Source organism: Paenibacillus sp. FSL R5-0490 (assembly GCF_001956215.1).
GTDB lineage: Bacteria > Bacillota > Bacilli > Bacillales > Cytobacillaceae > Cytobacillus.
In genome coordinates this window covers 115,344-173,014 of sequence record NZ_MRTQ01000002.1, presented here as the reverse complement: position 1 = coordinate 173,014, position 57,671 = coordinate 115,344, and the positions used below count along the sequence as shown (strand labels likewise).

60 protein-coding genes and 1 pseudogene (2 of these 61 cut by a window edge) are annotated in these 57,671 nt (G+C 41.6%); 48 read left to right on the top strand and 13 right to left on the bottom strand.

Going from position 1 to position 57,671, the window contains the following annotated elements; translation table 11 throughout:
* Positions 1-206 carry the start of an aldo/keto reductase gene (locus tag BK139_RS02720; protein ID WP_076256525.1) on the bottom strand. 697 nt of this gene lie to the left of the window's left edge, so 206 of the gene's 903 nt are visible here — the first part of the coding sequence; it begins with the start codon at positions 204-206; its stop codon lies off the left edge, out of view.
* A gap of 114 nt (positions 207-320) precedes the next feature.
* Complete coding sequence (locus tag BK139_RS02715) at positions 321-1,244, bottom strand: 3'-5' exonuclease (RefSeq protein ID WP_076256523.1); 924 nt, start codon at positions 1,242-1,244, stop codon at positions 321-323.
* 243 nt (positions 1,245-1,487) lie between these two features.
* Between BK139_RS02715 and BK139_RS02710 the strand changes: the two genes are divergently transcribed.
* From BK139_RS02710 to BK139_RS02695, 4 genes are all read left to right on the top strand, one after another.
* A complete protein-coding gene (locus BK139_RS02710; RefSeq protein ID WP_076256521.1) occupies positions 1,488-2,069 on the top strand; it encodes a TerD family protein in 582 nt (193 codons plus the stop codon).
* Between the two features lie 111 nt (positions 2,070-2,180).
* Complete coding sequence (locus tag BK139_RS02705) at positions 2,181-2,759, top strand: TerD family protein (RefSeq protein ID WP_076256519.1); 579 nt, start codon at positions 2,181-2,183, stop codon at positions 2,757-2,759.
* A 147-nt stretch (positions 2,760-2,906) separates the two neighbouring features.
* Positions 2,907-3,593, top strand: coding sequence for a hypothetical protein (locus BK139_RS02700; protein ID WP_076256517.1), 687 nt, complete (start codon positions 2,907-2,909; stop codon positions 3,591-3,593).
* Positions 3,594-3,813: 220 nt separating this feature from the next.
* Positions 3,814-5,076, top strand: coding sequence for a glycoside hydrolase family 18 protein (locus BK139_RS02695; RefSeq protein ID WP_076256513.1), 1,263 nt, complete (start codon positions 3,814-3,816; stop codon positions 5,074-5,076).
* Between the two features lie 7 nt (positions 5,077-5,083).
* Here the strand turns inward: BK139_RS02695 and BK139_RS23815 are convergent, their stop codons facing one another.
* The gene (locus tag BK139_RS23815; RefSeq protein ID WP_175609047.1) at positions 5,084-5,257 is read right to left on the bottom strand and encodes a hypothetical protein; all 174 of its coding nucleotides are present in this window, start codon (positions 5,255-5,257) and stop codon (positions 5,084-5,086) included.
* 175 nt (positions 5,258-5,432) lie between these two features.
* On the opposite strand from BK139_RS23815, the gene BK139_RS02690 reads away from it, so the two are divergent.
* The 4 genes from BK139_RS02690 (at position 5,433) to BK139_RS02675 (ending at position 10,934) form a co-directional block, all read left to right on the top strand.
* Positions 5,433-7,670 carry a DEAD/DEAH box helicase gene (locus tag BK139_RS02690; protein ID WP_076256511.1) on the top strand — a complete coding sequence of 746 codons (2,238 nt, stop codon included), beginning with the start codon at positions 5,433-5,435 and terminating at the stop codon, positions 7,668-7,670.
* A 264-nt stretch (positions 7,671-7,934) separates the two neighbouring features.
* Positions 7,935-10,013, top strand: a complete 2,079-nt coding sequence (locus BK139_RS02685) for a transglycosylase domain-containing protein (protein ID WP_076256509.1) — start codon at positions 7,935-7,937, stop codon at positions 10,011-10,013.
* A gap of 178 nt (positions 10,014-10,191) precedes the next feature.
* Positions 10,192-10,386: a hypothetical protein gene (locus tag BK139_RS02680; RefSeq protein ID WP_048010032.1), complete on the top strand. Its 195-nt coding sequence runs from the start codon at positions 10,192-10,194 to the stop codon at positions 10,384-10,386.
* 23 nt (positions 10,387-10,409) lie between these two features.
* Positions 10,410-10,934 (top strand): HD domain-containing protein, encoded by a 525-nt coding sequence (locus BK139_RS02675; RefSeq protein ID WP_076256507.1) that lies wholly within the window; start codon positions 10,410-10,412, stop codon positions 10,932-10,934.
* Positions 10,935-11,266: 332 nt separating this feature from the next.
* Here BK139_RS02675 and BK139_RS02670 read toward each other — a convergent pair whose 3' ends face one another.
* Positions 11,267-11,923, bottom strand: a complete 657-nt coding sequence (locus BK139_RS02670; RefSeq protein WP_076256505.1) for an MtnX-like HAD-IB family phosphatase — start codon at positions 11,921-11,923, stop codon at positions 11,267-11,269.
* Positions 11,924-12,078: 155 nt separating this feature from the next.
* Here BK139_RS02670 and BK139_RS02665 point away from each other — a divergent pair, with 155 nt between their 5' ends.
* From BK139_RS02665 to BK139_RS02645, 5 genes are all read left to right on the top strand, one after another.
* Positions 12,079-12,516 carry a peptidylprolyl isomerase gene (locus BK139_RS02665; RefSeq protein ID WP_048010035.1) on the top strand — a complete coding sequence of 146 codons (438 nt, stop codon included), beginning with the start codon at positions 12,079-12,081 and terminating at the stop codon, positions 12,514-12,516.
* Between the two features lie 103 nt (positions 12,517-12,619).
* Positions 12,620-13,132 carry a mismatch-specific DNA-glycosylase gene (locus BK139_RS02660; protein ID WP_076256502.1) on the top strand — a complete coding sequence of 171 codons (513 nt, stop codon included), beginning with the start codon at positions 12,620-12,622 and terminating at the stop codon, positions 13,130-13,132.
* A gap of 192 nt (positions 13,133-13,324) precedes the next feature.
* The gene (locus BK139_RS02655) at positions 13,325-14,290 is read left to right on the top strand and encodes a S8 family peptidase (protein WP_076256501.1); all 966 of its coding nucleotides are present in this window, start codon (positions 13,325-13,327) and stop codon (positions 14,288-14,290) included.
* On the top strand, positions 14,287-15,096 hold the full coding sequence (locus BK139_RS02650) for an endonuclease I family protein (protein ID WP_076256499.1): 810 nt from the start codon (positions 14,287-14,289) through the stop codon (positions 15,094-15,096). The genes BK139_RS02655 and BK139_RS02650 overlap by 4 nt, the downstream gene beginning before the upstream one ends.
* Positions 15,097-15,162: 66 nt before the next feature.
* The gene (locus tag BK139_RS02645) at positions 15,163-15,480 is read left to right on the top strand and encodes an MGMT family protein (protein ID WP_076256498.1); all 318 of its coding nucleotides are present in this window, start codon (positions 15,163-15,165) and stop codon (positions 15,478-15,480) included.
* A gap of 49 nt (positions 15,481-15,529) precedes the next feature.
* Here BK139_RS02645 and BK139_RS02640 read toward each other — a convergent pair whose 3' ends face one another.
* Positions 15,530-15,787 carry a YpbS family protein gene (locus BK139_RS02640; RefSeq protein ID WP_076256496.1) on the bottom strand — a complete coding sequence of 86 codons (258 nt, stop codon included), beginning with the start codon at positions 15,785-15,787 and terminating at the stop codon, positions 15,530-15,532.
* Positions 15,788-16,047: 260 nt separating this feature from the next.
* Here BK139_RS02640 and dacB point away from each other — a divergent pair, with 260 nt between their 5' ends.
* Positions 16,048-17,532 (top strand): D-alanyl-D-alanine carboxypeptidase/D-alanyl-D-alanine endopeptidase, encoded by a 1,485-nt coding sequence (gene dacB, locus BK139_RS02635; RefSeq protein ID WP_076256494.1) that lies wholly within the window; start codon positions 16,048-16,050, stop codon positions 17,530-17,532.
* 55 nt (positions 17,533-17,587) lie between these two features.
* Here the strand turns inward: dacB and BK139_RS02630 are convergent, their stop codons facing one another.
* Entirely contained in the window at positions 17,588-18,121 is a 534-nt protein-coding gene (locus BK139_RS02630) for a YceI family protein (RefSeq protein ID WP_076256493.1), read from the bottom strand.
* Between the two features lie 206 nt (positions 18,122-18,327).
* Here BK139_RS02630 and BK139_RS02625 point away from each other — a divergent pair, with 206 nt between their 5' ends.
* Positions 18,328-20,904, top strand: coding sequence for a DEAD/DEAH box helicase (locus BK139_RS02625; RefSeq protein WP_076256491.1), 2,577 nt, complete (start codon positions 18,328-18,330; stop codon positions 20,902-20,904).
* 161 nt (positions 20,905-21,065) lie between these two features.
* Positions 21,066-21,527 (top strand): SRPBCC family protein, encoded by a 462-nt coding sequence (locus BK139_RS02620; protein ID WP_076256489.1) that lies wholly within the window; start codon positions 21,066-21,068, stop codon positions 21,525-21,527.
* Positions 21,528-21,566: 39 nt separating this feature from the next.
* Here the strand turns inward: BK139_RS02620 and BK139_RS02615 are convergent, their stop codons facing one another.
* Entirely contained in the window at positions 21,567-22,049 is a 483-nt protein-coding gene (locus BK139_RS02615; RefSeq protein WP_175609046.1) for a ribonuclease H-like YkuK family protein, read from the bottom strand.
* A 251-nt stretch (positions 22,050-22,300) separates the two neighbouring features.
* Between BK139_RS02615 and BK139_RS02610 the strand changes: the two genes are divergently transcribed.
* From BK139_RS02610 to BK139_RS02535, 16 genes and pseudogenes are all read left to right on the top strand, one after another.
* A complete protein-coding gene (locus tag BK139_RS02610; protein ID WP_076256639.1) occupies positions 22,301-22,744 on the top strand; it encodes a YndM family protein in 444 nt (147 codons plus the stop codon).
* Between the two features lie 125 nt (positions 22,745-22,869).
* Positions 22,870-23,247: a hydrogenase maturation nickel metallochaperone HypA/HybF gene (locus tag BK139_RS02605; RefSeq protein WP_076256485.1), complete on the top strand. Its 378-nt coding sequence runs from the start codon at positions 22,870-22,872 to the stop codon at positions 23,245-23,247.
* Positions 23,225-23,890 carry a hydrogenase nickel incorporation protein HypB gene (hypB, locus tag BK139_RS02600; protein WP_076256484.1) on the top strand — a complete coding sequence of 222 codons (666 nt, stop codon included), beginning with the start codon at positions 23,225-23,227 and terminating at the stop codon, positions 23,888-23,890. Before BK139_RS02605 ends, hypB begins: the two co-directional genes overlap by 23 nt.
* Positions 23,868-26,156, top strand: a complete 2,289-nt coding sequence (gene hypF / locus BK139_RS02595; RefSeq protein WP_076256482.1) for a carbamoyltransferase HypF — start codon at positions 23,868-23,870, stop codon at positions 26,154-26,156. The genes hypB and hypF overlap by 23 nt, the downstream gene beginning before the upstream one ends.
* A gap of 12 nt (positions 26,157-26,168) precedes the next feature.
* The gene (locus BK139_RS02590) at positions 26,169-26,402 is read left to right on the top strand and encodes a HypC/HybG/HupF family hydrogenase formation chaperone (protein WP_076256480.1); all 234 of its coding nucleotides are present in this window, start codon (positions 26,169-26,171) and stop codon (positions 26,400-26,402) included.
* A complete protein-coding gene (gene hypD, locus BK139_RS02585; protein WP_076256478.1) occupies positions 26,377-27,483 on the top strand; it encodes a hydrogenase formation protein HypD in 1,107 nt (368 codons plus the stop codon). Before BK139_RS02590 ends, hypD begins: the two co-directional genes overlap by 26 nt.
* 2 nt (positions 27,484-27,485) lie before the next feature.
* A pseudogene (gene hypE, locus BK139_RS02580) lies at positions 27,486-28,495 on the top strand (hydrogenase expression/formation protein HypE).
* A 55-nt stretch (positions 28,496-28,550) separates the two neighbouring features.
* Positions 28,551-29,045: a cytochrome b5 domain-containing protein gene (locus BK139_RS02575; RefSeq protein WP_076256476.1), complete on the top strand. Its 495-nt coding sequence runs from the start codon at positions 28,551-28,553 to the stop codon at positions 29,043-29,045.
* Complete coding sequence (locus tag BK139_RS02570) at positions 29,045-29,950, top strand: hydrogenase small subunit (protein WP_083675284.1); 906 nt, start codon at positions 29,045-29,047, stop codon at positions 29,948-29,950. The genes BK139_RS02575 and BK139_RS02570 overlap by 1 nt, the downstream gene beginning before the upstream one ends.
* A complete protein-coding gene (locus tag BK139_RS02565; RefSeq protein ID WP_076256475.1) occupies positions 29,943-31,352 on the top strand; it encodes a nickel-dependent hydrogenase large subunit in 1,410 nt (469 codons plus the stop codon). Before BK139_RS02570 ends, BK139_RS02565 begins: the two co-directional genes overlap by 8 nt.
* Positions 31,352-31,810: a hydrogenase maturation protease gene (locus BK139_RS02560; RefSeq protein WP_076256473.1), complete on the top strand. Its 459-nt coding sequence runs from the start codon at positions 31,352-31,354 to the stop codon at positions 31,808-31,810. The genes BK139_RS02565 and BK139_RS02560 overlap by 1 nt, the downstream gene beginning before the upstream one ends.
* 136 nt (positions 31,811-31,946) lie before the next feature.
* Entirely contained in the window at positions 31,947-33,311 is a 1,365-nt protein-coding gene (locus BK139_RS02555; RefSeq protein ID WP_076256471.1) for a DEAD/DEAH box helicase, read from the top strand.
* 13 nt (positions 33,312-33,324) lie between these two features.
* Positions 33,325-33,912, top strand: a complete 588-nt coding sequence (locus BK139_RS02550; protein ID WP_076256470.1) for a branched-chain amino acid aminotransferase — start codon at positions 33,325-33,327, stop codon at positions 33,910-33,912.
* Positions 33,913-34,060: 148 nt separating this feature from the next.
* Positions 34,061-35,104 (top strand): Delta(5) desaturase DesA, encoded by a 1,044-nt coding sequence (desA, locus tag BK139_RS02545; protein WP_076256468.1) that lies wholly within the window; start codon positions 34,061-34,063, stop codon positions 35,102-35,104.
* A 91-nt stretch (positions 35,105-35,195) separates the two neighbouring features.
* Positions 35,196-36,332, top strand: a complete 1,137-nt coding sequence (locus BK139_RS02540; protein ID WP_076256466.1) for a sensor histidine kinase — start codon at positions 35,196-35,198, stop codon at positions 36,330-36,332.
* Positions 36,329-36,928 carry a response regulator transcription factor gene (locus BK139_RS02535; RefSeq protein ID WP_076256464.1) on the top strand — a complete coding sequence of 200 codons (600 nt, stop codon included), beginning with the start codon at positions 36,329-36,331 and terminating at the stop codon, positions 36,926-36,928. The genes BK139_RS02540 and BK139_RS02535 overlap by 4 nt, the downstream gene beginning before the upstream one ends.
* Before the next feature lie 36 nt (positions 36,929-36,964).
* Here BK139_RS02535 and BK139_RS02530 read toward each other — a convergent pair whose 3' ends face one another.
* On the bottom strand, positions 36,965-37,270 hold the full coding sequence (locus BK139_RS02530; RefSeq protein WP_076256462.1) for a hypothetical protein: 306 nt from the start codon (positions 37,268-37,270) through the stop codon (positions 36,965-36,967).
* Between the two features lie 436 nt (positions 37,271-37,706).
* Here BK139_RS02530 and BK139_RS02525 point away from each other — a divergent pair, with 436 nt between their 5' ends.
* The 3 genes from BK139_RS02525 (at position 37,707) to BK139_RS02515 (ending at position 40,168) form a co-directional block, all read left to right on the top strand.
* Entirely contained in the window at positions 37,707-38,804 is a 1,098-nt protein-coding gene (locus BK139_RS02525; protein ID WP_076256460.1) for a branched-chain amino acid aminotransferase, read from the top strand.
* A 113-nt stretch (positions 38,805-38,917) separates the two neighbouring features.
* On the top strand, positions 38,918-39,187 hold the full coding sequence (locus BK139_RS02520; protein WP_076256458.1) for a DUF1292 domain-containing protein: 270 nt from the start codon (positions 38,918-38,920) through the stop codon (positions 39,185-39,187).
* A 69-nt stretch (positions 39,188-39,256) separates the two neighbouring features.
* Complete coding sequence (locus BK139_RS02515; protein ID WP_076256635.1) at positions 39,257-40,168, top strand: CBASS cGAMP-activated phospholipase; 912 nt, start codon at positions 39,257-39,259, stop codon at positions 40,166-40,168.
* Positions 40,169-40,199: 31 nt separating this feature from the next.
* On the opposite strand, the gene BK139_RS02510 is transcribed toward BK139_RS02515, so the two are convergent.
* Positions 40,200-41,363, bottom strand: a complete 1,164-nt coding sequence (locus BK139_RS02510) for a glycosyl hydrolase family 18 protein (protein WP_286147747.1) — start codon at positions 41,361-41,363, stop codon at positions 40,200-40,202.
* A gap of 219 nt (positions 41,364-41,582) precedes the next feature.
* Between BK139_RS02510 and BK139_RS02505 the strand changes: the two genes are divergently transcribed.
* Positions 41,583-42,614 carry a DUF438 domain-containing protein gene (locus BK139_RS02505; protein WP_076256456.1) on the top strand — a complete coding sequence of 344 codons (1,032 nt, stop codon included), beginning with the start codon at positions 41,583-41,585 and terminating at the stop codon, positions 42,612-42,614.
* A gap of 28 nt (positions 42,615-42,642) precedes the next feature.
* On the opposite strand, the gene BK139_RS02500 is transcribed toward BK139_RS02505, so the two are convergent.
* On the bottom strand, positions 42,643-43,458 hold the full coding sequence (locus BK139_RS02500) for a hypothetical protein (RefSeq protein WP_286147746.1): 816 nt from the start codon (positions 43,456-43,458) through the stop codon (positions 42,643-42,645).
* Positions 43,459-43,581: 123 nt separating this feature from the next.
* Here BK139_RS02500 and pepF point away from each other — a divergent pair, with 123 nt between their 5' ends.
* The 11 genes from pepF to BK139_RS02445 all read left to right on the top strand — a co-directional run bounded on the left by pepF (position 43,582) and on the right by BK139_RS02445 (position 55,906).
* Positions 43,582-45,369: an oligoendopeptidase F gene (gene pepF, locus BK139_RS02495; RefSeq protein WP_076256451.1), complete on the top strand. Its 1,788-nt coding sequence runs from the start codon at positions 43,582-43,584 to the stop codon at positions 45,367-45,369.
* Between the two features lie 168 nt (positions 45,370-45,537).
* Positions 45,538-46,551, top strand: coding sequence for a glycosyltransferase (locus BK139_RS02490; RefSeq protein ID WP_076256448.1), 1,014 nt, complete (start codon positions 45,538-45,540; stop codon positions 46,549-46,551).
* Between the two features lie 20 nt (positions 46,552-46,571).
* Positions 46,572-47,621 (top strand): selenide, water dikinase SelD, encoded by a 1,050-nt coding sequence (gene selD, locus BK139_RS02485; RefSeq protein WP_175609045.1) that lies wholly within the window; start codon positions 46,572-46,574, stop codon positions 47,619-47,621.
* A 61-nt stretch (positions 47,622-47,682) separates the two neighbouring features.
* Entirely contained in the window at positions 47,683-48,585 is a 903-nt protein-coding gene (gene phnD / locus BK139_RS02480) for a phosphate/phosphite/phosphonate ABC transporter substrate-binding protein (RefSeq protein WP_076256444.1), read from the top strand.
* 11 nt (positions 48,586-48,596) lie between these two features.
* A complete protein-coding gene (gene phnE, locus BK139_RS02475; protein WP_076256443.1) occupies positions 48,597-49,352 on the top strand; it encodes a phosphonate ABC transporter, permease protein PhnE in 756 nt (251 codons plus the stop codon).
* Between the two features lie 12 nt (positions 49,353-49,364).
* Positions 49,365-50,138 (top strand): phosphonate ABC transporter ATP-binding protein, encoded by a 774-nt coding sequence (phnC, locus tag BK139_RS02470; RefSeq protein ID WP_076256441.1) that lies wholly within the window; start codon positions 49,365-49,367, stop codon positions 50,136-50,138.
* A gap of 38 nt (positions 50,139-50,176) precedes the next feature.
* The gene (locus BK139_RS02465; RefSeq protein ID WP_076256439.1) at positions 50,177-50,788 is read left to right on the top strand and encodes a polysaccharide deacetylase family protein; all 612 of its coding nucleotides are present in this window, start codon (positions 50,177-50,179) and stop codon (positions 50,786-50,788) included.
* A gap of 113 nt (positions 50,789-50,901) precedes the next feature.
* A complete protein-coding gene (locus BK139_RS02460; RefSeq protein WP_076256437.1) occupies positions 50,902-51,837 on the top strand; it encodes a phosphotransferase in 936 nt (311 codons plus the stop codon).
* A 117-nt stretch (positions 51,838-51,954) separates the two neighbouring features.
* The gene (htpG, locus tag BK139_RS02455) at positions 51,955-53,832 is read left to right on the top strand and encodes a molecular chaperone HtpG (protein WP_076256435.1); all 1,878 of its coding nucleotides are present in this window, start codon (positions 51,955-51,957) and stop codon (positions 53,830-53,832) included.
* Positions 53,833-54,097: 265 nt separating this feature from the next.
* Positions 54,098-54,439, top strand: coding sequence for a hypothetical protein (locus tag BK139_RS02450; protein WP_076256433.1), 342 nt, complete (start codon positions 54,098-54,100; stop codon positions 54,437-54,439).
* Positions 54,440-54,541: 102 nt separating this feature from the next.
* Positions 54,542-55,906, top strand: coding sequence for an amino acid permease (locus BK139_RS02445; RefSeq protein ID WP_076256431.1), 1,365 nt, complete (start codon positions 54,542-54,544; stop codon positions 55,904-55,906).
* A gap of 66 nt (positions 55,907-55,972) precedes the next feature.
* Here the strand turns inward: BK139_RS02445 and BK139_RS02440 are convergent, their stop codons facing one another.
* From BK139_RS02440 to BK139_RS02430, 3 genes are all read right to left on the bottom strand, one after another.
* Positions 55,973-56,830, bottom strand: a complete 858-nt coding sequence (locus tag BK139_RS02440) for a DUF421 domain-containing protein (RefSeq protein ID WP_076256429.1) — start codon at positions 56,828-56,830, stop codon at positions 55,973-55,975.
* Positions 56,831-56,848: 18 nt separating this feature from the next.
* Positions 56,849-57,055, bottom strand: a complete 207-nt coding sequence (locus BK139_RS02435) for a DUF1657 domain-containing protein (protein WP_076256632.1) — start codon at positions 57,053-57,055, stop codon at positions 56,849-56,851.
* A gap of 68 nt (positions 57,056-57,123) precedes the next feature.
* On the bottom strand, positions 57,124-57,327 hold the full coding sequence (locus BK139_RS02430; RefSeq protein ID WP_076256427.1) for a DUF1657 domain-containing protein: 204 nt from the start codon (positions 57,325-57,327) through the stop codon (positions 57,124-57,126).
* Positions 57,328-57,561: 234 nt separating this feature from the next.
* Between BK139_RS02430 and BK139_RS02425 the strand changes: the two genes are divergently transcribed.
* Positions 57,562-57,671: the 5' end (the start) of a hypothetical protein gene (locus tag BK139_RS02425; protein WP_083675282.1), read on the top strand. It continues 187 nt past the right edge of the window; the window shows 110 of its 297 coding nt (coding positions 1-110); it begins with the start codon at positions 57,562-57,564; the stop codon falls past the right edge of the window.

The window sequence follows — 57,671 nt, the reverse complement described above, 5'->3', positions numbered from 1 at the left end:
TTTTTCCCCAGAGCCCTTCCAAACAGGCTTTCACATGTATAGCTTCCATAAATATCAGCGTGATCAAATGTCGTTATGCCAAGCTCAAGACACTGTTCTATTAAGGTATTTAACTCTTCATCTGAGAATTTCCAGTCAGCCAGTCTCCAAAGTCCATGGACGATTCTTGAAAACGACAGATCTTCTGCCATCTGCATTCTATCCAAACGTATCATCTCCCCATTATTAGTATAGTTATTATCTCTGAAAATCTTAAGAATACCAAGCTAAACGACTGCAAAAACACATGAAAAAGAGGCAACTGTCATGTCACCTCTGTGTTAAACGCATATTTTCTGCAGCGGCATTTGTTCATGCAGAATCATAATTTTGGATGTATAAGAACAATGCTCTTTGTAAGCTGATTGAAGTTCCTGATAAAACGTGATTAATTCTTCAACACCGGAAATCAGTTCTTCATCAAAAATGCCTGAACGGCTCAGCAGGATATTCTCATATTTCTCAACAAGCTTTTTTGTTTTTTTAATTAATTTCCAGGCATCTTTCATACGAAAGGCATCATTCAAATTGAAGTAGAATTCCACGAGGTCTTTTTGAAATACATACTTTATTTCCTGACTGATTCTTTCAACAGGAGGGAGTTCAGCTTCCTGAAAGATAAATTGCTGCACCATAATTAGATCGGTCTTTACCAAATGCTCTTCAAATGACTGATATATCCGCAGTGTATTATAAGAGTCATACATGGGATGATGGGGTTCGCCGATAAAAGAAAGTTCATAGAAGGACAAAGCATTTTCAACAGATGCTGCCGTACGGGAAACTCTTTTTGTAAAAACAGCCTGAAAATCAATATATCTTTTAGTGATTTTTTCAATTGTAGCCTGGGGAAGATTATGCCTCAATGCATCAGCTTTCAGTCTTAGGATATCACTGGACGACCAGGAGAAGAATCTGGCTTTTTTAACTCCGCCGACCCAAAAGAGAAAATCCTTAAACACTTGAGGAAAGTCATCCGCTTTCTCTATATCAGAGTCAGATATCCCAGTCAATTCTTTGCAGAAAGTACTTAATGGTGAGTTCTGCTGCGGACGGATGAACCTGTCAAATCCAGTTACCTTGCCTGATTCAACATCCACTTTTACCGCACCAAGACGAATGGCCTCCATATCTTCAAACAGCATGCCACTTTTGCTGCATAGCATTTCAAAATCAAAGAAAATCAGCTGCTTTAGCTCAGCCATGCGCGATCATCCTTTCTGTACCCAGCTGCCCAACAAGATATTATAAAGAATAACGTGTAAAAAAGGAAGGAACAGAATTATCCATCAAACAGTTGAGATATTATAGAACTTTTTTCCCGGCTCAATAGCAAATCGGTTTACGATTTCTTTTGAAACGTTTACACTAAAGGTGTACATAGTTGACAGCTGCGTATTTCAGCGATGCTGTTAAAAATTTTTTGAACTCTGAAAGGATGGATGAACGTGGGTATTTCTTTATCGAAAGGACAAAAAATTGATTTAACAAAAACAAATCCCGGATTGTCTAATGTAATAGTGGGACTTGGCTGGGATACGAATAAATATGATGGCGGCTTGGATTTTGACCTTGATGCCAGTGTTTTCTTATTAGATGCCAATGGCAAATGTGCATCAGATAAAGATTTTATTTTCTACAACCAGCTTGAAGGCGGCAATGGCTCAGTTGTACATACAGGAGATAACAGAACAGGTGAGGGAGATGGCGATGACGAGCAAGTCAAAGTTAATCTTAGCGCTGTTCCTGCCACCATTGAGAAGATTTCTTTCGTTATTACCATTCATGATGGCGAAGGGCGCGGCCAAAACTTTGGTCAGGTTTCCAATGCATTTGTACGAATCGTCAATGAAGAAACAAATGAAGAATTAATCCGCTACGATCTGGGCGAAGATTTCTCTATTGAAACTGCCATTGTTGTAGGTGAATTATACCGTCACAATGGAGAATGGAAATTCTCTGCTGTCGGTTCAGGCTACCAGGGCGGACTTGCGCGCATTGCAACCGACTTCGGTTTGCAGGTAGGGTAAGTTCTATTTTTGCCAGGCAGAGCAGCAGCGCTTTACCTGGCTTTCTCTTTTGGAAATATTTCAGGTGATCTGTCGTGAAGAACGGATTTGTGTTATGAAGGAGTGATTATCTTGGGTATTCAATTATCAAAAGGTCAAAGAATTGATCTGACTAAAACGAATCCCGGTCTGACTAAAGCCATAATCGGCCTGGGCTGGGACACAAACAGATATAGCGGCGGACATGATTTTGACCTTGACGCATCTGCATTTCTGGCTGATGAAAACAGTAAATGTGCAAATGATCATGATTTTATTTTCTACAATAATCTTCAGCATCCAAGCGGTGCAGTTATTCACACTGGAGACAACCGGACAGGTGAAGGGGACGGTGATGATGAGCAGCTTGTTGTTGATTTTACAAAAATACCTTCACACGTACATCGCATTGGCATAACGGTTACGATTCATGATGCAGAATTAAGGCAGCAGAATTTCGGCCAGGTTTCCAATGCATTCGTAAGATTAGTGGATGAATCCAATAATCAGGAGCTGCTTCGCTTTGATCTTGGAGAAGATTTTTCGATCGAAACAGCCGTAGTTTTCTGTGAGTTATACCGTCATGGAAACGACTGGAAATTCAATGCCATTGGCAGCGGATTCTCAGGTGGTTTGGCAGCCCTTTGCCGTAACTACGGACTGCAGGTTTAATTTTTATATTCAGGCACCCGACTTGTATTGGGTGCCTTTTTTTGTGACATCACGCGGCCAATCCTTTTGGCTAATTATCCCATACTTGAAAAAATGGCAAGTGGGAACAATAGGTTTGAGAAAAACCTTGAGAGGAAGGGATGCAGTATGTCACTAGAATGGTTTGACAGGGTAAGCGGTGAATTGCAGGACCATCTTGAATCCATTTGCAGCAAATATGATCAGATTGGCCATATGTCGGTTGACCGGGGTGCCAAGCATCCCAGAATGGAATTTTTCATTGAAACCGGTGATAATGACCGAGAGTACTTTTGCACACTTTTCTTTGATCCGCATAATGAAGAATTCTATGTAGAAGACTTTGACTTCGAACTTGGCCATACATCTAAAACAATGCTTTTTGATATTGAAGACATCATCGATACCGTCCACGAAAGCCTTCATGACTACATGAATGGGGCAGATGATGATGAATTCCACTTTGAAGATAATGAAGAAATTTATGCAGCAGAAGACGAAGATTATATTATCGCCGATGAATATGACTTCGGCGGCGAAGGAGATATCTTTGAAGAAGTAGATGTAGAGTGGGAAACTCCTGAAGTGACCGCCTTTTTCAAGGAAGATGAAGTGGAGGTATCCTATCAGTTTGGAGTGGTCCAGGAAACAGGTGATGGCGTCCTGCGCAGGGTTAATCGCATATGGACAGATGACGAGGAAATGATCAAGGATGAAGATCACTTTATCTTCAGTAAAGAAGAGGCAAGCACGATCATTGCTATGATTGCAAGCCATATGGATTCATTGGGCGGGCATGAAGCAGATTATCTGTAATATATAGAAGCATCAACAAGTGGCTATCAAGAATTCTTGCAGCCACTTGTTTTTTTGAGAGTAATGCGCTTTGCAAGCATCAAAAACACCCCGTCCAATCATTCAGCAGCACCGAAACAATCTCCAGTATTATAGAAAGCGCTCTAATAATGCCTTATTGTACTATTCAGGCTTGCCACACCCATAAACTAACTTAAAAGCAAGTGAAAAGAGGTGCTTTATGGGAATTCACATCGTTCAGGCAGGCGATAGTCTTTGGAGCATTTCACAAAAGTTTAATATTCCGATCATGAGCATAATAACGGCAAATGGGCTTGAAAATGGACCTGGCATTATCCCTGGTTTAGCTCTATATATTCCGGAAGATGGACCTGTTATCAGAGCTTATACAGTAAAGCAGGGAGACACACTATGGACCATTTCCCAGCGTTTCCAGACATCAATTAGTGCCATTTTGTCAGCAAATCCGGGGATCATCCCGGGTAGGCTCTATATCGGCCAGAAATTAAACATCCCATCAGCACGTAAACTAGTTATGAGTACGTTAGGTTTCATAGTCCCGTATTCTCCTGAAACATTGTTGCCCGCTTTCAGGGAAACTGCAAGGCATTTAACCTACATTGCCATTTCCTCCTACTCGCTGACAAAGGAAGGGTATGCCTATATAGAGCTTGACGATACAGCCATATTGGCAGAAAGCAAGCGTTTGAATGTCATTTCGCTACTTATGATCCGAAACCTTGCAGAAGGGGATTTTAATGCTGAATTAATTGGAGGGGTACTTGAATGGCCAGTTTATAGAAGGAACTTAATCTTAAGCCTGATGAATTTTGTCAGCCAAAAAGGGTATGGAGGCATCAGTCTGGATTTTGAGTTTATCCCGCCGCAAAGGCGCCAGGATTTCAATTCATTCATTAAAGAATTAAAAAACGCCTTAGGGCCTAAAGTTCTTCATGTTAATGTACATGCTAAGACTGAAGATATCCCAGCAAACCGGATAATAGGGGCATATGATTATAAAGCCATTGGAGAGGAAGCAGATATTGTTGCAGTCATGACCATGGATTACGGTTATCCCACAGGTCCTCCCAATCCCGTCGCTCCACTATGGTGGGTCGAGGAGGTTATTAAATATTCAACCACCCAGATTGATCCGAAAAAACTGCAAATCGCCTTGCCGTTATATGGCTATGACTGGAGAACAGCGGATAATCGAACCCGCTCATTATCCATGCAAGCCATTCAAAATTTAGCATTACAGAGAGGAGCGATTATTCAATTTGATGGGTATGCAGCATCCCCATGGTTCAAATACTGGAATGGAGCAGAAGAGCATGTGGTCTGGTTTGAAGATATCCGCAGCATTACTGAAAAATATAAGTTAATTGACCAGTATAATCTGTTAGGGATGACATACTGGCAATTGAGCTTGCGTTTTCCGCAGAACTGGGCCTTTGCGGATAAAAATTTTACTATTCTATAGTCAATTCTTAAAGTATTTCCTTCATTTCTTCTTCGAAATAAAACATTTTCGGATTTTCTTTAATTGTATACGTGTATTTCTTCATTTTAGCCACATAGCAAGTTTTGTTGATTGTCACTTTTTCTCCTGTATCAACCAGAATCACAACATCATTTTGTTCAAATTTATTTCTGCGCTTCACACTGATCCCTCTTTCGTTAATTCAATTAAGTGTTATTTATACATTATCTCATACTTCGGGAGAATTAACCTGAGATATCAGCAATCTTTCAGTTTTCATCTTTTCTTTTGCGTATTGGCAGGTAAATGATATATTAGTTTAATTGACTATCTTAGTGAACAAAGGACGATAAAAAATGACATCAACACTTGTGCTTATAAGGGATTGGCAAAAAGCCATCCAGGCTGAGATCTTACACTTAAAAAAATACGGAAGCTCCCGCTGGTTAATTCTAAATGGGCGGATTCTTTCAAAATCAGATGCCTATACGTATTTTTTCGATACCCCTTCAGCCATTAAAATTCCAACTGGATCTTCCATAAAAATAGACTGGGGAAGTAAGAGGGTGGAAGGAAGAATCCTTTCTGCGGAAGGAAATAATGTCATTTTGGCATTAAAAGAGGATATTGGCAGCGATTTATCGGAGGCCTATTTGCTTCATGACCCATGGGAACTATTGGATCAGCTTTTTCAGCGCTTAGAGGACATAAAAGACAGCAAAAGAAAGAGGGCCAGAATAAAAAAATTGATGGATCCTTCCATGTCTCCCATGCACCCTGCTGATAAAGTAAAGAGCAGTACCCATGAACTTATATTGCGTTCCAAATATAATCCAGTCACATATGTCTGGGGACCGCCAGGCACGGGAAAAACCTACACACTAGCACGTGTGGCCGCCAATAAATATTTTAAAGGGCAAAATGTTCTCATTCTGGCCCATTCCAATCAAGCAATAGATGTCCTAATGGCAGAGATTTCAGCCTTTGCATCAGGCAAAAGAACAATTGCTGATGGTGATCTGCTTCGTTACGGGTCACAAATCGGTCCGGCATTGATCAATCATCCTTCATTGACAGCCGAGTTTCTTTTAAACAAGCAGCACTCTAATCTCTCCGAGCAAAAAGCGGCTCTAATGGAGGACCGACGCCTGCTTAAACAGGATTTATCACGATCGTTCAGCCAAAGAGATTCCGATCAGCTAATTGAAATTGAAAAGAAGCTGTCCGGAGTAATTGAAAAAATCAGGCAAAAAGAAATAGAGTTTGTAAAAAACGCTTCTATTATTGGAACAACACTTGCAAAAGCAGCAAGTGACCCGGCAATTTATGAGAAAAATTTTGATTTGGTCATCATCGATGAAGCCAGCATGGCTTATGTTCCACAGGCTGCCTTTGCAGCTTCGCTTGGAAAAAGGGTAATCGTCTGCGGGGATTTTAAACAGCTTCCGCCTATTGCTGCCTCAAAACATAAGCTGTCGGAAAAATGGCTGAGAGAGGATATCTTTCACCACTCAGGCGTGTCTGATGCAGTCAAGGATGGACACTTGCATCCGCACCTATTTCTGTTAAAAGAACAGCGCCGTATGCACCCGGACATTTCCGCTTTTTCCAATAAACATATTTATCATTCACTCGTAGGTGACCACCCCGATGTATTGGCCGCCAGAGCGCCTATTGCAGCCTGCACACCTTTTCCCGGCAATGCGTCAATCCTGATCAATACCAATGGATCAGGTGAATATGGCATTAAAGATGGCAGCTCAAATTCAAGAATCAATCTTTGGAATCTATCGCTTGGATTTCAGCTGATACATGAAGCTTACATAGGAGGAAGCCGGTCGATAGGATATGTTACTCCTTACCGCGCACAGGCATTATTAATGGAACAGCTTCTCTGCGAAATATATGAAGAAGAAAGAACTTCCTCTGATATTATTGCTGCGACTGTTCACCGTTTTCAGGGAAGTGAACGGGATGTCATGATTTTTGACTCTGCCGATGCCGCTCCCCATGACAGAGCTGGAATGCTGCTGATTGGGAAAGATAGCGAAAGGCTTTTGAATGTTGCCATAACAAGAACCAAGGGGAAGTTCATTCAAATTTGCGATATGCAATTTATTCAAAGCAAAGTATTCCGAAATAAAACATGGCGGAAGCTGGCAGATCATCAAGCGCACAATGGACAGGCCATTCATCCTGATCAAATTGGCAGGTGGATTAAAAATCAGCATCCGCGCCTTCAATGGATGCATGCAAAAAAATTGGAGAAAGTGTTTGAGGATATTTCTAAAGCGAAGAAGGAAATTATTATTTCGCTGCCAAATGGAGAGGGATTGGGAAAAGAGTGGGGGCAGGCACTTTCCAAAAGGCCACCAAAAACGAAGCTGATCTTGCTTGCAGAGCATGCTGTCCCTTTCATTTCTCCTGATGAGATATCGGCAATATGCCTCCCGTTCCCGTTCCTCTTAATTGACAGACATATTTTGTGGCTTGGCATGCCGGCGGAGACCCATAAGAACGCCTTGCCGCCCTATGTAGCAGCCCGGCTCCAATCAGCTGCAGCAGGCTCATATCTTACAACTTTAATCAAATAAAAAAGACGCCCCAGAGAGGCGTCTTTTTCTACGTATTGCGGCGACACGACTGCACTCCACATAGTGCATTGCTCAAACGAGCGTGTCTGTCGTCTTATGCAATTAGCTCATCGCTTAATCAATATAGCATTATTTCAAAAAGAAAACAAGCTTTTTATGGACAGTCCCTATTTTTGAACATGAAACTTTTTATACAGTTTGTTCGTTTAATATATAATAAGGGGAAATAATAAGGAAACTTAAAGAAATAAAGAAGGAGTCACCATGGAAAAATTTCAGCGATTCAAAGAAGCTTTTGCAGGATTTTGGCGTAAAAAGCACCTGACACAAATTCTGCTGCTTCTATCACTAACTATATTACTTTTAACCATTCTCTTTTTTGCGTTTCTGGCAGCTACAGCTAATGTAGAGACTTTAAAAGAGGGATTAAGGCAGTCAACTGTTATTTACGATAAAGACGGTGATACTGCTGCTAGTCTTGCGGAAAACAGAGCAGAGGGAACAAATATTGAAGAATTGCCTGAACATGTGGGCAATGCCGTTATCGCGATTGAAGATGAACGCTTTTATAAGCATAACGGCTTTGATATAAAAGGGATTGCCAGAGCCTTCTTTGGCAACTTATTTGCAGGAGGCATAACCGGCGGAGGAAGTACCATTACCCAGCAGCTCGCCAAAAATGCTTTACTTTCACCTGAACAGACTTACAAGAGAAAAGCTGAAGAACTGTTCCTGGCAGTTGAAATCGAAAAAAATTATAAAAAAGATGAAATCCTGCAAATGTATTTAAATCAGGTTTACTTCGGAAGCGGCTCATGGGGAATCGAACAGGCATCCAATAAGTATTTCAGCAAAACACCAAAGCAATTGAGCATCAGCGAAAGTGCATTGCTTGCAGGCTTGCTTCAATCGCCTTCTGCTCTCGATCCATACAATCATTACGAACGTGCAATCAAAAGAAGGAATATTGTCCTTGGTAAGATGAAGGAGCACAAGATGATTTCAGCAGAAGAGTATGAGAACGCTGTAAATGAAAAGATTCACTTACAGGAAGGAACCCGAAGCAAGAAGGAAAGGAAATACCCTTACTATGTTGATGCCGTCCTTGATGAAGCAATTAATACGTACGGATTAACACAGGAAGAGATATTTACCAGAGGGTATAAAATCTACACAGAAATGGATCAAAATCTGCAATCAAGCCTGGAAAATGTTTATCAAAAGGACTCAATTTTCCCGGCTGGCATGAATGGAGAAATCGTTCAGAGCGGTGCTGTCCTTCTTGATCCCGCGACAGGGGGCGTCAGAGGGCTGGTCGGCGGCAGAGGGGAACATGTTTTCAGAGGATTCAACAGAGCCACACACATCAAAGCTCAGCCAGGATCAACACTTAAGCCTTTAGCCGTTTACACACCTGCACTTGAAGAGGGATACTCACCAACATCGATGCTGAAGGATGAACCCGTAACATACGGAGATTACACACCGGCTAACGCTTCAGGACAATACGCAGGCGAAGTGTCCATGTATAAAGCTGTGGAAGACTCGATCAATGTCCCAGCCGTATGGCTGCTTAATGAAATAGGACTGGATAAAGGACTGGATGCTCTGGAGCGGTTCGGCATCCCGCTCGAAAAAGAAGATGAATATCTCGGTATTGCCTTAGGCGGGATGAGGAAGGGAATTTCACCTTTAAAGCTGGCCGAAGCATATGCGGCTTTCCCTAATGGCGGCAAGCGCCACGATGCCCATCTAATTACGAAAATCGTGGGCCCGACCGGAAGCATCATTGCGGAGCGTGACAAAAAAACAGTTAAAGTTACGACGAAAACCGTATCTAACCAGATGACTTCCATGCTTTTAAATGTAGTTGAAACCGGCACAGGGAGCGCTACGAAGATAGAAGGAGTTCAAATCGCCGGAAAAACGGGTTCTACACAGCTCCCATATAAAGACATTAACGGAACAAAGGATCAATGGTTTGTAGGCTACACACCGAATTTGGTTGGCGCTGTCTGGCTCGGGTATGATCAGACTGACAGGGAACATTATCTGTCAAAAAGCAGTTCCGAGACAGCAGTCCCTGTTTTCAGATCGATAATGGAGTCAAGCCTGCCACACATGCAGGAAGGCGAATTTGCTACTAAATCGGTAAATGAAAAGCTCGAGAAAAAGGAATTAACAGAAGAAATTGGTCAAACCATTAAAGAACAGGCTGAAAAATTCGAAGGCAAACTGAGAGAGGATCTTCCAATCTGGAAGGAAAAATTGAGAGAAGGAAAGCAGGAGGTTGAGGATTTCGGCAGATTCCTGAAGGACAAATGGGATCAATTCAGCAATTGAATAAGCGTTAAATAGAGAATGGCTTACATAGCTGTTCTCTTTTTTCTCTCAGAAAACTTTATACTGGAATAATTCAGGAAAACAGTGTAATCTAAATATTTATAGCACCCACTAACAAAACGACAGCATTCGCTATCAAGTTGCTAGCTGTTAGATATTAATAGCCAGGAGGATTACAATGAGTGGAGAAACCCGTATTCAGCTAAATGTCCGCATATCAAAAGAAACTTCAAATAAGCTTGATGAAATTGTTGATTATTATCAGGAAAACACGAAACTCGGCAGGATTTATAAGGGCGATGTGTTAACAGATATTATTGAAAAATCATATGAAGTAATGAATAAGCAAAAAAATCTCAATAAGAAATTTTAATTATTAACCTGGAGGAGAATTACATGAGGGATGTTAAACTGACCGATATCTATCAGCATCGGATCGCACAAAAATATATTTCACGCTCCGGCATCGCTCATGCTATTGCTGTCGCCTATCACGCATTCCAGATTGCCAAAGAAATGGGAGAAGATGTTGATTCAGCAGCCAAAGCTGGCTTTATGCATGACATTGGCCATTATACCTGGTACAAAAATGGAAAATGGGATTACGACCTATACAGGCAGAACGACATTCATGCCATTAAGGGTGCAGAGCGGGCACATAAACTCCTGATCAGACTTGGCGAAAACCCGATAAAAGCAAAAGAAATTGCCTTGGCCATCCTTTTTCACACGGATTCATTTCTGCCTGGAGGCGAAGTGGTCAGAACACCGCTGCAATCCCTGGTCAAACTGGCAGATGAAAAAGATGAAGAACCCGGTGGAGCCCATCACTATCGTGAACTTGATTTTGAGCGGGCTATGAAAAGCCTTGGATTTCTCGATAATAAGATTGATCAATATCTTGAAAAAAAAGAAGAATAACCTAAATTTCTGTCATGTTATGCGCTTCCCCAGGAAATTCAGTTTTAATTTTTTGAAGGGAAGCGCATGTTTCATGAAGAATAATAATTCATTGACGATGATCAGATGATCAAATTATTATGTGCAGGGATGGTGTTGCGGCAGTGAGGGCAAGGACTCGAAGACAACAGTCATTAAATGTGGAAGAAATCAAATTTAGATTAACAACTGTATTTCTGCATCTATCATTTTATGCAATGATTATATTTATCTTAATATTATTTTTGGAGTTATTTGGTTAACGTACATAGAAAAATCCCGGGTAAAGCCAGCTGCTTTCCCGGGAGCTTACTCTAGGATTTAGACAAAATGCCTTCTTCAGTTAAATACTCTTCCACCTCTGTAAATTCTTTTACTGGAACAAACCTTATGCCCTTTTCCCGAAGAAGGTCCTGAAGCCCATTTTTGGCAAAAGTGATATCAGCATGCTCTGCCGGGTGGGAATCCGGTTCACTGTCCCCCATAAAAAACACAGTTTCATATTCCTTCTGCAGGTCCTGAATCACCTTTGATTTATCAATGCCATATTGTTCATGATAATGCTGATGATTTTTATCAATATTCATATGGACATTCTTCTCATGGTAATATCCTTCATTTGAAAAAACCTTAACATCTCTAATACCATACTTTTTTAAGATGTGGCGGATATAATAGTCTGTGCCTGCACTTAAAATATAAAAATCTCCGCCATTCTGCTGAATCTTTACAATAAAATCTGGTACATATTCATCTATTTCAATGGAAAGAATATCGCTGATAATTTGTTCTTCATCCTGATTAATCGATGTGAAGACTTTATTCAAAAAATCAATATCCTTTATCTCTCCAGCCTTCCATTTGGGCATCAGCTTGCGCCCCTCCGGAAAATATTTATCCATCATTATTAAATAAAAGTCTCTTTTCGAAATTGTTCCGTCAAAATCCGAGACAAAAGCCCATTTTTTCATTCTAAAACCTCCAATAAGACATCTCTGCTTTTTAATCTATCTTAACTTTACCCTTTGTTTTATATGTTCAATCAGGGAAAAAACGTCTTTTGATTTTATTCCTGATGAGATTAATGGTATTATTAATTTGATTTTTACATAAGGAGATGATTAGTATGGCAGAAAAAGGATACATATTAATGAAAAACGGGGAAAAGGTTGAATTTGAACTTTATCCTGAAGCAGCACCAGGGACAGTTGAAAATTTCAAAAAACTTGTTAATGAAGGATTTTATAATGGCTTGAATTTCCATCGTGTAATTCCTGGGTTTGTAAGTCAGGGAGGGTGCCCGAATGGAACAGGGACTGGTGGTCCAGGGTACACAATCAAGTGTGAAACAGAAGGAAACCCTCATAAGCATGTAGAAGGATCTCTTTCTATGGCTCACGCGGGCCGCGATACAGGCGGAAGCCAGTTCTTTATCGTTCATGAGCCACAGCCTCACCTAAACGGTGTTCACACTGTTTTCGGAAAAGTTACTTCCGGGATGGAAGCAGTTAAAGCAATGAGAAACGGCGATGTTATGGAGAAAGTTGAAATTCTTGAAGGATAATCAGTTCAGTAAAAAGAGCCTTAAAGGGCTCTTTTTGTTTTGTTTGCCTGACGTTTTAGGTAAAATGAACAATAGCTTCTTGCAATATCGAAAGGATGGTTAAATGGAGCCTATTAAAGACCACTTAAAAAAAAATCTTGATTTGCTTTTTGTCGGCTTCAATCCAAGCATTCGGTCAGGAGAGACAGGCCACCATTTTGCAAACCCGAACAACCGATTTTGGAAAATTCTTCATGAATCTGGCTTAACTCCCCGTAAATACACCGCAGCGGAAGACTATAAATTACTGGAACTGGGCTATGGAATGACAAATATTGTGGCCAGGCCCACTAAAGCAGCCGATGAAATAACGAAGGAAGAATATAAAGAGGGAAGAACAGAGCTGATAAAAAAAATAGCTGAGCTCAAGCCAAAGGTTATTTGCTTTGTTGGAAAAGGTGTATACCAGGAATACAGCCGCAAAAAGAAGCTGCCATGGGGAGTTCAGGAAGAGCCTGTAGTTTCCGGTACTATCGACTTCGTTGCTCCTTCATCTTCCGGTCTTGTCAGGATGAAAATCGATGAAATCATACAAATTTATGCGGAGATTCCGGAGCTTTTAAAAACTCAGAGATAAATCCGTTGCATGAATGCTTTGAGATAAGAATAAGGCCACCTCATAGTTCAAATATCACAAATTCTTCCTTTTCACTCTCTTAATTCTATTAATTTTCGCTACCAACGATACTGTTATTAAATATTCAGAATTGTTAAAATGTAGGTAACATCAAGAACCAGCTTCAATTTAATCTCTTAAGGAGGGAAAGAAATGGAGCAATATGTTCGTGTCATTCCTTATAAGGTGATTCAGCAGGAAGAGAATGTAAAGGAAGTTCCAAAGGGCGTAGAATTGATTCAGGCGCCAAAGGTTTGGAGCGAAACAAAAGGAAAAGGAATTAAAATTGCTGTTTTGGATACCGGCTGCGACATTAGCCATCCTGACCTGAAGGACCGCGTTAAGGGCGGGCGGAACTTTACAGACGATGATAACAGCGATCCAAATAGTTTCAAGGACTATAATGGCCACGGAACTCATGTGGCAGGGACTATTGCTGCACATGAAAATGATGCTGGTGTTATTGGGGTAGCTCCTGAAGCTGATCTCCTTATTGTAAAGGTCTTAAATAAAAATGGATCCGGACAATACGAATGGATAATTAAGGGCATCCATTATGCCATCGAGCAAAATGCTGATATCATCTCCATGTCGCTTGGCGGGCCAGCTGATGTTCCTGAACTGCATGATGCAATTAAAGCTGCTGTAAATAAGAATATCCTTGTAGTATGTGCAGCAGGAAATGAAGGGGATGGGGACGACTCAACCGATGAGTTTGCTTATCCAGGCTGCTATAATGAGGTGATTAGTGTAGGTGCTATTAACCTCGAAAGGGATTCTTCCGAGTTTACAAACTCTCATAATGAAATAGATTTAGTGGCGCCAGGGGAAGGGATATTATCCACCTTTCTGAACGGAAAGTATGCAACCCTCAGCGGTACTTCAATGGCTGCTCCACATGTTTCCGGAGCTCTGGCCCTGATCAAGGACTTTGCAAACAGGCAATTTGAAAGAAAGCTTTCAGAACCTGAACTTTATGCCCAATTAATCAGAAGAACGGTTCCACTTGGCAATTCTCCCAAACTTGAAGGAAACGGACTCGTTTATTTAACCGTTCCAGATCATTTAGCCGGAATCTTTGACCAGGAGTTCAAATCGACGGTTCTAAATGCCATATGATGAAAGTGACTAGTATAGCAGCGGAATGGGCCGAGGCTCAGTCAAAGTATATTGAAAGTGTTCAGAACGAACCTTATTATAACGCTGAGGAAGATATCATAAATCAAGAAGATTACTATGGAACCATTGATTTTGGGAAAGAGGATCTCCCGAAACAGGTTCATGATCTGCTGGTTCGTACTCATAGCCGGGAATTGGATTACTCACCTCACCGATATGTATATCCATGGGTGGATCTTCAGGAAAACCTCAAGCTTAAAAGTTTATATTCGGGGAAAGGGATTGATCCGCTTAAAGCCATTGACCAGGATCTCAAGCTCCTTCAGACGATTCACGAAGGCGGATTCCACAGCAATGAAAGAGTTATATTTAATACCGAGCATATCGTCCCGCAATCATGGTTTGAAGGAAGACAGCCAATGAAAGGGGATCTTCATCATCTTTTTGCCTGTGAGCCGGCATGCAATAGTATGAGAAGCAATTTTCCCTACTATGATTTTGAAGCCTATGTACCGGAAATAGAGGCAGCAGGCGTCAGGAATGGATGCGGGATGGCAGAACTGGAGAAGTTTGAGCCGGAATATGGAAAAGGGATTGCCGCAAGAGCTGTATTCTATTTTGCTGTCAGATATAAAAAAGGACTTAAAATTGACGAGAAGATGGATATGCAGATTTTGCTGAGATGGCATGAAGAAAATCCGGTGACTATATACGAAAAGCATAGAAACGCTGCCATTCAGGCACTCCAGGGGAACCGAAACCCATTTATAGATTTTCCTGAGCATGCAAAGAAAATGCTGCGATAATGAACAAACCCGTCTGAACTCAGGCGGGTTTGTTTTATAATAGAAAAGAAGGAGGAGTTATTACACGTGCAGCCATTTACAGAAAAAGTGATAAAAATCATTAAAAACATCCCAAGAGGAAAAGTCATGACATACGGACAAATTGCAAGGCTTGCCGGGAGCCCCCGGGGAGCAAGACAGGTGGTCCGGATCCTTCATACCCAAAGTGAAAAGCATCAGCTTCCCTGGCATCGGGTTGTAAATGGGAAAGGGGAAATTGGGTTTAAAGACGGAGATTCGCATGACTTTCAAAGAGAACTATTAGAAAATGAAGGGGTACAATTTAATATAAATAAAAGAATAGATTTGCAGGAATTTGCCCATGAATCATCACAGCCAATATAAAGAAGCGTGCATCCAATCGGAAGTCACGCTTCTTCATAATCATATGTACCTATTTTGTCTTTGATGCATATTCCTCAATCATCTCAGCTGTAACATACTTCCTTGCAGGTATTATGCCCTGTTTGGATAGTTCATTTATCTCAGCAGTTACTTCATTTATCTTATCCGCAGAAAAAGGAAGTCCTCTCCTGCAGAAATCCAATGCTTGTTCAATATAATACTCACGCTGCTGATCCAAGGCAGCAAACCTCGTGATTATCTTATTTTGCTTACCCACGTGTTCAGATATTGCTTTATGTACACTCATTTTTTCCACCCCTTATATAATTCACCTGTTTTTATCATACCATTTTTTCTAAGAGTTTTAAGAATAAATATTCTTACTGGCATAATATTTTGTTTAGAAAAAATACAAAAAAACAGCGATCCCACATAACTTGTACTGTGGAGAATAAAATAGTTAAGCAAGCGAAAAAATGATTCTATTTCCTCATTATGGAAATAAAGGGAACTCACCTTTCTTAGAAGAAATGGTAATGAAACAAATAGGAAGGTGGATTAATACATATGAAAAAGAGTGTAAAAATGCATATCAGTTTATTGCTGGTATTTATGCTGGCACTTGTTCCTTTAGCCCAGCCCGAAACTCCTCATGTCAAGGCAACAGAAGAAGGCAGTGAGCTCGTCCAGCAGCTGAACCAAATGCTTAATAATGATCCAATCCTAAAGGGAGGCCTTGCAGGAGTCAGTATCCGCAATGCAGAAACCGGTGAGCTTGTATATGACCATATCGGGGATGTGCGTTTAAGGCCGGCGTCTAATATGAAGCTCCTTACAGCAGCTGCAGCTCTTGAAACGCTGGGTGAAAATTATCAGTTCACAACAGAACTTCTTCACACAGGTTCAATAAAGGGAAAGACACTGCAGGGTGACTTGATCTTAAAAGGGAAAGGAGACCCCACTCTTTTAAAGGAAGATTTTGATGCATTTGCCGCTAAAGTGAAAGAAGCAGGTGTACAGGTTATTCATGGCAGCCTGATCGGTGATGACACCTGGTATGATGATGAGCGCTATTCAACGGATCTGTCATGGAGCGACGAATCCTGGTATTACGGCGGACAAGTCTCAGCACTTACTGCCTCCCCGAATGAGGATTATGACGCGGGTACAGTCATTGTAGAAGTATATCCTGCAGAAAAAGCCGGGCAGGAACCAATTGTAAAAATGGTGCCGGAAACAGACTACATAAAAATCGTTAATAATGCGAAAACCGTCGCTAAAGGGGAAAAGAAGGATATCCATATTGAAAGGGATCACGGGACGAACACCGTTTCAATAGAAGGAGAAATTCCTGTTGAAGGAAGCCGTTCAAGGGAGTGGATTGCCGTATGGGAGCCGACTGGCTATGCCTTGGATTTATTAAAGCGTTCTCTCGCTGAACAAGGGATTAAATTGAAAGGGAAGACAATAGCAGGCACTGCCCCTGAAGGAGCAAAACTGTTTGCTGAGCATAAATCCATGCCTATTAAAGAGCTGCTTATTCCATTTATGAAATTAAGCAATAATGGCCATGCAGAAACGTTAATCAAGGAAATGGGCAAGGTTGTCAAAGGGGAAGGCAGCTGGGAAAAAGGGCTTGAAGTATTAGAAGAACAGGTAAAAGCTTTTGGAATGGATGAAAAAACTCTCGTGCTCCGGGACGGTTCCGGAATTTCACATGTAAACTTAATTCCGGCCAATGAAATCTCTCAACTTCTTTTTGAAGTCCAGGACGAAGAATGGTTCTCTTCTTATTTGAACTCATTGCCGATTGCCGGCGACACAGACCGGATGGTAGGAGGTACTCTAAGAAACCGCATGAAAAACTCCAATGCAGCCGGGAATGTCAAAGCAAAAACAGGTTCAATCTCGACTGTCAGTTCGTTATCAGGTTATGTTAAGACATCCAGTGGGGATGAATTGATCTTTTCCATTATTTTGAACAACTTGACCGATGGCGGTGAAGGTAAAGTTATTGAAGATAAAATTGCCACGCTGCTAGCCGACCAATAACAGAAAAGAAAAAAGGCAGAATACCGCTTCGACGGTATACCTGCCTTTTTCTGTTTTACTCTGCTTTTGCTGCCTGTATTTGAAGATCGATTTTTACTTTATCTCCAACAAGGACTCCCCCTGTTTCAAGTGCTGAATTCCAGGTTAAGCCATAATCGCTGCGTTTGATAGCACCAGCAGCTGTAAAGCCGACTTTTTCATTGCCCCATGGATCTTTGCCTGATCCTTCATATGTGACAGCAAAGGTTTCTGTTTTTGTTACACCATGAATCGTAAGATCGCCTGTAACATCATATTCATCGTCACCCTTGCTTACAATGCCTGTTGAAGTAAATGTCATTTGCGGATGGTTCTCAACATCAAAGAAGTCTGCAGAACGCAAGTGATTATCACGATCTTCATTTCGTGTATCCACACTTGAAAGCGCAACATTGAATGTAATATCAGCTGTTGTTAAATCTGCGGGATCTGCTGTAATTTCTGCATCAAAGCTATTAAAGCTGCCTTTCACGTTCGCGATCATCATATGTTTGATTGAAAAGTCCACACTGCTGTGTGCTGGATCAACTGCCCATTTAGTTTTTGCCATTTTTTTCTCCTCCAATATCCGAATTTATTTATCTTTAATTCAAGATGTTTTAATTCTAAATAAATTATATTCCGGTTCAAGTTTTATGTCAATGATATTTTTTGAAAAGATGGTAAAATGAAGACTACTTAAATTTTCTACATCATACATAACCTAAGTCATAATGATTACATCGCCTATTGGCGATGTTTAAAGGGGAACGGATCATGAATCAGCTTGAACAGATATACAATAATGCTGAAGAGCATACAAAAATAAAAATTCTGGAGGATGCCGACCGTTATCTGGGCGGCCAGGAATCTATGCCCTCCTATAAGGAATATCTTTCTGAAAGATTTCATTATATCGATCAAATCTGGGTAAATGTGTGGCTTAATAAAATCACCGCTAAAATATCCAAGCAGGAAAAAAAGAAGTATTTATGTGAGAAAGGATACGACACCGAAAATGTTGACAGGAAAATAATCAACCACCTGTTTCGGACTGAAATGAGGGATTATCAGCCCTTTAACAGTTTGGACTGGCTTAATGACCTATTTGAAAGCAATAATGAAGCTTGGGCTGAGCGTTTTGAGAAGGCAAGGGCATATTATCTGCAGAAAGCAGAAGAGGAGCAGCTCCAGCGAAAGAAGTATACCATTCGCGATGATATTGAAAAGAAAATGGATGAAATTATTGAAAGAGATTATAGCCTTCTTTATCTTCATGTCAGACATATGGCTTCAAAGCAGCTGGTTTCCGATTTGAAAAATAAGACAAGGTATCAAAAAGTGGATACTTTCGCTCTTGAAGAAAGGCTCGAGGAAATAGGGGAATTCCATGCCGGTGATTATGCTGTAATGGGGGATTTCTTTGAAGAGCTGACAGGAAATATCCATAAAGCAATTTATTTGGGCAAGGGCTATTTCGAATATGAAACGTATTACTATGTTTATAAAAACCATATATCAGGATTTCTTTCTGATACTCTGCAAACACTCATCCTGCAGAGCCTTCCGCAGCATCTATTCGAGGAATATGAAGATGCATATGATAAACCGCTGACCGGAAAGTCTGTAAAGAAGCTGATTGCCCATACTCTTCAAAATCTTAATGACAGCTTTTTCGAAACCATTCAGGAGGAATTTGTTGAAGATTTGGTCAAGCTTGCGGATATCCCCTTTGACCCTGAAGCCCATCAAGAACAACTGGAGAAGGACATTGAAGACAGGGAAAGAAAAATAGCAGAAGAACTGGCTGAGCAGCAGAGGAAGAAAGAGGAAGAAGAACGTATGCTCGAAAATATTTTCGGGCAGGAATACAGTCCTTCAGTGGAACGGGCCAAAAAATATGTACTTCATATTGGAGAAACCAATACCGGGAAAACCCATCATGCGCTTGAAGTCATGAAATCAGCAAACAGCGGTCTGTATCTGGCGCCTTTGAGGCTTTTGGCACTCGAAGTATATGATAAATTAAACCGCGATGGTGTACCATGCTCTTTGAAAACCGGTGAAGAAGAGAAGACAGTTTCCGGTTCCGAGCATCTATCCAGCACGGTGGAGATGTTCTATGAAAAGGATTTTTATGACGTCATTGTGATCGATGAATCTCAGATGATTACGGATAAAGACAGAGGCTTTTCCTGGTATAAAGCCATTACCAAGGCAAATGCCAATGAAGTCCATATTATTGGAAGCCGCAGTGCTAAAAGCATGATGCTGCAGCTGCTTGGCGACGCAGATATTGAACTGTATGAATACAGCCGGGATATTCCTCTTGAAGTGGAAGCAAAGGAATTTAAATTCACTCATGTCCGAAAAGGCGATGCACTAATCTGTTTTTCAAGAAAGAGAGTGCTTGAAACGGCCTCAAGACTTCAGCAGGAAGGGCACTCAGTAAGCATGATTTATGGAGCGATGCCTCCGGAAACCAGAAAAAAACAAGTCCAGCGTTTTATAAATGGTGAAACTTCCGTTATCGTTTCCACTGATGCCATTGGGATGGGACTTAACCTGCCTATCCGGAGAATTGTGTTCCTGGAAAATGATAAATTTGACGGAACGAAAAGAAGGACCCTTACTTCCCAGGAAGTGAAGCAAATTGCCGGAAGAGCAGGCCGAAAAGGACTTTACAATATTGGGAAGGTTGCTTTTACAAAAGATATCAAAAGAATGAAGGCTCTGCTTGAAATGGAAGATGCACCGGTACACAGCTTTGCCATCGCCCCGACCAATACAGTATTTGAAAGGTTTCAAAGATATTACCGCGATCTCGGATCATTCTTTGAGCTTTGGGATAAGTTTGAGAGCCCAAGAGGAACCAAAAAAGCGGCATTAACAGAGGAGAGAGACCTATATGAAAGGATCCGCGGCACAGAAATTGAAGCAAAGCTCGGCCTGATGGATCTATATGGTTTTCTCCATCTGCCCTTTTCAAAAAAAGAATCTGATCTTGTCCGTCAATGGGAAGAAACCATGTATGCCATCATTTATGGCGAGGAGCTTCCTGAGCCCCGTATCAAGAACAGGAATCTGGAAGAGCTGGAGCTGACCTATAAAGCAATCGGCCTCCATTTGCTGTTCCTGTATCGTCTTGAGCAGAGAACCGAAGCGTTATACTGGGAAAGATTAAGGGAAGAAATCAGTGACCATGTTCATGAAAGACTGAAAACGGACATTAAGGAGCTCTCAAGAAAGTGCAGAAAATGCGGCAAGAAACTGCCTTGGGAACACGAATACCAAATCTGTGATGAATGTCATTCTTCTCGTTCAAGAAGAAGGTATCATTACTATAGAAGGTAAAATTTTAAGCCTGCTGGAATAACAGCAGGCTTTTTCACTGGCAGCAATTTTACGTTTTCATTATAGGAATGAAAAAGACAATAAATTTATGAATTTTACCCGTCCTTTCCGAATACATATTCATGGAAAACAACTATGTAAGTCTTAAAGGGGCGGTATAAATGGCAAGCTGCACACATCAGGCTGAAGTAAACATTCCAATAGGGGCAATATGGAGCTTTGTCAGTGATATTGGGAACTGGGCACCATTAGTGCCCGGATATATTGCACATGAGGTAATGAGTGACAAAGAATCAACCTGGAGCTTCAAAAGCGATATGGGGATTATTAAGAAAAAAATCGAATTAAAAGTGGAAATAACGAGCTGGCAGGAGCCAACAAAGGTTACGTTTCATTTAACAGGACTTAATGAGAAGTTTACAGGACATGGATACTTTCTTGCGGAGAAAGGAAAGAATAAGAAAAATATCATGACAGGATCACTTGATATTTCAGCAGAGGGAATGATGGCTAAAGTAGCCAATTCCTTGCTTAATACAGCTCTTCCTGAAATTACTGCAGAACTGACAGAGGCTGTGGCATTAAAGGCCGAACAGGAATACAGGGAGCATGCAGGTGTATAATTTGCCTCAATGAAAAGAACTCATATACCCTGAGTTCTTTTATTTCGTATATCGATTAGCGTAGCTGGAGGCCACGAATGCTTCCGGCTTTATTTTTGGCTCAAGGCCGATGGATTCGATCCTGGACACCATTTCTTTCACAAATTCTCTGGTTTTATTTCTTTTGCCTGATCCGATGTCCATATGCCCTTCCATTGAGAATGATCCGCCTTTATAAAGGAATGGCAGAACGATTTCAAACATTTTGTCTTTGTAATCCTCTGTAAACAAAGAGACCACTTCTTCAGTCAGCGAGGTTTCATAGGAGATTCGCTCATGAAGATGCAGCATTTTCCTTGGTATTACCGTTTTTCGGATACATGCCCAGGCGCCTTTTCGCTTATTTTGAATCACAATCCCGGTTATAAACACAGTGCGATTGCAATGCACCTGTGAATCTGTTCCAATCATCAGCCTGAAGTTCCCATCAGGATTTCGCTTTATAAAAAGTAAGATCCGGTTGAATACTTGCTCAAAAGTCATATTCCTCTCCTGAAGATTTTGAAATTTATAGTCAGCATTCACCTAATATCACCACATTAAGTATTTTGTCTCGGAGTATCACTCTTCCACAACCTTTAACTTAAAATGTAATCCCTATTACTGCCATTATATTGAGGGACACTGAACAAGTTGTTTATTTTTTTGAAAAAATTGCTTATGAGGCAGAGGAACAGAAAATGAATGGGAATCTTCATATTGATAAAAGCTATGGTAAAAGAGGAGGTATTCTTTTGAACAAAACACTTATCTTAATACTTAAATTAGCATCAGCTATGATTGCTTTTGCCATAGCGCTTGATTTATTCTTTGATGCGACATTCGCAGATATTCTTTCTTTCAGTATTCTGGTAACAGCCATGTCCTATCTGCTCGGAGACCGCATCATCCTTCCGCGTCTTGGAAACAAGAATGCCCTTATTGCTGACTTTTTCTTAGTTTATGCATCTGTTTGGGTGTTTGGAAGTGTGCTGCTTAACAGTTATCTGCAAATCGCTTGGGGAAGCATTATTTCAGCAGGAATTATCACTGTTTCTGAGGTATTTGTCCACAGATTCCTTGTAAACAAAAGGGAAAGCAGCCAAGAGAAAGAGAGCAGCCAATCTGCTATAAATCCGCGGCTTGCTTATGGGATGGAAATGGCTGAAGAAAGAGAGCCAACAAAGGATTGGGAATAAATTGATATATAAGTCGAAGCCCCGTTCATGACCACTTGGTCTGAAAGGGCTTTTTATTTTGCATGTAACTAGAGATTTTAGAATATCCATTAACAAACAGTCAATTTGCTAAAAGGAGGTTACATATGCACGAAATGTCTCTGATGGCTGAAGTACTTCGCCTGGTGGAGGAAGATGCCATCGAGAGAAACATTGTGAAGGTTGATCGAATCTCTGTCATTGTAGGGGAACTTTCCAATGTCCTGCCCGATGCATTAGAACTTGCATTTTGTTACTTTCAAAAACAGGAGTGCAGCCTGATCAGCGAAAAAACCGAACTCGCTATTATAAGGGAGGAAGCAAAAGCCAGGTGCAAAGAGTGCAGAAAAGAATTTGCACCGGATTACCGAATAGCCCTTTGTCCACATTGCCATCAATTAAATACTGAAATAATCTCCGGTGAATCTTTTCAAATTGAGTCTTATGAAGGAAGTGAGAGTTGTGAAGATAATAATGGACGATGATGTTTTGAAAGATAATAATGCTGCAGCCAATTTTAATAGAACTTTATTTAAGCAAAATCAAACACTAGTCATCAATCTTATGAGTGCACCAGGTGCAGGTAAGACCACACTCCTTGAGAGAACCGTTAAAGCGCTGGCATCAGAATTTAAAATCGCAGTCATAGAGGGGGATCTTGCAACTGAGCGGGATGCAGACAGGCTTCGGGCTCTAGGTATATATACAGTACAAATTAACACAGTTGGCGGCTGCCATCTTGACGCAAGAATGATAGCCAAAACATTACCCCAATTCCAGCTTGAGGAAATTGATATCCTTTTTATTGAGAACATCGGCAATCTTGTCTGCCCCTCAGGCTATGACTTGGGACAAGACTATAAGGCTGTCATTCTCAGTGTACCTGAAGGCAATGACAAAATCCCCAAATACCCTTTGATGTTTCGCCGTACCGATTTAACCATTATCAATAAAACAGATTTACTTCCATACGTACAGTTTGATTTAGAAGAAGCACAGAGGGATCTACGCACGATTAACCCGGATGCTGCTTTTCTTGCACTGTCATCCCAGACGGGAGATGGGATGGAGGAATGGATAAACTGGTTAAAGAAAGCACATGCCCATGCTGCGTTCAGTCAGAATTAAAGTAACCGGAAAAGTACAGGGTGTCGGTTTCCGTCCCTATATATATGGCCTTTCAAGAAAATACAACATTCAGGGAACAGTTCAAAATAATTTAGATGTCGTTTTCATTCAGGCAGAAGGCGAAAGCGACTCCATTGCCAGCATGATTGATCACATTCAAAAGAGCCCTCCTCAACTGGCAAAAATTATTGAAATGACTGTAGATGACAGTCTGCCATCGTATTTTAACGATTTTAAGATTGTTCCAAGCATCCGAAGCAGTCATGCTGAACCATTAATTCCATCAGATGCAGGAATGTGCAATGACTGCCTGCGCGAGATGCGTCAAGAGAGTAACAGGCGGTTTCAATATCCTTTTACAAATTGCACTCAATGCGGCCCGCGGTATTCCATCATTCGGGAGCTTCCGTATGACAGGCCACACACCGCCATGGACAAATTTCACATGTGTATTGCCTGCAGGGAAGAATATGAAAATCCAACAGATCGCCGCCATCATGCACAGCCGGTATGCTGCCCTGACTGCGGACCTGACATAATCCTTTATGATTCGAATAAGAAGCCGGTGAAAAGAAAGCAGAAAGCTATTCATGCGGCCTCGACTCTTTTATCGGAAGGAAAGATTGTAAGCATTAAGGGGATAGGAGGATATCATCTTGCCTGCGATGCACACAATGAAAAGGCCATTAATGAACTAAGAATCCGGAAAAACAGGCCGCAGCGCCCTCTGGCAATTATGGCGAAATCACTTGAAACCGCCCTGAAGTATTGCCATGTTACAGAAAAAGAAGCTGAGATGCTAAAAAGTCCTGAAATGCCAATCGTTGTTTTAAGGAAAAAAAAGTGCTCCGATCTTCCTGAACTTCTCTCCCCGGGGTTGTCGACCATAGGAATCATGCTTCCGTATTCGCCGCTCCATCATCTGCTTTTTGAGAACAGCAAGCTGGAATGCATCGTACTGACAAGCTCTAACCCGTCTGGACACCCGTTATATTTCAAAGAGGACCCAGGCACTCTCTGTGACTATATTCTTACCCATAATCGTCCCATTCTCCACCCCATTGATGACTCTGTCATACAAGTCAGTCAAGCCGGAGAAGTTATTTTTCTCAGACGTTCCAGAGGTTTTATACCGGAGGTTTTTAAAACCGCCCATCCGTTAGATCAAATCCTGGCTTTAGGGGGAAACCAGAAGAATGCCTTTGCTGCCGGGAAGGGCCACAGCATTTATATGGGGCCGCATATAGGGGATCTGGAAAATCAAGAGATGCTTCAGCATTATGAAAATCAGGTGAAGCATTATAACAAATGGCTGGGGTTTGAGGAAAAAAAGATTGCCGCTGACTTACATCCTTCGTATGCCGTAACCAAGTATGCGAGCGATTTCAAGGGTCCTGTGATCCGAGTCCAGCATCATCACGCCCATCACGTGTCATGCATGGCAGACAATGATTTATATGAACCGTGCTTTGGACTGATTCTCGACGGCACAGGCTATGGGGATGACGGTCATATATGGGGGTTTGAATTATTATATGGCTGTGCCGATTCCTTTGAGCGGCTGGGCCACCTTACTTATACACCGCTGCCTGGAGGAGAGAAGGCAGTAAAGGAGCCCTGGAGGAATGCTGCTGGAATGATTCTTCACTTCTGGCCAGGTAATGGAAAGGAGCTTGCTCTGAAACTGTTTCCCGAAAAAGCCAGAGAAATCAGCATTATCGAACACATGGTGAATAAGAAGATCCAAACACCCCTCGCCGGAACGTGCGGCAGGCTTTTTGATGCTGTCAGTGCCATATTGGGAATCTGCCAAACTTCCACTTACGAGGGAGAAGCAGCGATGAAACTATCAGATTATATGTATAGATCCCCGTCAGAATGTAACAAACCTTATCCCTTTAAGATAATAAAAGACAGAGGAGAACCATACCGGCTCGATTTTTCCCAGATGATTTATCAAATAATCCAGGAAAATTTTGAGGCCGTTCCACCTGCTGTTATTATTCAAAGATTTCATCAGACAATTGCATCTGCATCGGCAAAGTTAATTTTATGCAGAGCGGATGAAAGACCAGAGCTTAGCCGGAGGATAGTCTTTTCAGGTGGATCGTTTCAAAATTTATTTCTTGCCGGGGAGCTTTCCAGAATGCTTGAGGAGAACGATTTTACTGTTTATACACATAAGAAAGTTCCTTGCCATGATGGCGGATTATCATTAGGGCAATTAATGATTGCAGCCAGACAAACAAAAGCTAAAAAAATATAAAGGGGTGATTTCATGTGTGTAGGTGTTCCCTCAAAAGTTATAAAACTGGAAGAAAACCGTGCTCTTGTGAATGTCATGGGATCTAAGATTTATGTGGGCATCCTTTTTGTTCCTGAGGTGAAAATCAATGATTATGTGCTAATTCATGCAGGACAGGCCATGACTATCATCAATGAAGAATTTGCCCGTGAAAGCATTGAAGAATGGAGGAGAATAATTGATGGACAGCATGGCACCCTTTTCTGATCCGGTTCTAAGCCAGCGGTCAGCAGAAGCAGTCATCCAATTAGCTAAACAATATATTCAGCTGAACGGAAGAAAACCTGTTTTTATGGAAGTGTGCGGCTCACATACGATGGCCCTTGCCAAAACAGGTGTAAAAACGAGATTAAAAGAGTATGTTCACTTAATAGCGGGGCCGGGCTGTCCTGTTTGTGTAACAGACCAAAGAACGATAGACAGCATGATCAGCTTATCAAACGAACGAGGCAGCATTCTGTGTACATTTGGGGATATGATGCGCGTTCCGGGATCCAGGTATTCTTTGCTGGAAGCCAAAACAGAGGGAAAAGACATTCGTGTAGTCTATTCCCCAATGGACAGCATACGAATCGCTGAAAAGAATCCTGACAAAGAAGTAATATTTTTAGGCATTGGCTTTGAAACGACCATTCCATTGCTTGCAGCAGCCATCAAAGAAGCGGAACAGAAAGGGTTAGCCAATTTCAGCATTTGGATGACGACAAAATTGGTCGAGCCAGTTTTACGGGCTCTCCTTGACGCAGGTGAAATTCACCTGGACGGTTTTTTGCTCCCGGGCCATGTATCCGTTGTGCTGGGAAAAGAGAGCTACTCTTTTTTAACAGAAGAATACAGTATGCCTGGAGTCATTTCAGGTTTTGAGCCGGTCCAGCTATTAAGCAGTATTTATAAATTGCTGCAGCTTTGTATAGAAAATAAAGCGGAAATCATTAATGATTATCCTTATGCAGTTTCTGAGTCAGGCAATGCCGCTGCCAAAAGCCTGATGAAAAAATATTTACAGCCGGGGGATGAAGACTGGCGCGGAATAGGAACCATTCCCAATAGCGGCCTGGCACTTAAAGAAAAGTACCAGAACTTTGATGCCAAAAGGAAATTTAAGATTACGATAGATCCTCCGCGAAAGACGAAATGCAGATGCGGTGAAGTCATTCGGGGACTGACTGCTCCTGAAGAATGTATTCTTTTCAGCAAAGCCTGCACACCAGCTAATCCAATTGGTCCCTGCATGGTTTCAGCAGAAGGCACATGTGCCGCACATTACCACTATATGAAGGAGGAGTGATCATGCTGCAGCGGATTAATCTGGCCCATGGCGAGGGCGGGGAGCTGACAAATATGCTGATTAAGGATGTTTTTGAAAAAGCATTCGGCCACGCGGAGCATACAAAGCACGATTCAGCCATTTTTCAATGCAAGCCCGAAACAATTGCATTGACAACTGACAGCTATGTAGTAAAACCGCTCTTCTTTCCGGGAGGGAATATTGGCAAGCTTGCTGTTGCGGGGACTGTTAATGACCTGGCTGTCAGCGGTGCCGTTCCCAAGTTTATGACAGCAGGGTTCATTATTGAAGAAGGTCTCCCCCTTAAAGATTTAAAGGAAATTGTTCATAGCATGGCTGACGAAGCAGAAAAGCAGGAATCAGGATCATTGCAGGAGACACAAAGGTGGTCGAAAAAGGCAGTGCAGACAGGTTATTCATCAATACTTCCGGCATTGGAACAGTGGAGAGCGGGCACAAACTTCAGCCAAAGCAGATTAAGAAAGGCGATTCTATTATCTTAAGCGGAACAATCGGAGACCATGGAATTGCGATTCTCAGTGCCAGAGAAGAGCTTGGCTTGCTTACGGACACAGTCAGTGATTGCGCTTCTCTCATTGGGATTATTCAGAGTCTGATGCACAGGATAGATGGCATTCGCCTATTGAAGGATCCGACAAGAGGGGGACTTGCAACAGCACTTGTAGAACTTTGCGAAGACTTCCATTTCAATTGCGAAATTGATGAAGAATCCATTCCCATTCGGGATGATGTTCATGGTGCCTGCGATATTCTAGGCTTCGATCCCCTTTATCTGGCAAATGAAGGGAAAATGATTTTACTGGTGGATTCGAAAAAGGAAGAGCAGGCACTTCAAGTATTAAAGAGCCATCCTTTAGGTGAGAACGCAGCTGTCATAGGACAGGTAACCGGCACAACTCACAGCCCCGGGAAGCTTTATTTAAAGACACCTTTAGGAACAACACGCAGACTGCAGCGCCTTGCCGGGTTGATGCTGCCCAGGATCTGTTAAAGTTTTCTCTGTTTCCTGCATAGGATAGGGTATGAAAGCCTAAGGAGAGAATGCGATGCAAAACATCAGGATGCTTCAGCAGCAGGTGAATAGCCTTATAACTCAGGCAAGACATGATATTTATTCAATTTCTGCCACTTCAGACCCCACTGCCAAACAGGTAAAACTTCAGAGAATTTGGGACGCATTGACAAGCATTCAATTTCTAAATGATTTACTGGCAGCCCATGCAGCCTCATCCAATGCAGCTGCAAATGATAGGCCACCTATTAACACGATGGCATCCCCGACTGCAGCAAATCCGGCAGTGGCTGTTCCAAATCAAACCTTTACAATTCAGGATTTAGCAAATTACGATGGCAAAAATGGCAGGCCTGCTTATGTGGCAGTGAGCGGCGTCGTTTATGATGTAACCAATAACAGAGCATGGGCCGCTGCTACCCATTTTGGTTTGGTATCAGGAAGGGATTATTCACAGGAGTTCGCCTCCTGCCATGCAGGACAGCAATCGATTTTAGCAACTTTGCCAGTCGTCGGGAGGCTGATTTAATGGAAGATTGTATCTTGCCGCCGGAGCCATTGACGAATGAAGCCATTGCAGAACGGTTAACAGCTGGAGCCAGAAACGGACTTGCAAACGGAACAGTCAAAAAGAAAAACCTTGTATATTTGGAGCTCAATGGATGCTCCGGCAATATCATCTCCCTGCTGAACGGGGCAAATCCGGACTTTGAATATATGATAGGCTCGATGGTCAATCTCGTATACAGCAACAGCTTAATGGCAGCAGAGGGGGAAAAGGCCATTGAACGGCTTATGAACGCATTGGATGAAGATTATATCCTGGCGGTGGAAGGTGCAGTGGCTTTAAGAGACAATGGATTATATAACATCATTGGCACCTGGAAGGGAAAACCGCTTACCGGTTTGGAAGCAGCCAAAATACTCGGGGAGAAAGCATCCCATATTCTTGCTGTCGGGGCATGTGCCACGCACGGGGGTGTTTCAGCAGCCAGGCCAAATCCTTCGCAGTCTGTAGGTTTGCAGGATGTTCTGCCTGATAAAAATATGATTAAACTGCCAGGCTGCCCTGTTCATCCGGACTGGTTTTTAGGAACCTTAGCCCACATTCTTTTATACGGGGATCCGGATACCGATAATCTTGGGCGGCCATTAATGTTTTACAGCACCCTTATTCATGACCGATGCCCCAGGAGGCCTTTTTTCGACCGGGGCATTTTTGCAGAAAAGCTCGGAGATAAAACCTGTTTATTTAAGCTTGGCTGCCGTGGCCCTGTTACCAGGACTGATTGTCCGACAAGGCAGTGGAATGGCCATGTGAATTGGCCGATAGGGGATGATACGCCTTGCATTGGATGTGCCCAGTTTGGCTTCCCTGATGCAATGGCTCCTTTTATCAGTTATGACACGACAAGGGTGGTGAAGAATGAGTAAGCGGATCGTCATTAATCCATTGACAAGAATAAGCGGTTTTATGGAAATTGAAGTGATCGTCGACAAGAATAAGGTCGTGGATGTTAAAACAAAAGGAAACCTATTCAGGGGCTTTGAGCAAATGCTTGCCGGCAGAAGCCCCTTTGATGCTGTTTATTTTACCCAGCGGATTTGCGGCATTTGTTCTGCAGCCCACTCAGTAGCTTCTTCGGCCGCTTTGGAGGATGCGCTGAACATTGAACCGAGTGAGCAAGGGAAGTATCTTCGGGATATTATCCATTGCTGTGAGTTCTTGCAGAACCATATCCGCCATTTTTATCAATACACGGTTCCTGATTTCGTCAAAATTGAAGGAAACACATTGCTGCAGACAGATCATGCTGATTTCAGACTGCCGGAAAAAGTAAATAGAGTCATCTCCCAGCATTACTTTGAGTCTCTGGAATTAAGCAGGCTCGCCCATCAAATGCTTGCCGTTCTCGGAGGAAAAGCTCCGCATAATCACGGTGTGTTTATTGGCGGCATTACAACACAGGCTACAGCAGAAAAAATTGTCCATTTAGATTCCATTCTTCTGAAAATAACAAAGTTTATCGACGAAAAAATGATTCCTGATGTTTTTGAAATTGCAAAATATTATCCTGAGTATTATAGATTAGGCGGCGGGTATGGGAATCTCTTAACATACGGCGCATTTAATCATTATAAAGATATCGGTACCCTGTACGTTGATCCTCTTGTCTTTACCGATGATGGAATCCGGCCATTTGACGAACAAAATATTCAGGAAAAGATAGATTATGCCTGGTTCCAATCACCAAAAACCACTTACTCTCCTGATGAACTGATTGCGGAACCTGATCGTGATAAAGACAAAGCCTATTCGTGGGTTAAGGCTCCCAGATACGCAGGGCTCCCATTTGAGGTAGGCCCTTTAGCAAGGCTGATACTGAGCGGAGAATATACAAACGGAATTTCCGCAATGGACAGAACCATTGCCAGGGCCCTCGAAGCAAAAAAGATAGCCGGCATTATGAAAAATTTGCTGAATTTGCTGATCCCAAATACGAATGTCCAAAAAAAGTATGAATTGCCTGAAGAAGAAGTTTCGGGTAAAGGGTTAGTTGACACCACCCGCGGCGCTTTGGGCCATTGGATTAAAATAAAAAATAAAAAAATCGATTTCTACCAGATCATAACACCATCAACCTGGGACTTTTCCACCCGGGATGAGAATGGATACATGGGAACCGCAGAGCAGGCATTAATGGGAACCCCCATTCATGATCCGGAAAATCCGGCTGAAATTGGAAGGATCCTTCGGTCTTTTGATCCTTGCATGTCATGCGCGACACATGTACATACACCCGGGAAAGAAGTCAAAACCATTCAGGTGCTATAATGAAAAAGACCATTATTTTAGGAATAGGCAACCGCCTGATGAAGGACGATGGAGTCGGCATCTATATTGCTGAAGAGCTGATGAACACAGAAGAAAACATGGATTGCGAATACATCATAGGAGAATCCGACATAGATTATAGCCTCTCTAAGCTCGAAGGTGCCGAGTTTGTCATAATCCTTGATGCCATTTTATCAGGGGGTATCCCCGGTGACATTGAAGTTTATTCTTTAGATAAGATAGACTCTCATCGATTTCTCGGCTTATCGCCGCATAATATGCATCTGTTTCAGGCACTATATGAACAAAGAGACAAAATGGAAGTCTGTCTGATCGGGGTTGAACCTTTTGATATTTCCTTTCAAATTGGATTAAGCAGTGAACTTGAAAAAAAATGGCCCGAAATCGTAAGCAAAGTAAAAAAAACAATGGATGAAATTTTATCAAATAGAGGTTAGTTTTCAGGGTCTGAACTGAATGCTCACCTTTTTTTGTGTTTTCCTGCAATAAGAATGCTTGCTATTTTGCCGTTAAACACACAATATAAATAAGGACATATTTAATAAAGAACAGGAAAAGAAAGTAGGGTTTTATTTGCAGGAATTTTTAAAACTTGGCATTTCAGGAGAGCTATCTGATATTCTGCTGCAGCAGGGCATCGCTAAGCCAACGCCTATTCAGGCACAGGCGATTCCAGCTGTTATGGAAGGAAACGATGTTATTGCCCAGGCTCAGACAGGAACCGGAAAAACATTGGCATTTACTTTGCCTATTCTGGAGAAGATGGACCCGAATGCTGTTCAGATTCAGGCTCTGATTATAACGCCGACAAGGGAATTGGCATTACAGATAACAGACGAAGTAATGAAGCTGACGAAAGACAGTGATATAGATGTATTAGCTGTATATGGTGGGCAGGATGTGGACAAGCAGCTCAAAAAGCTGAAAAGGAATGTCCAGATTGTAGTGGGGACACCTGGCCGGCTGCTGGACCATATCAAGCGAAATACCATTGATTTATCACAGGTGGATTTTTTAGTATTGGATGAAGCCGATCAAATGCTGCATATAGGCTTTCTTGATGAGGTTGAGAGAATTATTAAAGAAACGCCTGCCAAAAGGCAGACGATGCTTTTTTCTGCAACTATGCCGGCAGAAATAAGAAAACTGGCAAACAAACACATGAAAGAGCCGCAGTATATCCAAATTGAAAAAACACAGGGGCCAGCCCATTCAGTTAAACAAATAGCGATACATACCGTCGACCGCGCTAAGCAGGGGACGCTGATAGAACTGATTCAAACCCATAGACCATTTTTGGCCGTGATCTTCTGCCGTACAAAACGCAGAGTAACCAAATTATATGAAGTGCTGAAATCGAACGGTTTTGATTGCGATCAGCTTCATGGGGATTTATCACAATCGAAACGCGAACAAGTCATGAAGAGATTCAGGGATGCGGAGATACAGCTGTTAGTTGCTACGGATGTAGCTGCCAGAGGGCTTGATGTCGAAGGGGTCACCCATGTTTTTAATTATGATATCCCACTCGATCCTGAAAGCTATGTGCACCGCATCGGGAGAACCGGCCGGGCGGGCATGAAAGGACTGGCCATTACGTTTTATTCGTCTGCAGACAAGCCGCTCCTTGAAGCAATTGAAAAAGGACTGAAAATTACTATTCCTAAGCAAAACCTTGGCAACAGCGATATCAAGCATGAAGCAGCATCTGAAAAAAAGAGACAGGATTCCAAACGCCAAACCTCCGCTGGAAAGAAAAATGACAGCAGAAAAGGTGGCCAGCCCAAATCAAAAGAAGACAGGTTTTCCCATGAAAAAGGCAGAAAAGGCAAAAGCAGTTCACCACGAACAGGCCGCACAAAAGCTCAAGGGAAAAAGAAGCCTTCTCCCACAGCTTCAAGAAATTCATCAAAAAGTGGGGAAGGTAAAGATATTTGAGGAGGAAAGCAACTTGTTAAAAGAACGGATGGAAAAGCACTTGAAAGAACAGCCCTCTGAACTTTATGTAAAAGAAAAAGAATATGCCCAAAAGCACGGACTTTTGAATGATGGTCATGAAGCTGGAATCAAGAATCCAGAAGACCGATTTAATGATGCTTATATAGAAAGAGGAGATAAGGAAACAGAGGAAGTTCTCGGACAGGAGCCTGCCGGCTTTTTAAATCAGCCAATAGACTACTTCAAAAATCATAAAAATGAATTTATGTATCTGGAGTCGAAATGGTTTGACCTGATTGGAGCGGATGCCGTTTCCTTTGAAACAGATGATGTTTTTGGCAACTATGAAGTAATGCTTGGACTGAAGCTGCCAAAAAAAGCAGAATCAGCTATGAGAGCATTTATAGATGCAAATACTCTTACAGGCACACCAAAATACAGCCTGATGTTCAGCCAGCAGGATGGGCTTTGGGATTTTAATTTTTCGCTGAACGACATTGAAGGCTTTAAAGAGGAACTATCTATACAAGACGCATATCAGTTAGTATACGAATTTCTCTTTAACCTTGTGTCAGAAGTGGAAGAAACCCGCAATAAGTAAATATTTATAGCCAGATATTAGGATGAACTCTCAATTTTTCGTCCAAACCATGATAAATGTCATGGTTTGGACATGACACCTATGTCTACAAAGCAGTTTGCAAACCCTTTATTATTAAAATTAACGTCATGATGAAGGGAATTAACAAATGACTTCTAAACAAAAACAACTTAACTTAAAAAAACAAATGGCACCTTATGAAAAATCAGATTTAACAAAAAGCATTATGCAGCTGGTCAATACGCTGGGACCATTTTTCCTGCTGTGGTTCCTTGCTTATAAAAGCCTGAGCATTTCTTACTTGCTGACGCTTGGCATATCTATAGTTGCAGCAGGCTTTCTTGTCAGGATCTTCATTATTTTCCATGATTGCTGCCACCATTCCTTTTTCAAAAACCGCAAAGCTAACAAAATCATTGGCACAATCACAGGAATCCTGACCGTCTTTCCTTATCACCAATGGCAGCATGATCACAATGTGCACCATGCAACCAGCGGTAATCTGGACAAGCGCGGTACAGGAGATATCTGGACACTGACAGTGAAAGAATATCAGGATGCCTCATGGTCGACTCGTGCAGCATACCGCATCTACCGCAATCCGTTCGTTATGTTAGGTTTAGGTCCTATTTATGTATTTTTGTTAAAAAACCGTTTTAACAGAAAAGGGGCAAGAAAGAATGAACGCATCAATACGTATCTTATAAATGCGGCCATCGCCGGTTTGTATGCGTTCATGTGCTGGGCTATCGGGTGGGAAGCGTTCCTGATGGTGCAGGGGCCGATCTTTATGATTTCAGGAGCAGCCGGAATCTGGCTTTTCTATGTACAGCATACATTTGAAGACTCGTATTTTGAAGAAGATGATAAATGGGAGTATGTTAAAGCTGCTGTAGAAGGAAGCTCCTTTTACAAGCTGCCGAAAGTGCTTCAGTGGCTTACAGGAAACATCGGGTTCCATCATATCCATCACTTGAGCCCGCGCGTTCCTAACTATAACCTCGAAAGCGCTCATTATAATACAGCTGAACTTCAGAATGTGCCGACGATTACTCTTTCTACCAGCCTGAAGTCACTTCGATTCCGTCTATGGGATGATGAAGCCCAGGACTTCACCGGGTATGGAGCAGCAAAGCAGTCGGCTGTCAGCAAAAAACAGAGCAGAACTAAAACGGCATCTGTGAAGCCGTAAACTGAATGTATAAGCTGAAGAACAGCTCCTTTGTGATATGATAGCAAAGGAGCTGTTTCATTATTTCATGAATAAAAAGAGGGTACCTCACATGTTAAAAAAATATTTAACTGCATTGAAAAGTTCAGGCATTTCTCCATATATATGGAGTGTATTCAGCATTCTGCCGTTTTATTTCATCTTCAGATCCACATCTAAAATCACCATAGCCGTCGGAATTATCCTGACTATACTCTTTTTTATATCACTGCGTTTTGCCTTTATTTCACGGAAATGGCCTGTCTATTTGTGGACTGGCATTTTAATCAGCATATCGATCACAATGACCATTCTCTTTTCATTTATTTATTTTGCATTTTATATTGCTTATTACAATGGCCATATCAAGAACAGAATTGCCTTTTTAACGCTGTATGTCATCCACCTGATCGCAACCACCATCTCCATAAACATTAATTTTGTCACCCAGAAGCCATTATTTCTCGAGCAGATTCCTTTTATTATTATCATCTGGATCAGTGTGATTTTGCTTCCTTTTAACATTCACAATAAGAAAAAGCAGGAAAAGCTTGAGGAGCAGCTTGAGGATGCCAACAAAAGGATTGCGGACCTCGTCAAACAGGAAGAAAGACAGCGGATTGCCCGGGATCTTCATGATACTCTCGGACAAAAATTGTCTCTTATCGGGTTAAAAAGCGATCTGGCCAGGAAGCTCATCAGCAAAGATCCGGACCAGGCAAAGGAAGAGCTTATAGACGTTCAGCAAACCGCCAGAACAGCATTAAACGAAGTAAGGAAGATGGTTTCGCAGATGAGGGGAATCAGACTGAAGGAAGAGATTATCCTTGTAAAGCAAATTTTAAAGGCGGCTTCTATCGAATTCATCGGGGAAGAAGATATCAAATTAAAAAATGTGTCACTCTTCCTTGAGAATATTCTAAGCATGTGCATGAAAGAGGCTGTTACTAACGTAGTAAAACACAGTAAGGCGACAGAATGCCGCATCAGAATAGAACAAACCTGGAATGAAGTCAGCATTACCGTCCGGGATAACGGGGTCGGCATGAATCCCTCAACAGATGTAGGCAAGGGGTCCGGACTGCTCGGCTTAAGGGAGCGGCTCGACTTTGTCAACGGAAGTCTTGAGATTGTATCTGAGAATGGAACAACGATTATAATGAAAGTACCAACAGTCGTGAAGGAACCAAACAAGGAGGAGAGGGCATGATAAAAATCGTCATAGCTGAAGATCAGCGGATGGTGCTTGGTGCGTTAGGATCTCTGCTAAATCTTGAAGACGATATGGAGGTCATTGGGAAAGCTTCAAATGGAAAAGAAGCCATATCCCTTGTCAAAACTCTTAAACCGGATGTATGCATTATGGATATTGAAATGCCGGAAAAAAGCGGCCTGGAAGCGGCGGAAGAATTAAAAGACTGCGGCTGTAAAGTTATTATTCTGACAACCTTCGCAAGGTCAGGCTATTTCCAGCGTGCCCTCAAGGCCGGTGTAAGAGGTTACTTGTTAAAAGACAGCCCAAGTGAGGAACTGGCAAGCTCTATCAGAAACGTCCTGGAAGGAAGGCGCATCTATGCACCTGAATTAATGGATGATGTCTATGGCGAAGAAAACCCGCTGACAGACCGGGAAAAAGAGGTGCTGGAGCTGATAGCGGACGGCAAGAACACGAAAGAAATTGCCGACCAGCTCAGCATTAAGACAGGTACCGTGCGCAACTATATCTCGGCTATTCTTGACAAGCTCGAAGTTACGAACAGGATTGAAGCCATAACCCAATCCAAAGAGAAGGGCTGGTTTAAATAGAATCTTCAATGAAAAAGGACAGCGGCCCATTAAGGCTTAGCTGTTCTTTTTCATATTCTTTATTTCTTCCATCACGATGAAGGCAAGATCATCATTTCCGAACAAGGATAGAACACCAAGCAGAGTCTGATCAGGCACATCGCCTGCTTCTTCTTTTGGAACAGTCAGCTCCAGCGCTTCCTTTAGTGAACTGTTTTCCTCCTGATCCGGATATGCCTTTAAATAGATTTCCTCCGGATTTAAACCGTGATTGATGCACCACTGGGCAAATACGAGGATCATCATTTTCTCTTCGCCCTGATAGTTTTGAATAATTTTTTCTTCAAGCTCTTTACTGTTCATTATCATAAATCCCCTTTTGTATTTATATATTGATTATAAATTTAAAAACATGATTTTTCACCTTTATTTCTTTTTCTTTTGCATATAGAATTTTCAGTAATCCGAATTAATTCTAAATTTATTGTCAATTCGTATTGACAATTAAATAGTAGAATATCATAATATTAGAAAAACTTATAAAAACTTTAACAAATAACTGCACTACTGCCTTGAAGTAGAAAAGAGCGAAAGGCAACCCTTACAAAAACAGCATACGAGTCTTTTTCAATGACTTCAGCTGTTGCTGTTGAGCATCCATATTGGTTGTTGCCGGGAAGCAAGCCCTTTCGTCCACGCTCGGAGGATGACTGGGCGTTTTTATTTACACTCTTTTAAGAGCAGCACGAAGAGCAGGCATTAGGTTTTTAAATCATCTACAGATAGGGAGTTTTGACAAATGACAGAATTTAAAATTGAAATCAACCACACACCTGAGAAAAAACAAAAACCTGCATTTGATAACCTGGTGTTTGGCAAGAATTTTACGGATCACATGTTTGAAATGGATTATACAGCAGGACGGGGATGGCACGACCCAAGAATTGTACCTTACCAGCCGCTTTCTCTTGATCCCGCTGCAATGATTTTCCATTATGGTCAGAGTGTATTCGAAGGGTTAAAAGCCTATCTTACCATTGATAATGAGGTGTTGCTCTTCCGTCCCGAAAAAAATATGGAGAGACTGAATAAATCCAACTCCAGGTTATGTATTCCTGAAATTGATGAAGAGCTTGCTCTTTATGCCTTAAAAGAATTAATTTCAGTTGACCGGGACTGGATTCCGAATGTGGAAGGAACTTCACTGTACATCCGGCCGTTTGTCATTTCAACTGAGCCATATCTGGGAGTTGCTCCATCAGCCAGATACAAATTTATCATTATTCTTTCGCCGGTAGGCGCTTACTATAAGGAAGGCATCAACCCTGTTAAAATTGCTGTTCAAAACGAATACGTGCGGGCAGTAAAAGGGGGAACAGGCACAGCTAAAACCGGAGGGAACTATGCAGCAAGTCTGAAAGCTCAGGAGCTTGCAAGCTTAACAGGATATTCGCAGGTTCTATGGCTTGACGGGAAAGAAAATAAATATATTGAAGAAGTGGGAAGCATGAACATTTTCTTCAAAATTAACGGAGAAGTTGTAACACCAGAACTTAATGGCAGCATCCTGGAAGGAATCACTCGAAACTCTGTACTGGAGTTACTGAAATACTGGAATGTTCCCGTGTCCGAAAGAAGAATTTCCATTGAAGAAATCTATCAGGCACATGCTGATGGCCAGCTTGAAGAAGCCTTTGGAACAGGCACGGCTGCTGTTATTTCTCCAATTGGCGAATTCTTCTGGGACAACAAGATTATTGAAATCAATGAAGGGAAAACCGGGGATTTGTCCAAGAAAATCTATGATACACTGACAGGCATCCAAAAAGGAACCGAATCGGATCCATTTGGATGGAGTGTAAAAGTGGAAAAGAAAGAGACAGCAGGAGTTAAATAATTCTTTATTGCAGGATCGGTATCATAAAGCCGATCCTTTTTCTATTTTAGGCATGAAATCCCTCTAAAACGGGAAAATATAGAAAGAACCTATTAAGGAGAGGAGATTAAAAAATGGACAAGATAGAAGTAGGAGAAGTTTTTACAATCAGTGATGAAAATGATCAGGAAATGGAAGTGGAGGTCCTCGCGTCTGCAGAGGTTGATGGCAATCAATATGCTGCTGTCAGCTTTGTCGAAGATCTTGAGGAAGACACAGAAGAAGATATTGATGTGTTCTTCTTAAAACTGGATGAGGATGGCGACTTTACACCCATTGAAAACGACGAGGAATTTAACAAAGTTTCAGCGGTATTTGAAGAGATGATAAACAACGAGGAATAGAAGAGAAGGAAGATTCCTTCTCTTTTTTACATATCCTGGAGAATGATTACGGAAACAGCAGGTGATTCAATGAAAATCTTATGCATCGATGGCGGCGGAATACGCGGTGTTTTTGCCGTAAGCATTTTGAAAGCTCTCGAAGAGGAACTGAAACAGCCTGCAGGCGACTATTTTGATATAATCGCAGGCACAAGCACCGGATCGATCATTGCCTCTTCACTGGTCATGAAAAAAGATATGAGCGAGGTCCTGAAAGGATACGAATCATTCGGGAAAAAGATTTTTGTCAAACAGGCTAAGGTCGGCCTTTTTAAAAGCGTATACAGTGATAAGTATATGCGGCGCTTTTTCCGGAAAGCCTTTGGCGAAACGGAGCTGTCTGATATAAAAAAACCGCTTTTGATTCCAGCTGTCGATGTGACACATGGCAAACCGTTTGTCCACCGTTCCAATTATGGAAGTCCCGGCAACGATAGCCTATCCATGAAGCTTTGGGATGCAGTGCTTTCCTCCTGTTCTGCACCTGTCTATTTCCCGCCGAACAACATCAGCAACAGTTATTTATCCATAGACGGAGGGCTATGGGCTAATAATCCATCACTCGTTTGTATTACGGAGGCTATGCATCACTTCAGGATGGAGCTGCAAAACATAAAAATCCTTTCGCTTGGAACCGGTCTTCAAAAAATTGATTTTACGATTGATCATGATAAATATTGGGGTGTAAAGCATTGGCTGCCATTCCAGCTCCCGTCCATGAAAGTGACACCCAAGCTATTGGACCTGGCTCTTCATTTATCGTCCGAATCAGTTACCTACCATTGCAAACATCTTCTCGGAGAAAATTACCTGCGCATTAATGAAGAGCTGGGAGAAGAAATGCCTTTTGACGAAATAAAGTTTGTGGAAGAATTGATTATACTCGGGGAGAAGGTATATAAGGATCGGCGGGAGGAAATTAAGAAGTTTTTACTTTCATGAAAAAGGAGCAGGGAATTTTCCTGCTCTTTTCTCATTTTGTATGCATCACAGAATAATACTTTACAGGCTCTGCTTTGTTTTGAAGAACTTCAGCAATCGTTCCAGTGAGGCTGTATGGCCGCTTTGCGTCATGGCCGGCTTCCCAGATCATCATTCCGCCGAATCCGTGGTTTAAAGCCAGTATGGTTTTCTTTTTCATGGTGGCGGATCCATTATAGTAATAGCTGATGCCATTCATGCTGATTCTATCTTTTGCTGCATATTCAGGATTATTGTTTATGACGGCCTGATAGGATACCGGCTTAACGGCAGGATCCTCCGGCTGAGCATAAAGTGGAACACCCAGAACCAGCTTATCCTTGGAAATCCCTTTTGAATCAAAGAGGCTGCCCCAATAATTGGCGATATTCTCTGTAAAGGAATAGGGAGAAAGATTAGCGGCATTGTATCCCCCATCCCACTGCCCGTCATATGCCATGATATTCACATAATCAACCTTCCTGAACATGTCGGGCTCATACACAACATATCCGCTCTCTGTACCTGTTACACTATGAACCTTGGCATGAACCGCAACAGACAGCTCCTTGCCGTTTGCATGGAGCACTCCGCTCAAATGATTGATAAAAACAGCCAGGAATCTTGCATCCTTCTTTGAACGCGGATGCTCAAAATCAATATCAATTCCGTCTAGGTGTTCCTTTTTAACCAGCCCCGAGAGTTCTGTTACCAGCCTGTTTCTCGAGGAGTCTTCCGCTATTGCCTGTTTAAAATAATCATAGGATTCCCCGCCATTGATATGAAACCATCCCCCCACAGCCAGGAATGCCTTCACATCTTGCTTGTGAGCATTCGACACCACTCTCTGCAGATTATTCCGCGCCGTCTCACCATTAAAAGAAATGCTTCCGTCTTTCTCAGGATGAGCAAAAGAAAAAATGACATGAGAAAGATTTGAATAATCGATCGAAGCGGGATCGCGATAATCCTGGACATAACCCATCAGCACTTTTTCCGGGATCTCTGAAAACTCCGGAACCTTTTTTGGAACAGGAAGTTTGTCCGATTGGGAAGCAGGGGCAGGCTGTTTAATAGACTGGAGTCCGCTTGTGTTTTTTGTATAATAAATGCCGGCAGCGAATCCGCCGAAAAAAATAATAGCAATCATGATCAAAACTTGATAATTTCTCTTCACTTCTAGAAAACCTCCATCTTTCAATCCTTTAAAAGTGTAACAAAAAAGGGAATGGGGAGGAGGTGGTAATTTATTGCTGACATTCCATTCCGGCATATAACAATAAACTTTTAATAAATATATGATTCTCATCACATTACGATCTTCCTCCACATGTTACATTCCTTATAAGCACTAGTAACAGCCTAGAAAAAGGAATGATATAGGAGGAATTGTACAGTGAGCGAATTAATAAATAACCGTGAGCATCCGGACCATCACAGCCATTCTATTCATAGAAGTGATGAAGCAGCTGTTCATCCTAAACCGGAAGAACAGCCAGGACATCCCATTCATACTTTCACCCGGGAGAATAAGGCAATTGATAATCATTTGAGAGAAAATGTTAAGGTCCATCTCGAGGCGTTCATCCAGGAGGATCATGAGGATAATGTTTATGCTCTATTAGAAGACTTCATCCTGCTCCTTGATCTTGATAAGCATTACAGCCGAAAGGAAAATCTGCTTTTTCCATACCTGGAGAAGTACGGAATTTATGGACCAACCAATAATATGTGGAGCATCGATGACTTTATCAGGGATGGCATAAAGGAAGCCAGGAACCTTCTCACTCAATACGAGGGGGACAAGCAAAAGGTCATCAATGCAGTCCGTTTCGTTTTCAATGAAGTTAGTGCCATGATTTACAGGGAGGAAAATATTCTTTTCCCAATGGCTTTAAAAAATCTTACAGAAGATGAATGGGTAAAGATCGCCCATGAAAGCGACGAGATTGGCTTCTGTCTGACCGGCCCAGAAAAGGAATGGAAGCCCGAACGGAAAGGGATTGACGGGAATGCCATATCAGAAGGCTACATCAAAATGGAAACCGGCATTTTGTCCTTAAAGCAGATGGAGCTGTTATTTAATCACTTGCCTGTTGATATCACTTTTATTGACCATGATGACGTTGTCCGGTATTTCTCTCATGGCAAGGAAAGAATATTTGCCAGGACAAAAGCCGTGATTGGGCGAACCGTTCAGAATTGCCATCCGCCCCGCAGTGTACATGTAGTGGAGGAATTGCTGAAGGATTTCAAGGAAGGACGAAAAGACTCTGAAGATTTCTGGATCAAATTCAGAGATAAATATGTTTATATCCGTTATTTTGCCGTACGGGATGATAACGGGCATTATATGGGAACCCTTGAATTCACACAAAACATCAGTCCCATACAGGAAATCGAGGGAGAGAAAAGGATTCTTTCTTAATCAAAAAAAGCTAAGAGCGTGATGCTCTTTAGCTTTTTTTGATTTTTGATGGATTATTAACCTTGTATAAAACAGGTTCTTCAATAATGAATTCTTCGTCACAGTCTTTCCCTTTAGGCAATTTCTTTTTAACTATTTTCCCATCGAATTCGAGACTTTCACCTGGCTGAAGTTCAAATTTCTTTAACGTTTTCGAATGGGAACACCAGCCAAGCCCAACTTCAATCGGTTCGTCCTCCTGAATAATAAGATCTTCAAGTATGATGACTTCATCATTGGCTTCATTGAAATGGTTCCAGCTCAGGGCAAGCTGCTTAACTTTAGCTGTAAAGTGAACCTTATCTGCCGGCAGCTCCAATGCAGGCTGTTTTTCCTTTTTGGCTTTTTTGGCTGCCGATCTATCACTTTTGCTGTTTTCAGCAGATTTCTTTGTTTCTTCAACAGACTTCTCTGTGGCTTTTTTTGAAGCTTTTTCAGAAGGAGCTGAAGTGATATCCCCAAAATCAGCAGCCAGTGCTTTCCCAAAGCTCGGAGACTGCATCTCCTTAAGATAAGCCGGATGTATGCAGCTCAGATTCCCATCCTGAAACTCGATTATAATTGTATAAAAATCTCCAGACTCCCCGTACGTCTGATACCCTTTAACCGTAACAAGACGCTGCTGTGTTTTTTCTTTATACCAGAATTCCTTTTTAACTTCCCTTGTAGTTGATAATCCCCATTCCCTGACTTTCTCTTCATAATGGGCATCATCCTGAAACGTTTCAAAATGACCCGCCGGAGGAAAATACACAGTATTGTTTGAGTCTTCTATATGAGGCAGAGTAATCGCCAAACCGTCCACATCCTTTCAACATTATTTTAATGGCCATAAGTGATAAAATCAAAAATGTGGAAGGGTTTTTGCGATAACTTTTGAATATAGTTTATTAATAAAAAACAGTTTGCTGTAAAGGAGTTAATTAGAATGAAAACATTCAAAGACAGAAATGACGTTCCGCTGGATGAAAAATGGAATCTGGAAGACATATACCCAAGCATGGAGACATGGGAAGATGATTACAAGCTTATTGAACAACTGGCCGATAAGCTGAAAACCTTTGACGGACAGATTCATGATGGTCATTCACTTTATCAATACCTAGAAAAAAAAGAAAAACTCTCTTACATATTTAATAAGCTGTATGCATATGCGATGCTGAAAACCGATGAAGACACACGTGTGACAGTTTCGCAGGCCTATGTAGACAGGGCAAAGCAATTAAGCGTCAAAGTCAGTTCTTCCACTTCTTTTTTTATGCCATTTCTCTTAAGCCTTGATGAGGAAACACTGAAGAGCTATATTGCTGAGGAAAAGGGCTTGAAATACTTTGAGGAGGACTTGCTCGAATCCTTCCGCTATAAGCCGCATGTCCTTAATAAAGACAAGGAGGAAGTCCTGTCCCATCTCGGCGAAGCACTTTCGGTTCCCAGCCATACTTTTGGAATGATGAATAATGCAGATATAAAGTTTGGCGATGTAACAAAAGAGGATGGCGAGAAGGTTGAACTGACGCGGGGCATGTATGCGAAAATCATGGAAGAAGAAGACCGGGAAAAGAGAAAAGAAGCCTATAAGGCCTATTACCAGCCCTATGTGCAGCTTAAGAACTCCATTGCTTCCACCCTTTCTGCAGCGATAAAAAACAATGTCACCATGGCCAAAATCCGTAATTATCCTTCAGCACTTGAAAAAGGACTATTCGGTGATCAGGTGCCAAAGGAAGTGTATGTCAATCTAATTGAGACGACTAAAAAAAATATCGATGCAATGCATCAGTATACTGCGATACGCAAGGAACAGTTAGGCATTGACGAGCTGAGGCAATATGATCTAAGTGTTCCTTTAGTAAAGGGTGTCAAACCTGAAATTTCCTATGAAGAAGCTTATGACACCATGTGTAAAGCGCTCGAGCCTCTTGGGGATGATTATATTTCTATTCTGAAGGAATTTAAGTCAGGCCGCTATATTGATGTGCGGGAAACTCCAGGGAAGCGGTCAGGTGCCTATAATCTCGGCATTTATGGAGTTCATCCTTATATCCTCCTGAATCACCGTGATGATCTGGACAGCCTTTTTACACTTGCTCATGAATGCGGGCATGGTGTCCACAGTAAGCTGAGCTCACAGCACCAGCCGCAGATCACCGCCCGTTATAGCATCTTTGTGGCGGAGGTCGCTTCAACAGTGAATGAAGTGCTCCTGATTCATTATCTGCTGAACACGGAGAAGGATAAAGATGTCCGCAGGCATCTCCTTAATTATTTTATTGATCAGTTTAAAGGAACCTTCTTTACTCAAGTTATGTTTGCTGAGTTTGAGATGAAAACCCATGAATTAGCGGAAAGGGGAGCGCCGCTTAACGCTGAGGTTTTCAGCGGAATTTACGAACGTTTATTCCGTGAATATAACGGGGATGAAATTGTTTTTGATGAAGAAGTGAAATTCGGCTGGGCCAGGATCCCTCATTTTTACCGTCCATTTTATGTGTATAAGTACGCAACCGGATTTGCGTCTGCCATTCATTTGGCAGCGAAAATTCTTGAAGGAGACAATGAAACGCTGCAAAACTATCTGGAGTTCTTAAAAAGCGGAAGCGCCGATTATCCGCTGGAGCTGTTAAAGAAAACCGGAGTGGATCTGATTTCTCCATATCCTATTGAAAACTCCCTTCGGAAATTCAGAGATCTTGTAGAAGAATTCGGAAACCAATAGAAGGATTGGGCCTGTTTCTTGGTATAGAAACAGGCTTTTCTACAGTCATAATTAAAAGAAAAGCCTGCTGAAATACAATTAATGGACAGGATGAAATATTCCTGCAATAATTGATGCAAACTTTAATTAAAATGAAGATAATGCAAATAAATTGTGAAGGATGAAAGGATGAAAGTACTTCTGGCAAGCCCGAATTTTCACCAGGCAAGAGGGAACACAGTTACTGTTCAGCGTATATCCGATAACCTTAATAAGCTGGGCATTGAGACTGAAATAATCAATATCACAGACGGCTGCAAATTATCCAGCCTGCCAAAAGCCGATATTGTGCATGGCTTTAACGCTTATCGGTTTGGCCAATTCATGAAGGGGCTCGGTGAAAAACCTGAAAGATATGTCGTAACCATGACCGGCACTGATTTAAATATCGACCTTTATGACCCGGTGAAGAAAACCGTAGTCATTCAAACCGTTAACAATGCCGAAGCTATACATGTTTTTGATGAAGAAGCTAAGCTTGTACTGGCAGGTGAAGTTCCTGAAGCAAAAGATAAAATCAGCGTTATCCATCAGGGCACTGTAATATTTTCTGAAGCTTGTGCCGACTATAAAAAAGAACATGGCACTTTTTTATTTTTGCTGCCGGCAGGAATCCGCAACGTGAAGAATATTCCTTTTGCCATCGAAAAGCTTAAAGTGTTGTATGAAAAGAATCCCCACATCCGTCTTTGGCTGGCGGGTCCCATAATTGAAGAAGAAGAGGGGAATATCGTAAAGACCCTTACTGAAAAAAATAAAGAATGGGTTCAATATCTCGGCCAGATCCCGCATCACCATATGGGAGAGCTATACAGGCAAGCGGATGCCGTTTTAAACACATCCCATTCTGAAGGCCAGCCTGCTGCCATTTTAGAAGCAATGGGGTATAGCCTTCCTGTTCTTGCAGCCGATAACCTTGGCAACAGGAATATCATTTCACATCAGGAAACGGGTTTAATCTACACTAATCCGGTCGAATTTCTTGATTATGCAGACAAACTAGTGAATAATAACGAATTGAGGATAAAATTGGGGCATGCTGCCAAACTCTACGTGGAGGGCAGTCATTCTTCGGAATATGAAGCTAAAACCCTTCAAAACATTTACGAAATCATCTTTGAAAAGTCCCCAAGTAAACAATAAATGAGCAAGGAGTGAGAACTATGTCGAGAGAAGAAATCGTGAAACTGACTTCTTTATCAACAAAAGGCGGCTGAGGATGCAAAATTGGTCCTGAAGACCTGGCGCAGGTTCTGCGTCATTTGCCTAAGTCTGTACCTGACCCCAACCTCCTGGTAGGATTGGATACATCGGATGATGCAGGCGTATATAAAATAAATGATGAAACTGCCCTTGTGCAGACACTGGATTTCTTCACTCCTATCGTTGATGACCCCTACATGTTCGGCCAAATCGCCGCAGCCAATTCGCTGAGTGATATTTACGCTATGGGCGGCAAGCCTATAACCGTCATGAATATTGTAGGTTTCCCTATCAGCAAACTGGATAAAAGCATACTTGCAGACATTCTGGCTGGAGCATCCGATAAAGTGAAAGAATCCGGTGCTGTGTTAGTTGGAGGGCACTCCATTGACGACCAGGAGCCAAAATTCGGTTTATCTGTTACAGGAACCGTGCATCCTGAACGGATAAGAACAAATGCAGCAGCCAAGCCTGGCGACAAACTGATCTTAACCAAGCCGATTGGCGTCGGCATTCTTACTCAAGCGATTAAAAGGGATATGCTGGATCAGGAAGGCATTGACCGTGTGATGGAAGTGATGGCTGCTTTAAATAAAGAGGCAGCTGAGGCTATGGATAACTACCAGGTTAATGCCTGCACAGACATTACTGGTTTTGGCCTTCTCGGCCATGCGATGGAGATCGCAGAAGGAAGCGGCACAGGATTAACCATTGAAAGCACAGCCGTGCCTGTTCTTCCAAAAACCAGGGAGCTTGCCCAGCAGAACATTATTCCCGGCGGCTCTAAAAAGAATCATAAATGGCTCTCCGGACGTATTCAATACGAAAATATTGATGATGTTGACCAAGTGATTCTTTGTGATGCTATAACATCAGGAGGACTTTTAATAACCGTTCCTGAATCAGAAGCTGAACCCCTCCTAAATGACCTGAAGGAAAAAGGTGTAGAATGGGCTTCCATCATTGGAACAGTCACAGATCAAAATCCCGGAAAGATTACGGTGATCTAAAAAGGACTCGAACAGAGTCCTTTTTTACCTTTACTAAAAAACAAAATAAGGAAGTGCTAACATGAAAAAATTCTTAATGCTCCTGACTATCTTCTCAATGATGCTTTTGTCAGCCTGCAGCGGAAATGAAACAGATAACACAGATAAAAATGGAAAAGATCAATCGAAAGAAAAGTTCACCATTGGGGTCATCCCTGTTCAAACAGAGGGATCGATGGAAGCTGCCATGGAGAAATTACAGTCAACCTTATCTGATAAACTCGATCGGGAAGTAGCTGTCGAAGTTTATCCGGATTATAACGGGGTAGTGGAAGCCATGAACTACGATAAAATTGATATGGCATACTTCGGCCCATTAACATATGTTGTTGCCCATGAGAAGAGCGGTGCCAAAGCCATTATTACACAGCTAATTGATGGAGAACCATTCTATTATTCATATATCATTACCCACAAGGACAATCCATGGAACTCACTTGAAGATTTATTGAAAAACAGCAGTGAAGCTGACTTTGCCTTCGGTGATATCAATTCAACGTCAGGATCCCTTATCCCATCCATAGAATTAAAGGACCGTGACGTTTACCAATCAGAGGATGAACACAGCTTTAAATCCGTCCGATTCACGGGCTCACATGACGCTACTGCATTGGCAGTTCAAAATAAACAGGTGGATGCCGGTGCGATCGACAGCGCCATTTATAATCAATTAGTGGATTCAGGAAAAGTAGATGGAGAGCAGTTTAAAACGATCTGGAAATCAGAAAAGCTTTTCCAGTACCCTTGGGCTGTACATGAAAACACTGATGAAGAAACCATTAAAGCATTGAAGGAAGCTTTTCTTGCTATTGAAGATCCCGAAATTCTGGATGCATTCGGTGCAAGCGGATTTACTGAAGCAAGCAACGAAGATTATGAAAGCATCCGTCAGGCTGCCCTAAAAGAGGGACTTATTAAAGAATAGGGCTGATAAGATTGTGGTTTAAAAAACGCAGCATATTAACATATACCGTGTTGGCTTTATTCATTTTTCTAAGCATGAAGCTGACAGAATTCGACTTATCGAAATTCAGAGACTTCCGCAACATGATTGATTTCCTGTCCCATTGGTTCCCGATGGATTTTTCTCTCCTTCCAAGGATACTGGAAGACAGTCTGGAAACATTGGCCATGGCTTTTCTGGGAAGTTTCTTCGGGCTTATTATCGGACTTCCCTTAAGCTTTATGGCCGCCAAAAATACTTCCGGCTCAAAGTTTGTTTACCATATAACCCGAGTCGGCCTCAGCTTTGTCCGATCCATCCCTGAAATTGTTTTTGGTTTGATTCTTTTGACGGCTCTTGGGCTTGGTCCTTTTCCGGCTGTCCTGGCCATTATGTTTCATAACATTGGGGTTCTGGGAAAACTGATCTCAGAACTCATTGAAGCATCCGATCCAGGGCCGCAGGAGGCCATGAAAGCAGTTGGGGCAAAAAGCTGGTTTGCTTCTCTATTCAGCATCCTTCCTCAAATATGGCCAAATGTATTGTCAAATTACTTCTACCGGTTTGAGGTTGCCATAAGGACTTCCCTTATCTTGGGCTTTATTGGCGGGGGAGGAATTGGCCAAAGACTTTTTAATGATTTTAAAACCTTCCAATACAATTCGGTTTCGCTCGATGTCCTGGTGATTATGATTATTGTTATTCTAGTGGACCTTTTTGGAAGCTATGTCAGGAACCGAGTGATATAAAGGAGGACGGAAATGCTTGAGATTCGAAATATAACTGTCCGTTATCCCGGCATGAAGCATGATGCGCTTAATTCAATAAATCTGATGATACACCCTGGAGACTTTGTTTGCGTGCTAGGTAAAAGCGGTGCCGGAAAGTCCACCCTGATCCGCTGTCTAAATGGCCTGCAGACCCCTTCATCAGGGGAAATCATCTGGGATGGCCAATCCTTTTCTGCACTTAGTGATGAACAGCTTCGGAGAATCCGCAGGGAGATGGGCATGATCTTTCAGCATTTTAATTTAGTTCCGCGATTGACTGTCCTGCAAAATGTTCTGACAGGCATGTTCGGCTACAGGAGCAGTTTCAAGAACCTCATTGGCTGGTTTACAGAGGAAGAAAAGGCTCAGGCTAAACAAGTCATTGCAGAGGTGGGCTTAACCGACTTTGCTGACCGCAGGGTTGAGCATCTTAGCGGAGGGCAGAAGCAGAGAGTAGGCATTGCCAGGGCTCTCCTTCAAAAGCCAAGGTTCCTGCTGGGAGACGAGCCTGTTGCCAGTTTGGATCCTGGAACTTCAGACCGGATTTTCAGCCTGCTGCAGGAGATGCATAATCGGCATGGTCTGCAAACCATAATTAATGTCCATGATGTTCAATTGGCTAAACGCTATGCAACCCGCATCATTGCTTTAAAAGATGGGGAAGTCGTTTTTGATGGTAAACCGGAACAGTTCACAGATGATATGTATGTATTTACATATGATGCAGAAAGTTATCAAGAAAAATCGTATAGCCGATCAACTTAAGAACAGGAGGCAGAAGAATGGCCAATTGTCCATGAGTAGTGGATAGCTCGAACGTCGTGTACGTTTCGAATGACCCTGACATCCAGTTATTCAATTCCGGACATCCATCGAAGAAAACAGTAACACTGACTTTTGACGATGGGCCGGCAAGAGTTCTTCCGGAACTATTGGATATATTGAAGAAAGAGAAGGCTCCGGCTGTTTTCTTCTGGCAATCAAGGCTCTTATACCCCGGTCGTCCGTGGAAAAGAGTCCTGGAAGAAGGCCATCAGATAGGAACTCACTCTTCAAAGCATTCCAATTATGCTAAATTGACCCCAAATGAACAAATCCAGGATCTCAAGAGAAGCAAATTAAAGATTGAATCCATCACTGGCCAGGAAGTGAAGCTATTCAGGCCCCCATATGGGCAGTATAATGAACATACCATTGCTGCAGCTAAAGAGCTCGGCCTCTCCACCATATTGTGGAGAATCTCGTCCATGGACTGGGAGCTCAAAGAAGAGCCTGAACAAATGATCACAAACGTTCTAGAGAACCTGGAAGACGGAGCAATCATTCTTTTGCATGAATTAAGCCAGACTGTAGAAGCCCTGCCTGAGTTAATTGCTGAGATAAGGGGAAAAGGCTACGAATTCAGTTTGCTGTAAAAAGTATCCTCTCTGAGGGTACTTTTTTTTATGCACTGAAAAAAGGAGTATTATTTTTTAAAGCCATTTTATATATATTGTTAGGTAGGATGCCTATAAGGGGGAGCGAAAGCTTGTTTACTAATATTGTGACTGCAAACGGGACTCTGAATGACCGTTATATTTTAAGGAGAGAGCATTTATATCAGGGCTCGAACGGCCGGTTTGTCGAGCGCTTTTTTATTGATGAGAGCAAGAGCTATATTTTCAAACCCCTGACAAATAATACTCAGCTTGGAAAAGAAGTGTGGATTTTCGAAAATGTATTGGCAGAACTGCCGCTAAAGTTTCCAAAAATCCTGTCGTATTCCGTTCAAAACGCACTAAGCAATAATTGGATTATTTTAGAGGATCTTGGCACCATCACACATACTTTTGATTCTAAGATTGCACTCGAACTAACTGCATTAATGGCCAAATGGCACTCTTTACCCGCTGAGCGGTTTTCCAATACAAAGCTGAGTGGTCCTAAACCAGCTATTGAGGAAATGGCAAACCATATTCTGCAGAACAAAGAGAAGGTTTTTACTATTTTCAGGTTACATAATATTTCAGAACGATTAGGAATCACCCTTTTCAGCGCATGTACCTCTAAATCCTTTTCTGATGTGAAGGTTCTTTGCCATGGGGATTTGCACCAGGGGAATTTTGGGTATGCTGGCGATAAAACGGTGGTTCTGGACTGGGAACATTGCCACTTAAACATACCTCATTGGGATTTATTTCATTTAATCGATATGTCACATCCGGATTTCCCTAAGCCTGATGACCATACTTTACGAAATAAGATTCTGGACTGTTATTGCGAGGAATCCCAAATCTCTGTTCCTGACAGGGTGAAATTCAAACAGGAATATTATTTATTTTCAGCTGTTTTTTCGGCTTGGATGATGCTGTTAATACAATCAGATTTAGAAAATCAGAGAGCGAAGTGGACTACAGAACAGCTGTCGAGACAATTAAAAGAAACAATCCGCAATCTTGTTGAATGTGCGGAAGAAATCATTTAGAAAGAAGTAAGTTCAAGCTAATTGACACAAATCAGCTAATATGATATTTAAATATTGTTTAGCACTCTTAAGGTTTAAGTGCTAATGCAATAAAGAATGGTAAGGGGAGAGACTAACATGGAAACAAAACAGTTTCAGGCAGAATCCAAGAGATTATTGGAAATGATGATTAACTCCATTTACTCTCAAAGAGAGGTGTTCCTGAGGGAGCTTATTTCCAACAGCAGTGATGCCATCGATAAGATCTACTACAAAGCACTTACAGACGATTCTTTAACGTTTGACAAAGACAGTTACTACATAAAAATCGTTCCTGATAAAGAGAACAGGACATTAACAATCAAAGATACCGGCATTGGCATGACTAAAGAAGAACTGGAAAACAACCTGGGTGTCATCGCCAAAAGCGGTTCTCTCGCATTTAAGAAAGAAAATGAGATTAAAGATGGGCATGATATTATTGGCCAATTTGGAGTAGGGTTTTATGCTGCTTTCATGGTCGCAGATGTTGTAACAGTGATCAGCAAAGCACTTGGCAGTGACCAGGCCTACAAATGGGAATCCCATGGTGCTGACGGTTATACGATTGCACCATTTGAAAAAGACGCGGTCGGTACTGAAATTATATTAAAAATTAAAGAAAACACAGAAGATGAAAGCTATGATGAATACCTTGAGGAGTACCGTTTAAAGTCGATCATAAAAAAATACTCTGATTTCATCCGCTATCCTATTAAAATGGATGTTAAGGTAAGTAAGCCTAAAAGTGATGCCGAAAACGAGTATGAGGAAAATATTGAAGAGCAGACCATAAACAGCATGGTCCCAATCTGGCGAAAGAATAAAAGTGAACTGACAGACGAGGATTACGAAAAGTTCTATCAGGAAAAGCATTATGGCTTTGACAAGCCGGTAAAGCATATCCATATAAGTGTGGATGGTACAATCCGCTATAATGCGATTTTATATATTCCTGAGAATATTCCTTTTGATTATTACTCAAAAGAATATGAAAAAGGCCTTGAGCTTTATTCGAATGGCGTTTTAATCATGAATAAGTGTGGAGATCTTCTGCCTGATTACTTCAGTTTTGTCAAAGGGATGGTAGACTCCGAAGATTTATCACTTAATATCTCAAGGGAAATGCTCCAGCATGATCGGCAGCTGAAGCTTATTGCGAAAAACATCAGCAAAAAGATTAAAAATGAACTGCAGCAGCTGATGAAAAATGAGCGGGAAAAATATGAACAATTTTATAAGTCATTTGGAAGACAATTAAAATATGGTGTATACAGCGATTTCGGAACCCATAAAGAAACGCTCCAGGATTTATTGATGTTCTATTCTTCAACAGAAAAGAAATTGGCATCACTTGATGAATATGTATCTCGAATGAAGGATGACCAGAAATATATTTATTATGCTGCTGGAGAGTCAAACGAAAGAATCGAAAAACTTCCACAAACTGAGCTCGTGGCGGACAAAGGTTATGAAATTCTGTACTTTACTGAAGATATTGATGAGTTCGCCATTAAAATGCTGATGTCCTATAAAGAAAAGGAATTTAAGTCAGTCTCAAGCGGAGATCTCGGCATAGAGAATGAGGAAGAAAAGATAACCGAATCAGAAGAAAAAGAGCATAAGGATTTATTCAGCAGCATGAAGGAGATTTTATCAGGAAAAGTAAATGATGTCCGGATTTCCAAAAGGCTTAAAAGCCATCCGGTTTGCCTGACTGCAGATGGCGAAGTCACCATTGAAATGGAAAAGATCCTCAGCACCATGCCTGACAATCAAAATGTTAAAGCGAACAAGGTACTGGAAATCAATTCAAGCCATGAGGTGTTCCAGGCTTTAAAAAATGCAATGGAAAATGATAAGGAAAAGTTAAGTCTCTATACAAACCTCCTATATAATCAGGCCTTGCTGATTGAAGGCCTGCCAATCAGCGACCCTGTGGAGTTTACGAATGATATCTGCAAAGTTATGGTCTAATAACTATACAAACAGCCCGATTCCATTGGGCTGTTTTTTGTTATTTGTTTAACGATTCTAAGGAATATTTTATGTACCAATAAACACACTAAGCAATAATGGAGTGCTATGTTTCACAGCAAGGCAATTACCCTGAAATATATGCCTTGTCCTTTACTATACGTTCTTGACATGGTACGGCTTCGAAAATATTGAAAACTCCAAGCAACCATTCCACCTGGTAGAAGGTGAACAAATACATTCCAGAATCGGGAAGGAGATTAACATGTCTGTTTTCGTTTACCAATCATTTGAAGTGAAGCAGGATAATTTCGTTGAAGCTCTAAAAAATCTGAGGATGATCCAAAGTTACCGGAACGAAAATTACGAGCACAAGGTGGAGCTATTGTCGCCAATTTCAGGAGATGATCATACATATGCTTTCCTATCCACATATGAGGGCCTTGCAGAGATGGAATTGCAAAACAAAAAGATGTTTGAAGATGAGGAATACAAAAAACTGATCGAGCAATTTTTCCTGGAGGATATCGTCCAGGGAAGCATGCACACTCAACTGTTCAGAACTGTAACAGGATTAAAGAGCGACAGTTCCGAGAAAAAGAAATAAGGTTTTTTGGCAATTTTCCATGTGGCATCGAAACGGAAGCCGATCAGCAGCTGAATCGGCTTATTTTTTTGCCAGCATGCGACGCAATGAGGGAGGTACATCATGGATTTTTTTCTTCCAAGCGGCAATTCCTCGAAAGAAAGTAAATCAGGTGATTTAAAATGGTGGCAATTATCACTGATTGGTGTGGGCTGCACCATCGGGACCGGATTTTTTCTGGGGTCTGCCATTGGAATCAAGATTACAGGACCAGCCATTGTATTTTCATTTATATTAGCGGCTATCGGAACTTATATAGTCTATAATCTTTTAGCTAAAATGACAGCAGAAGACCCTCAGGAAGGATCTTTCTGCTATTATGCCAATAAAGCGTATGGGAAGTGGGCAGGATTTAGCTGCGGCTGGAATTACTGGTGCTCAAATATATTAATTATGGGGAGCCAGTTAACCGCTCTATCCATATTAACGAGATTTTGGCTCCCGCATGTCCCGCTTTGGATTTTTGCAGCGGGCTATGCCATTCTTTCGATTATTGTAGTCCTAACAGGAAGCAAGGGCTTTGATAAGGCAGAAAACCTCTTTGCAGTTATTAAAACTGCTGCTATCATCATGTTTATCATCCTGGCTTTTGCTGCATTGGCAGGGATAATGGATGGAGATGTCAAACATCCGGGATTCCCGGGGTCTGCCGGTGACTGGTTTCCAGAGGGCTTTAAAGGCTTTTGGTCATCTTTAATATATGCGTTCTATGCATACGGAGGAATAGAAGTAATCGGGCTGATGGCTACCAGGTTAAAAAAGAAAGAAGATGCTCCCAAAGCCGGCATTATCATGCTGATAGTCCTGGTCATCATTTATGTCATTTCACTTGGCTTAGCCGTTTACATGGCTTCACATGGGGAATTTAATGAAAAAGAAAGTCCGTTTGTGACTGCCATGGAACATTATAACCTGGACTTTTTCCCGCACGTTTTTAACGCAGCCATCATCATTGCGGGCTTCTCAACCATGACAGCTTCACTGTTTGGAGTAACATCATTGCTGGTTACTTTAGCTATTGATGGCGATGCTCCAAATCTTTTTTCAAAAAAGATAAAAAAGTGGAAGGACCTGCCGCTGCCATCACTCGCACTTGCAACAGCCGGTTTAATTGCATCCATTGTAACAGCTCTGCTTTTGCCAGGGAAAATTTATGAATACATTACCACTGCTGCAGGAATCATGATTTTATTCAATTGGTCTTTCATCATTATTTCTGCGCTGCGGATATTGGAGAACAAGATATTTGGCAAGCTCCTTGCCATTTTTGGACTGATCCTGATCCTTGCTGCGGTCAGCGGAACATTACTTGAAAAATCAATTCGGTTTGGTTTTTTCGTAAGCTTACTTTTCGTTGCAATAATAGCGATTGCAGCTCTGATTATGCAAAAGGCAGTATGGAAGAACGAAGGAAAAGGAACCTGTTAAAAACAAACACCAAATGTCTGGTGTTTGTTTTTTGATGGATGGAAGAAAGAAGGAGGGAAGGCAAAATTACTTTAGGTACGGAGTCAGTTTCTGAATAATTTGATTCAGCTTTTCACCATTTCTTTCATACATTTTCTGTGCACTTTTTGAATCAGTCTGCAATGAAAATACTTCAAGGTCCGCTGCACACTTCTTAATCATGGCCAGAAGCAGAGGACGCTGTTGGGGTGCAGGAACCTTAATTAAATCATCATATACATCCACTGTTAAATCACCAAATGAATCAATTTGTCCCAAAAAAATATTTTCCTGAGCAAGGCCTAATTTCTCGATCTCAGCTTTCAGCCACTTTTGGTTTTTTCCCGACCCGGCCAATGGATCGTTTAGAATTTTACCATCCATAATAACCGTTTGCGGTTCTTTTTCCTGAGGCAGGTTCAGTTGAAGATCTTTTGGAGTGAGCGGCTGGTTTTCCTTCTTCAGCATGATGCTCAGGTCACCACGAGGCTCCAGAACTGCAAACTCCACATCGGCAGCCTTAAAGACATTTTTTTGGCGCAGCAGGGAGGATAGGTCATCAATAGAGTATCTTTCTTTTTTTAAGTTGTCTTCCAGAATCTTTCCATCTTTAATAAATATTGTCCCTTTTCCTTCAAAGAAATCGCGGAAGCTTTTGCTCTTTAAGGCTAGAATATCAGCAAATAATGTAACAAGACCAAAGATCATAATAGAAAGAATTCCGCTTGCCCAATGGTTGTCTAAGCCCATAATAATTTCACCGGCTATACTCCCAATGGTGATGCCTGATACATATTCAAAAAAGGAAAGCTCTGAAATTTGTTTTTTTCCAATCATTTTTGTAATAACAAACAAAACACCCGCAAACAGTATAGAACGAGCACCAATCAGCAGCCACTCAGGCATAATTTCATCTCCATATAATTAATTTGGTTTATATTGAGGCTCCTCAAACTCAATAACCTTTTTTCTGCTTTCCAAATCATTTTTTATTGTGCTAATATCCAGCATAGATTCATGAAAAAGACGCTTTGCTTCTTCGTCCATTGAAGTTAATGCAAAGCTGGATAATTGTGCTTCGATAGAACGTATTGCTGCAAGACATTGACTGATATCAGAAGCAATGGTCATCGGGAAAATCACACCATTCATAAGAGTTTTTATATAAAACGGCGGCTGGCAAAAGCCAGCCATTTGATTTATTGATTATATTGAGGCTCTCCTTTCTGAATTTCCTGAAGCCTTGGTTCAAGGCTATCAATGATGGATTGTGTCTGCTGGGCAGCGCTTTGGTACAGCTGCTTGGCATTTTGATTTTCGGTAGCAAGAGCAAAGGTTTCAAGGCTTGCCTGAGCGCTTTTTAACCCTGCAATAGCTTGTTTTACTTGAGTTCCAACTGTCATGGTCTTACCTGCTTTCTGTATTAATAAATCACACGTGTATTTTGGCTTTTTTCAACTTTTATATGTGATTAGTCTGCTGATTTTTGCTGGGTATTCAAGAAGTATTTGTTTAACTGGAGTTAAAAGGACCATCAAAAAAATTGCCAGCATATTTGCATTCCACTAAGTGAAAATTAAGAACCGGATGATTAAAATCTCATCCAAATTCGTTTTATAATAAGGGAGTGCTTGCAGTTGAATAACTGGATTTCAGCGCTTTTCAATAATATGGGGAATATGCGCAGGCCAATGATGAATATGTTTGGCGTAAAAAGAAAGAGCAACTGGGGCTGGCTATGGGGATC

Excerpts from the sequence above, each read along its gene's own strand:
- BK139_RS02715 (WP_076256523.1), bottom strand. The coding sequence starts at position 1,244 with ATGGCTGAGCTAAAGCAGCTGATTTTCTTTGATTTTGAAATGCTATGC.
- BK139_RS02700 (WP_076256517.1), top strand. The coding sequence starts at position 2,907 with ATGTCACTAGAATGGTTTGACAGGGTAAGCGGTGAATTGCAGGACCAT.
- BK139_RS02695 (WP_076256513.1), top strand. The coding sequence starts at position 3,814 with ATGGGAATTCACATCGTTCAGGCAGGCGATAGTCTTTGGAGCATTTCA.
- BK139_RS02690 (WP_076256511.1), top strand. The coding sequence starts at position 5,433 with ATGACATCAACACTTGTGCTTATAAGGGATTGGCAAAAAGCCATCCAG.
- BK139_RS02685 (WP_076256509.1), top strand. The coding sequence starts at position 7,935 with ATGGAAAAATTTCAGCGATTCAAAGAAGCTTTTGCAGGATTTTGGCGT.
- BK139_RS02680 (WP_048010032.1), top strand. The coding sequence starts at position 10,192 with ATGAGTGGAGAAACCCGTATTCAGCTAAATGTCCGCATATCAAAAGAA.
- BK139_RS02675 (WP_076256507.1), top strand. The coding sequence starts at position 10,410 with ATGAGGGATGTTAAACTGACCGATATCTATCAGCATCGGATCGCACAA.
- BK139_RS02670 (WP_076256505.1), bottom strand. The coding sequence starts at position 11,923 with ATGAAAAAATGGGCTTTTGTCTCGGATTTTGACGGAACAATTTCGAAA.
- BK139_RS02665 (WP_048010035.1), top strand. The coding sequence starts at position 12,079 with ATGGCAGAAAAAGGATACATATTAATGAAAAACGGGGAAAAGGTTGAA.
- BK139_RS02660 (WP_076256502.1), top strand. The coding sequence starts at position 12,620 with ATGGAGCCTATTAAAGACCACTTAAAAAAAAATCTTGATTTGCTTTTT.
- BK139_RS02655 (WP_076256501.1), top strand. The coding sequence starts at position 13,325 with ATGGAGCAATATGTTCGTGTCATTCCTTATAAGGTGATTCAGCAGGAA.
- BK139_RS02650 (WP_076256499.1), top strand. The coding sequence starts at position 14,287 with ATGATGAAAGTGACTAGTATAGCAGCGGAATGGGCCGAGGCTCAGTCA.
- BK139_RS02640 (WP_076256496.1), bottom strand. The coding sequence starts at position 15,787 with ATGAGTGTACATAAAGCAATATCTGAACACGTGGGTAAGCAAAATAAG.
- dacB (WP_076256494.1), top strand. The coding sequence starts at position 16,048 with ATGAAAAAGAGTGTAAAAATGCATATCAGTTTATTGCTGGTATTTATG.
- BK139_RS02630 (WP_076256493.1), bottom strand. The coding sequence starts at position 18,121 with ATGGCAAAAACTAAATGGGCAGTTGATCCAGCACACAGCAGTGTGGAC.
- BK139_RS02625 (WP_076256491.1), top strand. The coding sequence starts at position 18,328 with ATGAATCAGCTTGAACAGATATACAATAATGCTGAAGAGCATACAAAA.
- BK139_RS02620 (WP_076256489.1), top strand. The coding sequence starts at position 21,066 with ATGGCAAGCTGCACACATCAGGCTGAAGTAAACATTCCAATAGGGGCA.
- BK139_RS02615 (WP_175609046.1), bottom strand. The coding sequence starts at position 22,049 with ATGACTTTTGAGCAAGTATTCAACCGGATCTTACTTTTTATAAAGCGA.
- BK139_RS02605 (WP_076256485.1), top strand. The coding sequence starts at position 22,870 with ATGCACGAAATGTCTCTGATGGCTGAAGTACTTCGCCTGGTGGAGGAA.
- hypF (WP_076256482.1), top strand. The coding sequence starts at position 23,868 with ATGCTGCGTTCAGTCAGAATTAAAGTAACCGGAAAAGTACAGGGTGTC.
- BK139_RS02590 (WP_076256480.1), top strand. The coding sequence starts at position 26,169 with ATGTGTGTAGGTGTTCCCTCAAAAGTTATAAAACTGGAAGAAAACCGT.
- hypD (WP_076256478.1), top strand. The coding sequence starts at position 26,377 with ATGGACAGCATGGCACCCTTTTCTGATCCGGTTCTAAGCCAGCGGTCA.
- BK139_RS02575 (WP_076256476.1), top strand. The coding sequence starts at position 28,551 with ATGCAAAACATCAGGATGCTTCAGCAGCAGGTGAATAGCCTTATAACT.
- BK139_RS02570 (WP_083675284.1), top strand. The coding sequence starts at position 29,045 with ATGGAAGATTGTATCTTGCCGCCGGAGCCATTGACGAATGAAGCCATT.
- BK139_RS02565 (WP_076256475.1), top strand. The coding sequence starts at position 29,943 with ATGAGTAAGCGGATCGTCATTAATCCATTGACAAGAATAAGCGGTTTT.
- BK139_RS02560 (WP_076256473.1), top strand. The coding sequence starts at position 31,352 with ATGAAAAAGACCATTATTTTAGGAATAGGCAACCGCCTGATGAAGGAC.
- desA (WP_076256468.1), top strand. The coding sequence starts at position 34,061 with ATGACTTCTAAACAAAAACAACTTAACTTAAAAAAACAAATGGCACCT.
- BK139_RS02540 (WP_076256466.1), top strand. The coding sequence starts at position 35,196 with ATGTTAAAAAAATATTTAACTGCATTGAAAAGTTCAGGCATTTCTCCA.
- BK139_RS02535 (WP_076256464.1), top strand. The coding sequence starts at position 36,329 with ATGATAAAAATCGTCATAGCTGAAGATCAGCGGATGGTGCTTGGTGCG.
- BK139_RS02530 (WP_076256462.1), bottom strand. The coding sequence starts at position 37,270 with ATGAACAGTAAAGAGCTTGAAGAAAAAATTATTCAAAACTATCAGGGC.
- BK139_RS02525 (WP_076256460.1), top strand. The coding sequence starts at position 37,707 with ATGACAGAATTTAAAATTGAAATCAACCACACACCTGAGAAAAAACAA.
- BK139_RS02520 (WP_076256458.1), top strand. The coding sequence starts at position 38,918 with ATGGACAAGATAGAAGTAGGAGAAGTTTTTACAATCAGTGATGAAAAT.
- BK139_RS02515 (WP_076256635.1), top strand. The coding sequence starts at position 39,257 with ATGAAAATCTTATGCATCGATGGCGGCGGAATACGCGGTGTTTTTGCC.
- pepF (WP_076256451.1), top strand. The coding sequence starts at position 43,582 with ATGAAAACATTCAAAGACAGAAATGACGTTCCGCTGGATGAAAAATGG.
- BK139_RS02490 (WP_076256448.1), top strand. The coding sequence starts at position 45,538 with ATGAAAGTACTTCTGGCAAGCCCGAATTTTCACCAGGCAAGAGGGAAC.
- phnD (WP_076256444.1), top strand. The coding sequence starts at position 47,683 with ATGAAAAAATTCTTAATGCTCCTGACTATCTTCTCAATGATGCTTTTG.
- phnC (WP_076256441.1), top strand. The coding sequence starts at position 49,365 with ATGCTTGAGATTCGAAATATAACTGTCCGTTATCCCGGCATGAAGCAT.
- htpG (WP_076256435.1), top strand. The coding sequence starts at position 51,955 with ATGGAAACAAAACAGTTTCAGGCAGAATCCAAGAGATTATTGGAAATG.
- BK139_RS02450 (WP_076256433.1), top strand. The coding sequence starts at position 54,098 with ATGTCTGTTTTCGTTTACCAATCATTTGAAGTGAAGCAGGATAATTTC.
- BK139_RS02445 (WP_076256431.1), top strand. The coding sequence starts at position 54,542 with ATGGATTTTTTTCTTCCAAGCGGCAATTCCTCGAAAGAAAGTAAATCA.
- BK139_RS02440 (WP_076256429.1), bottom strand. The coding sequence starts at position 56,830 with ATGCCTGAGTGGCTGCTGATTGGTGCTCGTTCTATACTGTTTGCGGGT.
- BK139_RS02435 (WP_076256632.1), bottom strand. The coding sequence starts at position 57,055 with ATGACCATTGCTTCTGATATCAGTCAATGTCTTGCAGCAATACGTTCT.
- BK139_RS02430 (WP_076256427.1), bottom strand. The coding sequence starts at position 57,327 with ATGACAGTTGGAACTCAAGTAAAACAAGCTATTGCAGGGTTAAAAAGC.